Source organism: Micromonospora sp. NPDC003241, assembly GCF_053589795.1.
The window spans coordinates 1-57,671 of record NZ_JBSFSO010000034.1; the positions used below are offsets into that span (position 1 = coordinate 1).

Annotated in this window: 52 protein-coding genes and 1 pseudogene (1 of these 53 running past the window's edge); 5 read left to right on the forward strand and 48 right to left on the reverse strand. The window is 72.3% G+C overall.

Features of this window, described 5'->3' with window-relative positions:
* The 13 genes from ACWDVW_RS23335 to pyrR form a co-directional block, all read right to left on the reverse strand.
* The coding region (locus ACWDVW_RS23335) for an S-adenosylmethionine synthetase N-terminal domain-containing protein (protein ID WP_449952449.1) at window positions 1–746 on the reverse strand (746 nt) is incomplete at its 3' end.
* Window positions 747–833: 87 nt separating this feature from the next.
* A complete protein-coding gene (coaBC, locus tag ACWDVW_RS23340) occupies window positions 834–2,045 on the reverse strand; it encodes a bifunctional phosphopantothenoylcysteine decarboxylase/phosphopantothenate--cysteine ligase CoaBC (protein ID WP_449952452.1) in 1,212 nt (403 codons plus the stop codon).
* Window positions 2,046–2,058: 13 nt separating this feature from the next.
* On the reverse strand, window positions 2,059–2,322 hold the full coding sequence (gene rpoZ, locus ACWDVW_RS23345) for a DNA-directed RNA polymerase subunit omega (protein WP_007075826.1): 264 nt from the start codon (window positions 2,320–2,322) through the stop codon (window positions 2,059–2,061).
* 52 nt (window positions 2,323–2,374) lie between these two features.
* Window positions 2,375–2,908 (reverse strand): guanylate kinase, encoded by a 534-nt coding sequence (locus tag ACWDVW_RS23350; protein ID WP_449952455.1) that lies wholly within the window; start codon window positions 2,906–2,908, stop codon window positions 2,375–2,377.
* 25 nt (window positions 2,909–2,933) lie between these two features.
* Window positions 2,934–3,251, reverse strand: a complete 318-nt coding sequence (gene mihF / locus ACWDVW_RS23355) for an integration host factor, actinobacterial type (protein WP_117229171.1) — start codon at window positions 3,249–3,251, stop codon at window positions 2,934–2,936.
* A 171-nt stretch (window positions 3,252–3,422) separates the two neighbouring features.
* A complete protein-coding gene (gene pyrF / locus ACWDVW_RS23360) occupies window positions 3,423–4,259 on the reverse strand; it encodes an orotidine-5'-phosphate decarboxylase (RefSeq protein ID WP_449952458.1) in 837 nt (278 codons plus the stop codon).
* A gap of 75 nt (window positions 4,260–4,334) precedes the next feature.
* Window positions 4,335–5,609 (reverse strand): adenosylmethionine--8-amino-7-oxononanoate transaminase, encoded by a 1,275-nt coding sequence (locus ACWDVW_RS23365; RefSeq protein WP_449952461.1) that lies wholly within the window; start codon window positions 5,607–5,609, stop codon window positions 4,335–4,337.
* 169 nt (window positions 5,610–5,778) lie between these two features.
* Complete coding sequence (locus ACWDVW_RS23370; protein WP_449952464.1) at window positions 5,779–6,819, reverse strand: quinone-dependent dihydroorotate dehydrogenase; 1,041 nt, start codon at window positions 6,817–6,819, stop codon at window positions 5,779–5,781.
* Complete coding sequence (carB, locus tag ACWDVW_RS23375) at window positions 6,816–10,187, reverse strand: carbamoyl-phosphate synthase large subunit (protein ID WP_449952466.1); 3,372 nt, start codon at window positions 10,185–10,187, stop codon at window positions 6,816–6,818. The genes ACWDVW_RS23370 and carB overlap by 4 nt, the downstream gene beginning before the upstream one ends.
* Window positions 10,180–11,343: a glutamine-hydrolyzing carbamoyl-phosphate synthase small subunit gene (carA, locus tag ACWDVW_RS23380; protein ID WP_449952469.1), complete on the reverse strand. Its 1,164-nt coding sequence runs from the start codon at window positions 11,341–11,343 to the stop codon at window positions 10,180–10,182. Before carA ends, carB begins: the two co-directional genes overlap by 8 nt.
* Window positions 11,340–12,617 carry a dihydroorotase gene (locus tag ACWDVW_RS23385; protein WP_449952470.1) on the reverse strand — a complete coding sequence of 426 codons (1,278 nt, stop codon included), beginning with the start codon at window positions 12,615–12,617 and terminating at the stop codon, window positions 11,340–11,342. The genes carA and ACWDVW_RS23385 overlap by 4 nt, the downstream gene beginning before the upstream one ends.
* Entirely contained in the window at window positions 12,614–13,540 is a 927-nt protein-coding gene (locus ACWDVW_RS23390; RefSeq protein ID WP_350694976.1) for an aspartate carbamoyltransferase catalytic subunit, read from the reverse strand. The genes ACWDVW_RS23385 and ACWDVW_RS23390 overlap by 4 nt, the downstream gene beginning before the upstream one ends.
* A 55-nt stretch (window positions 13,541–13,595) precedes the next feature.
* Window positions 13,596–14,183, reverse strand: coding sequence for a bifunctional pyr operon transcriptional regulator/uracil phosphoribosyltransferase PyrR (gene pyrR, locus ACWDVW_RS23395; RefSeq protein ID WP_396751378.1), 588 nt, complete (start codon window positions 14,181–14,183; stop codon window positions 13,596–13,598).
* Window positions 14,184–14,497: 314 nt separating this feature from the next.
* On the opposite strand from pyrR, the gene bldD reads away from it, so the two are divergent.
* The gene (gene bldD / locus ACWDVW_RS23400; RefSeq protein ID WP_117229180.1) at window positions 14,498–14,986 is read left to right on the forward strand and encodes a transcriptional regulator BldD; all 489 of its coding nucleotides are present in this window, start codon (window positions 14,498–14,500) and stop codon (window positions 14,984–14,986) included.
* Window positions 14,987–15,080: 94 nt separating this feature from the next.
* Here bldD and nusB read toward each other — a convergent pair whose 3' ends face one another.
* From nusB to ACWDVW_RS23495, 19 genes are all read right to left on the reverse strand, one after another.
* Window positions 15,081–15,491 (reverse strand): transcription antitermination factor NusB, encoded by a 411-nt coding sequence (gene nusB, locus ACWDVW_RS23405; protein ID WP_176093304.1) that lies wholly within the window; start codon window positions 15,489–15,491, stop codon window positions 15,081–15,083.
* Window positions 15,492–15,514: 23 nt separating this feature from the next.
* Window positions 15,515–16,075 (reverse strand): elongation factor P, encoded by a 561-nt coding sequence (gene efp, locus ACWDVW_RS23410; protein WP_131053401.1) that lies wholly within the window; start codon window positions 16,073–16,075, stop codon window positions 15,515–15,517.
* A gap of 200 nt (window positions 16,076–16,275) precedes the next feature.
* Window positions 16,276–16,716, reverse strand: coding sequence for a type II 3-dehydroquinate dehydratase (aroQ, locus tag ACWDVW_RS23415; RefSeq protein ID WP_131053402.1), 441 nt, complete (start codon window positions 16,714–16,716; stop codon window positions 16,276–16,278).
* Window positions 16,713–17,789 carry a 3-dehydroquinate synthase gene (aroB, locus tag ACWDVW_RS23420; RefSeq protein WP_396751373.1) on the reverse strand — a complete coding sequence of 359 codons (1,077 nt, stop codon included), beginning with the start codon at window positions 17,787–17,789 and terminating at the stop codon, window positions 16,713–16,715. Before aroB ends, aroQ begins: the two co-directional genes overlap by 4 nt.
* A 9-nt stretch (window positions 17,790–17,798) precedes the next feature.
* A complete protein-coding gene (locus ACWDVW_RS23425) occupies window positions 17,799–18,320 on the reverse strand; it encodes a shikimate kinase (protein WP_396751371.1) in 522 nt (173 codons plus the stop codon).
* Entirely contained in the window at window positions 18,317–19,495 is a 1,179-nt protein-coding gene (gene aroC, locus ACWDVW_RS23430) for a chorismate synthase (RefSeq protein WP_449952477.1), read from the reverse strand. The genes ACWDVW_RS23425 and aroC overlap by 4 nt, the downstream gene beginning before the upstream one ends.
* A 96-nt stretch (window positions 19,496–19,591) precedes the next feature.
* Window positions 19,592–20,512: a glycosyltransferase family 2 protein gene (locus ACWDVW_RS23435; RefSeq protein WP_449952479.1), complete on the reverse strand. Its 921-nt coding sequence runs from the start codon at window positions 20,510–20,512 to the stop codon at window positions 19,592–19,594.
* Window positions 20,509–21,198, reverse strand: coding sequence for a glycosyltransferase (locus ACWDVW_RS23440; RefSeq protein ID WP_396751365.1), 690 nt, complete (start codon window positions 21,196–21,198; stop codon window positions 20,509–20,511). Before ACWDVW_RS23440 ends, ACWDVW_RS23435 begins: the two co-directional genes overlap by 4 nt.
* Window positions 21,195–21,671, reverse strand: a complete 477-nt coding sequence (locus tag ACWDVW_RS23445) for a UDP-N-acetylglucosamine--LPS N-acetylglucosamine transferase (RefSeq protein ID WP_396751405.1) — start codon at window positions 21,669–21,671, stop codon at window positions 21,195–21,197. Before ACWDVW_RS23445 ends, ACWDVW_RS23440 begins: the two co-directional genes overlap by 4 nt.
* A gap of 224 nt (window positions 21,672–21,895) precedes the next feature.
* Window positions 21,896–23,158 carry a hypothetical protein gene (locus ACWDVW_RS23450; protein ID WP_449952481.1) on the reverse strand — a complete coding sequence of 421 codons (1,263 nt, stop codon included), beginning with the start codon at window positions 23,156–23,158 and terminating at the stop codon, window positions 21,896–21,898.
* Window positions 23,155–24,057, reverse strand: coding sequence for a sulfotransferase domain-containing protein (locus ACWDVW_RS23455; RefSeq protein WP_449952484.1), 903 nt, complete (start codon window positions 24,055–24,057; stop codon window positions 23,155–23,157). Before ACWDVW_RS23455 ends, ACWDVW_RS23450 begins: the two co-directional genes overlap by 4 nt.
* 7 nt (window positions 24,058–24,064) lie before the next feature.
* A complete protein-coding gene (locus ACWDVW_RS23460; protein WP_449952486.1) occupies window positions 24,065–25,648 on the reverse strand; it encodes a lipopolysaccharide biosynthesis protein in 1,584 nt (527 codons plus the stop codon).
* The gene (locus ACWDVW_RS23465) at window positions 25,645–26,991 is read right to left on the reverse strand and encodes an O-antigen ligase family protein (RefSeq protein WP_449952489.1); all 1,347 of its coding nucleotides are present in this window, start codon (window positions 26,989–26,991) and stop codon (window positions 25,645–25,647) included. Before ACWDVW_RS23465 ends, ACWDVW_RS23460 begins: the two co-directional genes overlap by 4 nt.
* 4 nt (window positions 26,992–26,995) lie before the next feature.
* Window positions 26,996–28,621 (reverse strand): lipopolysaccharide biosynthesis protein, encoded by a 1,626-nt coding sequence (locus ACWDVW_RS23470; RefSeq protein WP_449952492.1) that lies wholly within the window; start codon window positions 28,619–28,621, stop codon window positions 26,996–26,998.
* A complete protein-coding gene (locus ACWDVW_RS23475) occupies window positions 28,614–29,156 on the reverse strand; it encodes an acyltransferase (RefSeq protein WP_131054028.1) in 543 nt (180 codons plus the stop codon). Before ACWDVW_RS23475 ends, ACWDVW_RS23470 begins: the two co-directional genes overlap by 8 nt.
* A 93-nt stretch (window positions 29,157–29,249) precedes the next feature.
* Window positions 29,250–31,151 (reverse strand): hypothetical protein, encoded by a 1,902-nt coding sequence (locus tag ACWDVW_RS23480; RefSeq protein ID WP_449952494.1) that lies wholly within the window; start codon window positions 31,149–31,151, stop codon window positions 29,250–29,252.
* Between the two features lie 264 nt (window positions 31,152–31,415).
* Complete coding sequence (locus ACWDVW_RS23485; protein ID WP_449952497.1) at window positions 31,416–33,119, reverse strand: glycosyl hydrolase; 1,704 nt, start codon at window positions 33,117–33,119, stop codon at window positions 31,416–31,418.
* 408 nt (window positions 33,120–33,527) lie between these two features.
* The gene (locus tag ACWDVW_RS23490; protein WP_449952569.1) at window positions 33,528–33,719 is read right to left on the reverse strand and encodes a DUF397 domain-containing protein; all 192 of its coding nucleotides are present in this window, start codon (window positions 33,717–33,719) and stop codon (window positions 33,528–33,530) included.
* Entirely contained in the window at window positions 33,716–34,534 is an 819-nt protein-coding gene (locus tag ACWDVW_RS23495) for a helix-turn-helix domain-containing protein (protein WP_449952571.1), read from the reverse strand. The genes ACWDVW_RS23490 and ACWDVW_RS23495 overlap by 4 nt, the downstream gene beginning before the upstream one ends.
* A 545-nt stretch (window positions 34,535–35,079) precedes the next feature.
* On the opposite strand from ACWDVW_RS23495, the pseudogene ACWDVW_RS23500 reads away from it, so the two are divergent.
* Window positions 35,080–35,346, forward strand: a pseudogene (locus ACWDVW_RS23500) (hypothetical protein); the annotation flags it as partial.
* 525 nt (window positions 35,347–35,871) lie between these two features.
* Here the strand turns inward: ACWDVW_RS23500 and ACWDVW_RS23505 are convergent.
* From ACWDVW_RS23505 to ACWDVW_RS23545, 9 genes are all read right to left on the reverse strand, one after another.
* Complete coding sequence (locus ACWDVW_RS23505; protein ID WP_449952573.1) at window positions 35,872–36,834, reverse strand: shikimate dehydrogenase; 963 nt, start codon at window positions 36,832–36,834, stop codon at window positions 35,872–35,874.
* 23 nt (window positions 36,835–36,857) lie between these two features.
* Window positions 36,858–38,054, reverse strand: coding sequence for an endolytic transglycosylase MltG (mltG, locus tag ACWDVW_RS23510; protein WP_449952500.1), 1,197 nt, complete (start codon window positions 38,052–38,054; stop codon window positions 36,858–36,860).
* On the reverse strand, window positions 38,051–38,512 hold the full coding sequence (gene ruvX, locus ACWDVW_RS23515) for a Holliday junction resolvase RuvX (protein ID WP_350695004.1): 462 nt from the start codon (window positions 38,510–38,512) through the stop codon (window positions 38,051–38,053). Before ruvX ends, mltG begins: the two co-directional genes overlap by 4 nt.
* 73 nt (window positions 38,513–38,585) lie before the next feature.
* Window positions 38,586–41,264 carry an alanine--tRNA ligase gene (alaS, locus tag ACWDVW_RS23520; RefSeq protein ID WP_449952503.1) on the reverse strand — a complete coding sequence of 893 codons (2,679 nt, stop codon included), beginning with the start codon at window positions 41,262–41,264 and terminating at the stop codon, window positions 38,586–38,588.
* Window positions 41,261–41,566 (reverse strand): hypothetical protein, encoded by a 306-nt coding sequence (locus tag ACWDVW_RS23525; protein WP_131055267.1) that lies wholly within the window; start codon window positions 41,564–41,566, stop codon window positions 41,261–41,263. Before ACWDVW_RS23525 ends, alaS begins: the two co-directional genes overlap by 4 nt.
* A 20-nt stretch (window positions 41,567–41,586) precedes the next feature.
* Window positions 41,587–42,048, reverse strand: coding sequence for a DUF948 domain-containing protein (locus ACWDVW_RS23530; RefSeq protein WP_131055269.1), 462 nt, complete (start codon window positions 42,046–42,048; stop codon window positions 41,587–41,589).
* A 149-nt stretch (window positions 42,049–42,197) separates the two neighbouring features.
* The gene (locus ACWDVW_RS23535) at window positions 42,198–42,824 is read right to left on the reverse strand and encodes a hypothetical protein (RefSeq protein WP_449952576.1); all 627 of its coding nucleotides are present in this window, start codon (window positions 42,822–42,824) and stop codon (window positions 42,198–42,200) included.
* Window positions 42,825–46,198: 3,374 nt separating this feature from the next.
* Window positions 46,199–47,737 carry a replication-associated recombination protein A gene (locus ACWDVW_RS23540; RefSeq protein ID WP_449952506.1) on the reverse strand — a complete coding sequence of 513 codons (1,539 nt, stop codon included), beginning with the start codon at window positions 47,735–47,737 and terminating at the stop codon, window positions 46,199–46,201.
* Window positions 47,738–47,812: 75 nt separating this feature from the next.
* A complete protein-coding gene (locus ACWDVW_RS23545; protein ID WP_117229288.1) occupies window positions 47,813–48,019 on the reverse strand; it encodes a hypothetical protein in 207 nt (68 codons plus the stop codon).
* A gap of 118 nt (window positions 48,020–48,137) precedes the next feature.
* On the opposite strand from ACWDVW_RS23545, the gene ACWDVW_RS23550 reads away from it, so the two are divergent.
* On the forward strand, window positions 48,138–48,926 hold the full coding sequence (locus ACWDVW_RS23550; protein WP_449952509.1) for a GNAT family N-acetyltransferase: 789 nt from the start codon (window positions 48,138–48,140) through the stop codon (window positions 48,924–48,926).
* Here ACWDVW_RS23550 and ACWDVW_RS23555 read toward each other — a convergent pair.
* From ACWDVW_RS23555 to ACWDVW_RS23575, 5 genes are all read right to left on the reverse strand, one after another.
* A complete protein-coding gene (locus ACWDVW_RS23555; RefSeq protein ID WP_449952512.1) occupies window positions 48,833–50,131 on the reverse strand; it encodes an MFS transporter in 1,299 nt (432 codons plus the stop codon). The two genes, ACWDVW_RS23550 and ACWDVW_RS23555, sit on opposite strands and share 94 nt — an antisense overlap.
* On the reverse strand, window positions 50,128–50,721 hold the full coding sequence (locus ACWDVW_RS23560) for a helix-turn-helix domain-containing protein (protein ID WP_449952515.1): 594 nt from the start codon (window positions 50,719–50,721) through the stop codon (window positions 50,128–50,130). The genes ACWDVW_RS23555 and ACWDVW_RS23560 overlap by 4 nt, the downstream gene beginning before the upstream one ends.
* 91 nt (window positions 50,722–50,812) lie before the next feature.
* Window positions 50,813–51,625 (reverse strand): SDR family oxidoreductase, encoded by an 813-nt coding sequence (locus ACWDVW_RS23565; protein WP_449952518.1) that lies wholly within the window; start codon window positions 51,623–51,625, stop codon window positions 50,813–50,815.
* 80 nt (window positions 51,626–51,705) lie between these two features.
* Window positions 51,706–53,526 (reverse strand): aspartate--tRNA ligase, encoded by a 1,821-nt coding sequence (gene aspS, locus ACWDVW_RS23570; protein WP_449952520.1) that lies wholly within the window; start codon window positions 53,524–53,526, stop codon window positions 51,706–51,708.
* A 266-nt stretch (window positions 53,527–53,792) separates the two neighbouring features.
* Window positions 53,793–54,845 (reverse strand): S1 family peptidase, encoded by a 1,053-nt coding sequence (locus ACWDVW_RS23575; protein ID WP_449952523.1) that lies wholly within the window; start codon window positions 54,843–54,845, stop codon window positions 53,793–53,795.
* A gap of 247 nt (window positions 54,846–55,092) precedes the next feature.
* Here ACWDVW_RS23575 and ACWDVW_RS23580 point away from each other — a divergent pair, with 247 nt between their 5' ends.
* Entirely contained in the window at window positions 55,093–55,923 is an 831-nt protein-coding gene (locus ACWDVW_RS23580) for an SGNH/GDSL hydrolase family protein (protein ID WP_449952526.1), read from the forward strand.
* 231 nt (window positions 55,924–56,154) lie between these two features.
* Here the strand turns inward: ACWDVW_RS23580 and ACWDVW_RS23585 are convergent, their stop codons facing one another.
* Window positions 56,155–56,625, reverse strand: a complete 471-nt coding sequence (locus ACWDVW_RS23585) for a winged helix-turn-helix transcriptional regulator (protein ID WP_449952529.1) — start codon at window positions 56,623–56,625, stop codon at window positions 56,155–56,157.
* Between the two features lie 55 nt (window positions 56,626–56,680).
* Here ACWDVW_RS23585 and ACWDVW_RS23590 point away from each other — a divergent pair, with 55 nt between their 5' ends.
* Window positions 56,681–57,187 carry a PaaI family thioesterase gene (locus ACWDVW_RS23590; protein ID WP_449952532.1) on the forward strand — a complete coding sequence of 169 codons (507 nt, stop codon included), beginning with the start codon at window positions 56,681–56,683 and terminating at the stop codon, window positions 57,185–57,187.
* A gap of 73 nt (window positions 57,188–57,260) precedes the next feature.
* Here the strand turns inward: ACWDVW_RS23590 and hisS are convergent, their stop codons facing one another.
* Window positions 57,261–57,671, reverse strand: the final stretch of a protein-coding gene (gene hisS, locus ACWDVW_RS23595) for a histidine--tRNA ligase (RefSeq protein WP_449952535.1). It continues 918 nt past the right edge of the window; 411 of the gene's 1,329 nt are visible here — the last part of the coding sequence; its start codon lies off the right edge, out of view — the gene reads right to left on this strand; its stop codon occupies window positions 57,261–57,263.

Here is a 57,671-nt window from a genome sequence, read left to right on the forward strand (position 1 = left end):
ATCGGACCACCGATCTCAAACCGGCCCGTCGGATTCACCAACAACCGATACCCCTCGACATCCAACCCCAGACTCTCCAACTCCGGCCCGATCACGTGCTCGCGCACATCCGGAGTGAGCAACGACTCCAGCGAGATGTCGGCGGCGTGCTGACTCGACACCACCACCGTGTTCAACCGCACCGGACGCAGACCCTCGTACTCGATGGTGACCTGCGTCTTACCGTCCGGACGCAGGTACGGCACCGTCCCGTCCTTACGCACCGCCGACAACCTACGCGCCAACCGATGCGCCAACGCGATCGGCAACGGCATCAACTCCGGCGTCTCCGAACACGCAAAACCAAACATCATCCCCTGATCACCGGCGCCCTGCGCATCCAACGCCGACTCCGACGAACCCGTCCGCAACTCGAAGGCGTTATCCACACCCTGCGCGATATCCGGCGACTGCGCCCCGATGGAGATGCTGACGCCACAGGAGGCCCCGTCGAAGCCCTTCTTGGACGAGTCGTAGCCGATGCCGAGGATGGTCTCGCGGACGATCGTCGGGATGTCGGCGTACGCCTTCGTCGTCACCTCGCCCGCCACGTGCACCTGACCAGTCGTGATCAGGGTCTCCACCGCGACGCGGCTGTGCGGGTCCTGGCCGAGCAGGGCATCGAGGATGCCGTCACTGATCTGGTCAGCGATCTTGTCCGGGTGGCCTTCCGTGACCGATTCGGACGTGAAGAGGCGGCGTGTCACGGCACTCCTAAGTTGTGGACGTCGTTCCGCGGCAGTCTAGTCACTCACCGCCGAGCGCCGGGTCGATGGTCAGCAGGTGGATCGTGGTCAGGAGGAGCCGTCGGCGAGCCGGGCGACCACCAGGTCCCACACCCCGTCGGCGAGATCTTCCTTGGACTGTTCGGGCATCCGGGTAACCGAACCGTCCGCGCCGATGACGGTGGCCGCGTTGGTCTCGGCGCCGAAGACCTTGTCCGGCCCGACCTCGTTGATGACGATGAGGTCGGCCCGCTTTCGGGCGAGTTTGGCCCGTCCGTTGGCTTCGGCGTCGCCGGTCTCCGCGGCGAACACCACCAGCAGTTGCTCCGGTCGGCGGCCTCGGCCCAGTTCGGCGGCGATGTCCGGGTTGGTCACGAGCGCGATGCTGGGCGCGGTGCCGTCGTCCGACTTCTTGATTTTGCCAGGCGCGTACGTCGCGGGACGGAAATCGGCCGGAGCCGCCGCCATCACCACCGCATCGGCGTCGACGGCCGCCGCGAGCGTGGCGTCGCGCAGTTCGCCGGTGGTGCCGACGCGGACGATGTCCGCCCCGGCCGGGTCGGGCAGTTCGACGTTCGCCGAGATCAGCGTGACCCGGGCACCCCGGGCGACCGCCGAGCGGGCGAACGCGTAGCCCTGCTTGCCGGAGGATCGGTTGCCGAGGAACCGGACCGGGTCCAACGGCTCGCGGGTGCCGCCGGCGGTGACGAGGACGTGCCGGCCGGCCAGGTCCGCGGGAGCGTCGACGCCCCGGCGGAGCGCACGGCGGGCGACCGCGAAGATCTCGGCCGGGTCGGGCAGCCGACCCTTGCCGGTGTCGGCACCGGTCAATCGTCCCACCGCCGGTTCGATGACGCGTACGCCCCGGGCCCGTAGGGTCGCCACGTTGGCGACGGTGGCCGGGTGCTCCCACATCTCGGTGTGCATGGCCGGCGCCAGCACCACCGGGCAGCGGGCGGTGAGCAGGGTGTTGGTGAGCAGGTCGTCGGCGAGGCCGTGCGCGGCCTTGGCCAGCAGGTCGGCGGTGGCGGGTGCGACCACCACCAGGTCGGCCTGCTGGCCGAGGCGGACGTGCGGCACCTCGTGCACGTCGGACCAGACGTCCTCGGCGACCGGCTGACCGGAGAGCGCCGCCCAGGTCGGCGCGCCGACGAACCGCAGCGCGGCGGCGGTCGGCACGACCCGGACCTGGTGGCCCGACTCGGTGAGCCGGCGCAACACCTCGCACGCCTTGTAGGCGGCGATGCCGCCGCCGACACCGAGGATGATCCGGGCGCTCATCGACGCGCGGAGCCTACGGCTGGTCGGTCGGCTCGGCGGTGAGTAGGCCGGCGTTGATCTCGCGCATCGCGATCGAGAGCGGCTTCTCCTGCGGGGTCGTCTCGACCAGCGGGCCGACGTACTCCAGCAGGCCCTCGCCGAGCTGGCTGTAGTAGGCGTTGACCTGACGCGCGCGCTTGGCCGCGAAGATGACCAGCGCGTACTTCGACGTCGTCTTCTCCAGGAGCTCGTCGATCGGCGGGTTGGTGATGCCTTCGGGGTTGGCGATGGATCCCACGGATTAACCTCTGCGTCTTTCGCACGGACCGCGTGTCACGCGGTGCCGGCGCTCAACCGCGCGGACGCGGCCGGGCCGGAGCCAGGAATGAAGAACCGATCAACCCTACCAGCTCGTCCACTACGCGCTCGGTGCGGTCGTGCGACACGCTCCGGTCGAAAGCCGTCACGGTGGCCGTACCCGGACGACGGCCGGGCGGATGGAGTAGGACGAGTCGCGCATCGGGTACCACCGCGCGGACCAGCAGCGCCCCGTCGAGGTCGAGCGGGAGCAGGACCGGCGATCCGGCGGCGAGCCGGTCCCGGACCGGCGCCAGCTCCGTGCCACGCCGGTACGCCCCGCAACGGCTCCATTCCAGCAGCTCGCCCCGGGCCACCCGGCGGTCGAACTCCCGCGGGGCGAGGAAGTGCCGGTGGACGCCCTCCAGCTCGCCCTCCCGGCGGGGCCGGGTGGTGACCGCGAGCGGCGTCCACACAGACGGAGAACGCGCCCGGACCAGCTCGACGACACTCTCCCTACCGGCGCCGGATGGGCCGGCCAGGACAGTGAGCCGAGCCGCCGGGCGCGTCTCGTCATCCAAGCTCACTGCTTGTTTCTACACGCAGCCGTGCTCAGTTGGCGGCGAACTCCCCAAGCAGGGCCTTGCGCTGCTGTTCGCCGAGGCCACGCAGGCGACGGCTGTCGGCGATCTTGAGCTTCTCCATGATCTGGGTGGCTCGGATCTTGCCGATACCGGGCATCGCCTGCAGCACGGCCGACACCTTCAGCTTGCCGACGACATCGTCGGACTCGGCGCGCGCAAGAACGGCTCCGAGGGTGGTCTTGCCCTGCTTGAGCTGCTCCTTCAGCTCGGCACGGGCTTTGCGGATCTCCGCGGCCTTCTCCAGCGCGGCTGCGCGCTGCTCAGGGGTCAGTGACGGGAGCGGCACCAGTTCTCCTCAGGTCCCTATCGCGACGGGCGGGACGCACCGCCGCATCTGTGAAACGTGGTGTCGCTGTGAACCAAGGGGTTCCCAGCGCGGGGAAAACTAGCGGTCAACGGAGCTTTCGGCAACGTGGGCACGCGATGATCACCGCAAAGTGACCGAGCCGTCAGTCAGTCATGACATCGCCAGGGCCGCCCGGCAGTCCGCCACGGCGCGCTCCGCCGCGGCCCGCAGCGCCTCCGGGCGTGGGCCCGCTCCCAACACCTCCCGGGAGTACGAGGGCAGCACGGAGGTAAGGGCCGAACCGAAGACGACCCGTAGATCGTCGGCCGTGGCGCCCTGCGCGCCGAGCCCGGGTGCGAGCAGCGGACCGTTCACCGCGGAGAGGTCGCAGCCGGTCTCGCCGACCGTCGCACCGACCACCAAGCCGATGCTCCCGAGCGGCTCCGCACCCGCGTTGAGCTGGGAAATCTCGTCGATCACCGTCTGCGCGACGGTACGCCCGTCGGCACCGCGCGCACGCTGGACCGAGGCGCCCTCGGGGTTGGAGGTGAGCGCCAGGACGAAGACTCCGCCGCCGTGCTCGGCGGCCAGCTCGAACATCGGGGCGAGCGAGCCGACGCCCAGGAAGGGGCTCGCGGTCACCGCGTCGACATACATGGAACTGGATGGGTCCAGGTACGCCGAGGCGTACGCGCGGACGGTCGAGCCGATGTCGCCGCGCTTGACGTCCAGCAGAACGAGCGATCCGGAATCTCGTAACTGTCGGATAGTTGACTCAAGTACTGCCACCCCTTGAGACCCGAATCGCTCGAAGAAGGCCGACTGGGGCTTGACCACCGCAACCCGGTCACCGAGGGCGTCCACCACGGTCCGGGCGAAGCGCCGCAGCCCGTCGACGTCGTCGTCCAGCCCCCATCTGGCCAGCAGTTCCGGATGGGGGTCGATCCCGACGCAGAGCGGACCCCGCTCGTCGACCGCCCGGTGCAACCGCGCGCCGAAGCTCTCCATCAGCCAGCTTTCCTCTCGTCCTCAACCTGTCGCGCTCGTCTACTCAACCTGTGTCCCTGATCCGCGCCGATCTACTCAGCCCGCCCTGATAGCTGCCGCGACACCGGTCGCGACCAGTGCCAGATCGGCGTCCGAGGTGACGTACGGCGGCATCGTGTAGACCAGGTCCCGGAACGGCCGCAGCCACACCCCCTCGGCCACCGCGGCGGCCGTGGCGGCACCGATGTCCACCTCGTGGTCGAGCTGCACCACGCCGATCCCGCCGAGCACCCGCACGTCCACCACGCCCGGCGCGCCACGCAGCGGCCCCAGGCCGGCACGCAGGCCCCGCTGGAGCCGCGCCACCTCACCGGCCCAGTCCCCGGCCCGCAGCAGACCCAGCGAGGCGTTGGCGACCGCGCAGGCGAGCGGATTGCCCATGAACGTCGGGCCGTGCGCCAGAACCCCGCCGCTCCGGATGCCCCGCGCCACCTCCGGCGTACAGAGCGCGGCGGCCAGCGTCAGGTAGCCGCCGGTGAGCGCCTTGCCGACACACATCACGTCCGGACTGACCCCGGCGTGCTCGGCGGCGAACATCGTCCCGGTCCGGCCGAAGCCGGTGGCGATCTCGTCGAAGATCAGCAGCACCCCGTGCGCCCGGGTCACCTCGCGCAACACTCGCAGATAGTGCGGGTGGTGGAAGCGCATCCCGCCGGCCCCCTGGACCACCGGCTCCACGATCACCGCCGCCAGTTCGTGGGCGTGCCGCTCGACCGCCTCCACCAACGCCGCCTCGTACGCCGGGTCGGGCCCGGACGCGAAGCCACCGGGCGGCACCGGCGCGAACACCTGCCGGGGCAGCACGTCGCCCCAGAGGTGGTGCATGCCGCCCTCGGGGTCACAGACGCTCATCGGGTGGAACGTGTCGCCGTGGTACCCGCCACGCCAGGTGCCCAGCCGGTGGCGCTCCGGCCGACCGACGGCCCGTTGGTACTGCAGGCACATCTTCACCGCGACCTCGACGCTGACCGAGCCGGAGTCGGCCAGGAACACGTGTTCCAGCCCCTCCGGGGCCAGCTCGACCAGCGTCCGGGCCAACCGCACGGCGGGCTCGTGGGTCAGCCCGCCGAACATCACGTGGCTCATCCGGCCGAGCTGGTCGGTCACCGCCGCGTCCAGCACCGGGTGCCGGTAACCGTGGATCGCCGACCACCAGGACGACATGCCGTCGACGAGCGAGCGCCCGTCGGCCAGTCGCAGCCGTACGCCCTCGGCCTCCGCCACCACGTACGGCGGCACCGCCGGCGGCAGTGTCGCGTACGGGTGCCAGACGTGCGCCGCGTCGGCGGCGAGAATCTCCTCCGGCGTCATCCGCCCTCCCTGTCCACGCTGCCCGTGCTTGGTCCACCGCTTGGACGGGGCGTGCAGCACCACTGGACGGCTCCGCTCCATCACCGGTCGGGGGCGGCGGCGCCCGGTGTTCGTGGCCGTCCGCTCCGGCGGGAGCGGGAGCGGGGGTGGCGCCGCCGCCTCATCCGGTTCACGACCCGGTCGTGACCGGAGCCGGGGCGGCCGCCGCCGCGCGGGCGACCGCGCGGGGCAGGGCCGGCCCCCGGTAGATGAAACCGGTGTAGAGCTGGACCAGGCTGGCGCCCGCGTCGAACATTCGGGCGGCGTCGTCGGGGTCGACGATGCCACCCACGCCGATGATCGGCAGCCGGCCACCGGTCTCGGCGTGCACGAAGGAGACCACCTGCCGGGCCCGGTCGGCCAGCGGGCGGCCGGAGAGCCCCCCGGCCTCGGCGGACCGGGCCTGGTCGGCCGGGGCGAGCCCGGCGCGGCCGAGGGTGGTGTTCGTGGCGATCACCCCGGCCGCGCCCCGGGCCAGGCAGACCTCCAGCAGCTCGGCGATGGCCGCGTCGGTCAGGTCCGGGGCGATCTTCACCAGCACCGGCTTCTCCCCCACCAGCGCGGCCAGCAGCGCGTCCAGGTGAGTGCGGTCCTGCAACTCGCGCAGTCCGGGGGTGTTGGGCGAGGAGACGTTGACCGCGAAGTAGTCGCCGTGCCCGCGCAGCGCGCGGTACGACGCCCGGTAGTCCTCCACCGCCTCGTCGAGCGGCGTCACCTTCGACTTGCCCAGCGAGATCCCCAGCGGTACGCCGAGCGGACGGGCCAGCGCCGCGAGCCGGGCGGCCAGCGCCTCGGCCCCGGCGTTGTTGAAGCCCATCCGGTTGATCACGGCTTCGCTGTCCGGCAGCCGGAACAGCCTCGGTCGGGGGTTACCCGGCTGCGGGTGCGCGGTGACCGTGCCGACCTCGACGAAGCCGAAGCCGAGCGCCGGCCACGCCGGCAGCGCGGCGCCGTCCTTGTCCATCCCGGCGGCCAGGCCGACCGGATTGGGGAACCGCACCCCGAAGACCGTGCGGGGCGCGGCCACGGCGTACCGGGCCCGCAGGGCCGCCAGCGCGACCGGCCGCCCGGACAGGGCGGCCAGTCGGCGCAGCGTCCACTCGTGTGCCGCCTCGGCGTCACCGCCGCCGATGCGGAACAGCCCGCGTCGAAGCGTCCGCTCGAAGATCACCGGCTGGCCCGCAGGGTGGCGTGCAGATCCTGCAACGGGCGCACCTGCATGTCACCCCGGATCAGGGCCTCGATGCCCATCACCGCCGCGGCGGCACCCGGCACGGTGGTGATGCACGGGATGTCCGCGGTGACCGCCGCGCTGCGGATCTCGTACCCGTCGGAGCGGGCGCTGGCTCCGGAGCCCTGCGGGGTGTTGATCACCAGGGCCACCCGGCCGCTGCGGATCAGCGAGACCGCGTCGTCGTCGGCACCGGCCTCGTAGTGCTTGGCGGCCAGCTCGCAGTCGATGCCGTGACGGCGCAGCACCTCGGCGGTGCCGCTGGTCGCGACGATCTCGAAGCCCAGGTCGGCCAGGCGCTTCACCGGGAAGATCATGCCGCGCTTGTCGCGGTTCGCCACCGACACGAAGATCTTGCCCTGGGTGGGCAGCGAGCCGTACGCGGCCGACTGGGACTTGGCGAAGGCGTGCCCGAAGGCGGTGTCGATGCCCATCACCTCGCCGGTCGACTTCATCTCCGGGCCGAGCAGCGAGTCCACTCCCTTGCCGGCCGGGGTGCGGAACCGCTTGAACGGCAGCACCGCCTCCTTCACCGCGATCGGGGCGTCCGGCGGCAGCGTGCCACCGTCCCCGGTCGCCGGCAGCATCCCCTCGGCGCGCAGCTCCGCGACGGTGGCGCCGAGCGCGATCCGGGCCGCCGCCTTGGCCAGCGGCACCGCCGTGGCCTTGGAGACGAACGGCACCGTCCGCGAGGCACGCGGGTTGGCCTCCAGGACGTACAGTGCGTCGTCCTTGAGCGCGTACTGCACGTTGAGCAGGCCGCGTACGCCGATGTCCCGGGCGATCGCCTCGGTGTACCGGCGGACCTGGGCCACGTGCGAGCTGGCCAGGGTGATCGGCGGCAGCGCGCACGACGAGTCGCCGGAGTGGATGCCGGCCTCCTCGATGTGCTCCATGATCCCGCCGAGGTAGACCTCGCCGTCGGCGTCGCAGAGCGCGTCCACGTCGATCTCGATGGCGTCGTCGAGGAACCGGTCCACCAGCACCGGATGGTCCGGCGAGATGTCGGTGGCCCGCCCGATGTAGTCACGCAACGTCACGTCGTCGTAGACGATCTCCATGCCCCGGCCGCCCAGCACGTACGAGGGGCGGACCAGTACCGGGTAGCCGATCTCGTCGGCGATTCCCTTCGCCTCCTCGTACGAGGTGGCGGTGCCGTGCTCGGGCGCCCGCAGACCGGCCCGGGCCAGCAACGACCCGAACGCGCCACGCTCCTCGGCCAGGTGGATCGACTCCGGGGAGGTGCCCACCACCGGCACCCCGGCGTCCTTGAGCCGCTGCGCCAGCCCGAGCGGGGTCTGCCCGCCGAGCTGCACGATCACGCCGATCACGCCCGGTCCGCCGGCCTCCCGACCGGAGGTGTCCTCGGCGTGCCAGACCTCCAGCACGTCCTCGAAGGTGAGCGGCTCGAAGTAGAGCCGGTCGGCGGTGTCGTAGTCGGTGGAGACCGTCTCCGGGTTGCAGTTGACCATGACGGTCTCGAACCCGCCGCCACCGGCCGGGCCGGCCGGCGCCTCCCGCAACGCCTGGACCGCGTGCACGCAGGAGTAGTCGAACTCGATGCCCTGCCCGATCCGGTTCGGTCCGGAGCCGAGGATCAGCACCTTCGGCCGCACCGAGCCGACCACCTCGGTCTCGGAGTCGTACGAGGAGTAGTGGTACGGGGTGCTCGCCTCGAACTCGGCGGCGCAGGTGTCCACCGTCTTGTAGACCGGCCGCACGTCCAGCCGGTGCCGCAGCCGGCGTACCCCGTCCTCTGCGGCCAGCTCCGGACGCAGCGCGGCCAACTGCCGGTCGGACAGCCCGGCCCGCTTGGCCCGGCGCAGCAGCCCGACGTCGAGCACCGGCGCGGCCACGATCTCGGCACGCAGCTCGACCAGCCCGGCGATCTGGTCCAGGAACCACGGGTCGATTCCGCCGGAGGCGGCGCTGACCTCGGCGATCGAGGCGCCCAGCCGCAGCGCGCGCTCCACCGTGTAGAGGCGGCCGTCGTGCGGCACTCCCAGCGCCGCGAGCGTGTTCTCCCTGGTCGCGTCCGCCGGGTCGGGCAGGGTCCAGAAACCCGCCGCCTTGGTCTCCAGCGAACGCATCGCCTTGTTCAGCGCCTCGCTGAAGTTGCGCCCGAGGCTCATCGCCTCGCCGACCGACTTCATCGTGGTGGTCAGCTCCGGATCCGCGCCGGGGAACTTTTCGAACGCGAACCGGGGGATCTTCACCACCACGTAGTCGAGCGTCGGCTCGAACGCGGCCGGCGTCTTGAGGGTGATGTCGTTGGGGATCTCGTCCAGCGTGTAGCCGATGGCCAGCTTCGCGGCGATCTTCGCGATCGGGAACCCGGTCGCCTTCGAGGCCAGCGCCGAGGAACGCGACACCCGGGGGTTCATCTCGATGACCACGATCCGGCCGTCGGCCGGGTTGATCGCGAACTGGATGTTGCAGCCGCCGGTGTCCACGCCGACCTCACGCAGCACCGCGATGCCCAGGTCACGCAGGTCCTGGTACTCCCGGTCGGTCAGCGTCATGGCCGGTGCCACGGTCACGCTGTCGCCGGTGTGCACGCCCATCGGGTCGAGGTTCTCGATCGAGCAGACCACCACCACGTTGTCGTGGCGGTCCCGCATCAGTTCGAGCTCGTACTCCTTCCAGCCGAGCACGCTCTCCTCGATCAGCACCTCGTGCACCGGGCTGGCGTCCAGCCCGGCACCGGCGATGCGCTCCAGGTCCGCGTCGGTGTGCGCCATGCCCGAGCCGAGGCCGCCCATGGTGAACGACGGCCGGATCACCACCGGCAGACCCAACTCACCGACCGTCTCGCGGACCTCGTCCATCGAGTGGCAGACCCGCGAGCGCGGCACCAGGCCCGCCGGGTCCTCGATCCCGATGCGGACGCCGGCCTTGGCCACGATGTCCTTGAAGAGCTGCCGGTCCTCGCCGCGCCGGATCGCGTCGACGTCCGCGCCGATCAGCTCGACGCCGTACTTGTCGAGCACACCGGCCTCGTGCAGCGCCACGGCGGTGTTCAGCGCGGTCTGCCCGCCCAGCGTGGGCAGCACGGCGTCCGGCCGCTCCTTGGCGATGACCAGCTCCACGAACTCCGGAGTGATCGGCTCGACGTAGGTGGCGTCGGCGAACTCCGGGTCGGTCATGATCGTGGCCGGGTTCGAGTTGACCAGGCTGACCCGGATCCCCTCGCTGCGCAGCACCCGGCAGGCCTGGGTGCCGGAGTAGTCGAACTCGCAGGCCTGCCCGATGATGATCGGCCCGGAGCCGATCACCAGGATGTGCTTGAGATCGGTCCGCTTAGGCATTCGTACGCCCCTCGCTGTGGGTACGGCCCTCGATCAACTCGGCGAAGCGGTCGAAGAGGTAGTCCGCGTCGTGCGGACCGGCTGCCGCCTCCGGGTGGTACTGGACGGTGAAGGCGGGCACGTCCTTGGCCCGCAGCCCCTCGACCACGTTGTCGTTGAGGCAGAGGTGGCTGACCTGCACGCCGCCGAACTCGGTCTCGATCACCTGGTCCGGCACCACCGCACCCGGCGTCACGCCGGGCACCTCCACCGCGAAGCCGTGGTTGTGGCTGGTCACCTCCACCTTGCCGGTGACCCGGTCGAGGACCGGCTGGTTGATGCCCCGGTGGCCGTAGCCGAGCTTGTAGGTGCCGAAACCGAGCGCCCGGCCGAGGATCTGGCTGCCGAAGCAGATGCCGAACAGCGGAATCCGCCGCCCCAGCACCTCGCGGGCCAGCCCGACCGGCCCGTCGGCGGTGGCCGGGTCACCCGGACCCGGCGAGAAGAAGACCGCGTCCGCCCCGGTGGCCAGCAGGTCCTCGATGGTCGAGTGCGCCGGCATGACGTGCGTGGTCACCCCGCGCGCGGCGAGCCGACGCGGCACGTTGCGTTTGATGCCCAGGTCGAGCGCGGCCACCGTGAACCGGTGCTCGCCCTCGGCCTCGACCACGTACGGCTCCGCCGTGGTCACCTCGGCGGAGAGGTCCGCGCCGAGCATCTGCGGCGCCTCGCGTACCCGGGCCAGCAGCGCACGCGGGTCGTCGTCGACGCTGGAGATACCGACCCGCATCGCGCCGCGCTCGCGCAGGTGCCGGGTCAGCGCCCGGGTGTCCACCCCGCTGATGCCGACGATGCCCTCGGTCGCCAGCCGGTCCTCCAGGCCACCGGTGGCCCGCCAGTTCGAGCTGGCCCGGGCCGGGTCACGCACCACGTACCCGGCCACCCAGATGCGTCGCGACTCGTCGTCCTCCCCGTTGACGCCGGTGTTGCCGATGTGCGGGGCGGTCTGCACGACGACCTGACGGTGGTACGACGGGTCGGTCAGCGTCTCCTGGTAACCGGTCATCCCGGTGTTGAAGACCGCCTCGCCGAAGGTCTCCCCGACGCTGCCGTACGCCTCGCCGTGGAACGTGCGACCGTCCTCCAGGACGAGAATCGCGGGACGCCTACGACTCACTTGATTGCCTTTCCGTCCAGGACCGTCGCCTCGCCACGCAGGAAGGTCGCCACGATGCGACCCGGCAGCGTCATCCGGGCGTACGGGGTGTTGCGGCTACGACTGGCCATCTCGGCCGGCTCGATCACCCGGCGGACCGCCGGGTCGACCAGGGTCAGGTTGGCCGGCACGCCCGGCGCCGGGTCGTGCCCGTGCTCGGTCAGACCGGCGATCCGCGCCGGAGTGCGGGACATCCGCTCGGCGATCAGGTCCCACTCGGGGCCGAGCACGTCGAGCGCGATCGACAGCGCCGTCTCCAGCCCGAGCATCCCGGGCCGGGCGTACGCCCACTCGCACTCCTTGTCCTCCACCGCGTGCGGGGCGTGGTCGGTGGCCACGATGTCGATCACCCCGTCGACCAGGGCGGCCCGCAGGGCGGCGATGTCGGTGGCAGTCCGCAGCGGCGGGTTCACCTTGAAGACCGGGTCGTACGTCTCGGCCCGAACATCGGTGAGCAGCAGGTGGTGCGGGGTCACCTCGGCGGTGACCCGTACCCCCCGGGCCTTGGCCTGGCGCAGCACCTCGACGCTGCCGGCGGTGGAGACGTGGCAGACGTGCAGCCGGCTGCCGACGTGCTCGGCCAGCAGCACGTCCCGGGCGATGATGGCCTCCTCGGCCACCGCCGGCCAGCCGGTCAGGCCCAGTCGGGTGGAGACCTCGCCCTCGTGCATCTGCGCGCCCTCGGTGAGCCGGGGCTCCTCGGCGTGCTGGGCGATAATCCCGTCGAACGCCTTGACGTACTCCAGGGCGCGGCGCATCAGCCGGGGGTCGGCGACGCAGTGCCCGTCGTCGGAGAAGATCCGCACCCGGGCGGCGGAGTCGGCCATCGCGCCCAGCTCGGCCAGGCGCTCACCGGCCAGCCCGACGGTGACCGCGCCGATCGGCTGCACGTCGACCAGCCCGGCCTCCCGACCGAGCCGCCACACCTGCTCGACCACCCCGGCGGTGTCCGCCACCGGCGAGGTGTTCGCCATCGCGCAGACCGCCGTGTACCCGCCCAGCGCCGCCGACCGCGACCCGGTCTCGACGGTCTCGGCGTCCTCCCGGCCGGGCTCGCGCAGGTGGGTGTGCAGGTCGACCAGGCCGGGCAGGGCGACCAGCCCGGCGGCTTCGACCACGGTCGCGTCCGGCGCGGAGAGCCCCGCGCCGGTCTCGGCGACCACGCCGTCGCGGATCAGCAGGTCGGTCGGTGCGGCACCGAGCACGCTGACGTTCCTGATCAGGTACGAGTTCACCGGTTGTTCCCCCCGAGCAGCAGATAGAGGACGGCCATCCGGACGGAGACCCCGTTGGCGACCTGTTCGACGATGGTGGAGCGGGGCGAGTCGGCGACCTCGGGCGTGATCTCCATGCCCCGGTTCATCGGACCGGGGTGCATGACGATCGCGTGCTCCGGAAGCCGGCGCATCCGTGGGCCGTCCAGGCCGTATCGGCGCGCGTACTCGCGGGCGGACGGGAAGTAGGAGTCGCCCATCCGCTCCCGCTGCACCCGCAGCATCATCACCACGTCCGACGACGGCAGCACCGCGTCCAGGTCGTAGCAGACGCCGGTGCCGGGGGCGAGGGCGGCGGCGATGTCGCGCGGGATGAGCGTCGGCGGCCCGACCAGGGTCACCTTCGCGCCGAGCGTGGAGAGCAGCAGCACGTTCGAGCGGGCCACCCGGGAGTGCAGCACGTCGCCCACCACCGCGACCGACAGGCCGGCCAGCCGGCCCAGCCGGGAGCGCATCGTGTACGCGTCGAGCAGCGCCTGGGTGGGGTGCTCGTGGGTGCCGTCACCGGCGTTGACCACCGAACCGTCGACCCAGTCGGCGAGCCGGTGCGGGGCGCCGGAGGCGGGGTGGCGGACCACCACCGCGTCGGCCCCCATCGCCTGGAGGGTCAGCGCGGTGTCCTTCAGGCTCTCGCCCTTGGCGACGCTGGAACCCTTCGCGGAAAAGTTGATCACATCGGCGCTGAGCCGCTTCGCCGCCGCCTCGAAGGAGATCCGGGTCCGGGTGGAGTCCTCGTAGAAGAGGTTCACCACCGTCCGGCCGCGCAGCGCGGGCAGCTTCTTCACCTCACGCCCGGCCACCGCGGCCATCTCCTCGGCGGTGTCCAGGATCTGGGTCGCGGTCTCGGCGTCCAGGTCGGCGCCGGAGAGCAGGTGCCTGATCACTTTGCCCGCCTTCCGTTCGCGACTGCGGGGCTCCGCTTCGCTGCACTCCTCGCGCTCACGAGAGGGTCACCTCCCCGTAGAGGCGGACCTCGTCGGTGCCGTCGGTCTCGGCGAGGGTGACCTTGACGCTCTCGGCGAGGGCCGTCGGGATGTTCTTGCCCACGTAGTCGGCGCGGATCGGCAACTGCCGGTGACCCCGGTCGACCAGCACGGCGAGCTGCACCGACGACGGCCGACCGAGATCGCCGAGCGCGTCCAGCGCGGCGCGGACCGTCCGGCCGGAGAAGAGCACGTCGTCGACGAGGACCACCCGCATGCCGTCGATGCCACCGGCGGGGAGCTGGGTCGGGCCGACCGCCCGGGTCGCGTTGCGGCGCAGGTCGTCGCGGTAGAGCGTGATGTCCAGTACGCCGACCGGGACGGAGACGTCCTCGAAGGCGCTGATCCGTGCGGCGAGGCGCCGGGCGAGCGGTGCGCCACGGGTCGGGATGCCCAACAACACGGTGTCGGCGGCGCCCTGGGTCTTCTCGAGGATCTGGTGTGCGATCCGGTCGACGACGCGTTGCACGTCGGCGCTGGTCAGGATCACCTTCACCGAGGGTTGTCGCGGCGGCGACGATTGGGCGGCCGATGGGTAGGCCACGGCGGACCTCCTTCCCCGCCTCACGGGACGGGTCGTTAAAGGACGTCGGGTACTCCGGACCGGTCAAGATCGGCCGGCGGAGGGGCTTCGGCCACGTTACCAGTGGTCGCCGCCGCGACCACCCTCGGGAGCGAGTGGTCCCGGCCACGCACGGCGTGACGGCACGAGTATCGGTTCAGCGGGCAGAACGGGACAACTCGCCCCGAGCGTCCAACCGGTAGGACTCGACCACTTGACCGGGTGTACGAATCCCCGTACCGTCACGCTCCGTAGCGATCGCTGGGAGAACCCCGAGCAGCACTGGGAGTGTCCGAATGCCCTCTGAATACGCCAAGTCTCTGGGCGCCCGCCTGCGCTCCATCCGCCAGCAGCAGGGCCTGTCCCTGCAGGGCGTGGAGGAGAAGTCGAACGGGCGCTGGAAGGCGGTGGTGGTCGGCTCGTACGAGCGCGGCGACCGTGCCGTCACCGTGTCCCGCCTGGCCGAGCTGGCCGAGTTCTACCGCGTTCCCGTCTCGGAGTTGCTGCCCGACGGCAGCGGAGTGCGGCACGAGCCCACCAGCAAGATCGTGCTGGACCTGGAGCGGCTCTACGACGAGGCCAGCGAGGAGCTCGCCTACGTAGCCCGGTACGCCCGCGCCATCCAGCAGCAGCGGGGCGACTACAACGGTCGGGTGCTGTCGATCCGCGCCGACGACCTGCGCGCCCTCGCCATCGTCTACGACGCCTCCCCGTCGGGCCTGATCGAGCGCCTGACCGAGCACGGCGTGCTGGTCGCCGACCCGCGGGCGTTCTTCGCCTCCTGACCCCTGACGACAAAGGGGCCCTGCCATCCGGCATGGGCCCCTTTGTCGTAGTCCGGCAGGCCGACTCGGCTTCGCCGCCGCCCGGCCGGGACGCTCAGCGCGTCGCGTACTCGGCGATCCGGCCGAGCAGGCCGTTGAGGAAGCGCGGCGAGTCGTCCGTCGACATCTGCCGGGCCAACTCCACCGCCTCGCTGATCGCCACCGCGTCGTCGATCTCGTCGATGTAGAGCAACTCGTAGACCGCGATCCGGGCCAGGTTCCGGTCGACCGTCGGCATCCGGTCCAGCGTCCAGCCCTCGGCGTAGCTGGCGATCAACTCGTCGATCCGGTCCAGGTTCCCGGCCACGCCCTCGACCAGACCGACCGCGTACCCGAGATGCTCGGGATGCGGCTTGTCGAGCCGCTCGATGTAACCGGCGAGCACCTCCACCGGCGGACGATCACGCAGGTCGGCCTCGAAGAGCACGTCCAGCGCCCGCTTGCGCGCCTTGCGGCGCGCCGGCATCTGCTGTTTGGGACCCTCGGCCATCAGGAGGCGCGGCCGAGGTAACGACCGTCGCGGGTGTCGACCTTGATCTTCTCACCGGTGGTGATGAAGAGCGGCACGTTCACGGTCGCGCCGGTCTCCACGGTCGCCGGCTTGTTGCCACCGGTCGAACGGTCGCCCTGCAGGCCGGGCTCGGTGTAGGTGACCTCGAGCACGACCGAGGTCGACAGCTCGATGTACAGCGGGACGCCCTCGTGCGTGGCCACGATCGCCTCGGCCTCGGGGAGCAGGTAGTTGGCGGCCTCGCCGACCGTCCCGCCGGGCACCGTGATCTGGTCGAACGTCTCCATGTCCATGAAGACGAAGTCCTCGCCGTCGGCATAGAGATACTGCATGGTGCGCTTGTCCACGGTCGCGGTCTCGACCTTGGTGCCCGCGTTGAAGGTCTTGTCGACGACCTTGCCGGAGAGCACGTTCTTCAGCGTGGTACGCACGAACGCACCACCCTTACCGGGCTTGACGTGCTGGAACTCGACGACGGCCCAGAGCTCCCCGTCGAGGTTGAGTACCAGGCCGTTCTTCAGGTCGTTGGTGGTGGCCATTTCCTGCCTTGATCATCAGCTGGCGGACAGACCTGGCAAGTCTACTAGCCGCCCGCCGATCCGCTGTCCGCCGCCGTCCCGCCCACCCCGCGACCCCGATCCGGCGGCCTTCAGGACCCGCCGATCGGGCGAGGTCAGGGACCACTCCACCCCTCGACGGTTACGGAAAGTGTCGTCACCGCTGCCCACACCCTGGTGGGTCAGCCGTCCTGGTCGAGGTGGGTGGCCAGGTGGTGCAGAGCCAGGCGGTAGCCGTCCACGCCCAGCCCACAGATGACTCCGGTGGCCACCGCGGAGACCACTGAGTGGTGCCGGAACTCCTCCCGGGCGTGGATGTTGGAGATGTGCACCTCGACCAGCGGGGCGCGCAGCAGCGCGCAGGCGTCCCGGACCGCGATCGAGTAGTGCGACCACGCAGCCGGGTTGAGCACCACGGCGGCGCCCTCGTCCGCCGCGTCGTGCAGCCAGCCGAGCAGTTCGTGCTCGGCGTCGGTCTGCCGGACGGTGACGCTGAGTCCGAGTTCCCGTCCGGTCGACTCGCAGAGTTCGACCAGGTCGGCGTAGCTGGTCACGCCGTAGACGTCGACCTGGCGGGTGCCCAGCCGGCCCAGGTTCGGCCCGTTGAGCACGTAGACCTTCATGAGGACACCGCGCGGTAGGCCTCGAAGAGCAACTCGTCGTCGGGGCCTTCGAGGATGGCCGGGCGGGCCAACCCGTCCAGGACCACGAAACGCAGTCGGCTGCCCCGCGCCTTCTTGTCCACCCGCATGGTGGCCAACAGCCGGGGCCAGGCGTCGGCCGGGTAGTCGGTGGGCAGGCCGAGTGCGGTCACCACGTCACGGTGCCGGCGGGCGGTGGACTCGTCCAGGCGGCCGGCGAGCCGGGCCAGTTCGGCGGCGTACACCAGGCCGACCGCGACCGCGTGACCGTGCCGCCAGCGGTACTCCTCGACCTTCTCGATCGCGTGGGCGAGGGTGTGCCCGTAGTTGAGCACCTCGCGTACGCCCGACTCGCGCAGGTCTCCGGCGACCACGTCGGCCTTCACGCGGATCGCGCGTTCGATGAGTTCCCGGACGACCGGGCCGGTCGGGTCGGTGGCCGCCGCCGGTGCCCGCTCGACCAGGTCGAGGATGGCGGGGTCGGCGATGAAGCCGCACTTGACCACCTCGGCCATGCCGGCGGCCAGCTCGACCTGGGGCAGGCTGTCCAGCGTGGTCAGGTCCGCGAGCACCCCGACCGGCGGGTGGAAGGCGCCCACCAGGTTCTTGCCGGCGGCGGTGTTGATGCCCGTCTTGCCGCCGACCGCCGCGTCGACCATGCCGAGCAGCGAGGTGGCCACCGGCACCCAGCGAACCCCGCGCAGCCAGCAGGCGGCCACGAAACCGGCCAGGTCGGTGACGGCGCCGCCGCCCAGCCCGACCACCGCGTCGGTACGCGTGAAGCCGGCCTCGCCGAGCCGGTCCCAGCAGTGTGCCGCCACGTCGACGTGCTTGCCGGCCTCGGCGTCCGGCACCTCGATCGCGAGCGGCGTGACGCCGGACGCGGCCAGCCGGGCGCCGATCGCGTCGGCCGACTCCTTGAGCGGCGCGGTGTGCAGCACCGCCACCCGGGTGGCGTCGGGCAGCAGGCCCGGCAGCGTGTCGAGCAGGTCCCGCCCGACGAGCACGTCGTACGGCCGTTCGCCGCCGACCGGGATCCGGGTCACCTCGTCCATCGCGGGAACCTAACCATCCGTGCGCAGTAGCTGCGCGATCTCGGCGACGATCTCCTCCGGCGTGCGGCCGTCGGTCACCACCGTGTGGGTGGCCACCTCGGTGTAGAGCGGCCGGCGCTGGTCCATCAGGTGTTTCAGGGTGGCGCGGGGGTTGATCGCCAGCAGCGGCCGCCCGGCGCCCAGACCGACCCGCTTGACCGCGTCGGGCAGCTCGACGGAGAGGTGCACCACGTGGTGCCCGACCAGTGCGGCCCGGTTCTCCTCGGCCAGCACCGCGCCACCGCCCAGGGCCAGCACGCCGGGGCAGGAGGTAAGCGCCGCCGCCACCGCCGCGCGTTCCAGGGCGCGGAAGTGCGGCTCGCCCTCGTCGACGAAGATCTCCGGGATCGGCTTGCCGGCCAGGCGTTCGATGTCGGCGTCGGTGTCGCGGAACTCGACCCCGAGCACCTCCGCCAGCCCCTGCCCGATGGTGGTCTTGCCCGAGCCGGGCGCGCCGACCAGGACGCAGACCGGGCGGGTCGGAGCGGTCACCGGATCACCAGTGCGTCGAGGTAACCGGCCAGGTTGCGCCGCATCTCGGCGACCGAGTCGCCACCGAACTTCTCCACGGCCGCCTCGGCCAGCACCAGCGCCACCATCGCCTCGGCGACGACGGCGGCGGCGGGCACCGCGCAGACGTCGGAGCGCTGGTTGATCGCGGTGGCCGGCTCGCCGGTGGTCACGTCCACCGTGGCCAGGGCACGGTTCAGCGAGGAGATCGGCTTCATCGCGGCCTTCACCCGCAGCGGCTCGCCGGTGGTGATGCCGCCTTCCAGACCACCGGCCCGGTCGGTGACCCGGCGGACGCCGGTGGCGGTGGGCATGATCTCGTCGTGCGCCTCGGAGCCCCGGGACCGGGCCTGCTGCCAGCCGTCGCCGATCTCCACACCCTTGATCGCCTGGATCGACATCAGCGCGGTGGCCAGTCGGGCGTCGAGCTTGCGGTCCCACTGCACGTGACTGCCCAAGCCCGGCGGTACGCCGTACGCCAGCACCTCGACCACGCCGCCGAGGGTGTCGGCGGCCTTCTTCGCGGCGTCGACCTCGGCGACCATCCGGGCGCTGGCCTCGGGGTCGAGGCAGCGCAGCGGGTCGGCGTCGATGCGCTCGGCGTCCTCGGGGCGGGGGCGCAGCCCCGGCTTGACGGCGACCGGACCCAGCTCGACCACGTGCGAGACGATCTCGACGTCGATCGCCTGGCGGAGCAGCGCCTTGGCCACCGTGCCGACGGCCACCCGGGCGGCGGTCTCCCGCGCGCTGGCCCGCTCCAGGATCGGCCGGGCGTCGGTGTGGCCGTACTTCTGCATGCCGGCCAGGTCGGCGTGACCGGGCCGGGGCCGGGTCAGCGGCGCGTTGCGGGCCTGCCGGGCCAGCTCCTCCGGGTCGACCGGGTCGGCGGCCATCACGGTGCGCCACTTGGGCCACTCGGAGTTGCCGACCCGCATCGCGACCGGGCTGCCCAGCGTCACGCCGTGCCGTAGACCGCCGATGATCTCGATCTCGTCCTGCTCGAAGGCCATCCGCGCACCTCGGCCGTAGCCGAGCCGGCGGCGCGCCAACTCTCCGGCGATCTCGGTGGAGGTCACCTCGATCCCGGCCGGCACCCCCTCCAGCAACGCGACGAGAGCGGGCCCGTGTGATTCCCCTGCGGTCAACCAGCGCAACACAGCGGCCAGTCTGTCACGCCGGGTGCCCGCCGACGCGCACCGCCCGCCGCGTCCCGCCCTGCGGACGCGGCGAACGGTGCGGTGGGTGCCGGTCGGTCAGATGCCCCGGCCGCGCTTGTGCAGCGTGCGCAGCACGGCGTCGGCGCGGACCACCCGCCCGGCCACGGCCAGGGCCAGGTACGCCCGGGGTTCGCGCGGGTTGCGGCGGATGGTGCGCCGGGCCCAGCGCATGGCACCGCGACGGTCTCCCGAGGCGGCCTGGGCGAAGGCGATCTGCCCGGCGACCCGGGCCTCCCCCGCCGGCTGGGTGGCGAACTCGGGATAGCGCTCCAGCAGCCACTGCAACGCCTCGGAGATGGTGTCCCAGCGCTGGGCGAAGTACGACCGTTTGTGCCAGCGCACCGTCACGTACGGGGTGCGCAGGTTGACCAGCGGCGCGCTGCGGGCGGCCCGGAGCAGGAACTCGTAGTCCTCCGCGTAGCTGCCCGGGATCTCCTCGTCGACCAGACCGAATCCGTCGCGCAACGCCGCCGCGCGGATCACGAAGGTCGACGGGTGCAGCTCGGTCATCCGGTCCCGCAGCAGGTCGGCCAGGCTGATCGAGTCGCGGTCCAGCACCCGCTCGACGGTGCGCCCGTCGTAGGTGACCCGGATTCCGCAGCTCACGAACTCGGCGCCGGGCACCGCGTGCAGTGCGTCGACCTGTGCCAGCAGTTTCCCGGGCAGCCACTCGTCGTCGTCGTCGCAGAAGGCGATCAGCTCGCCGACGGCCGCCAGCGTGCCCGAGTTGCGGGCTCCGGCCAGTCCCGGCGTACGGGTGTTGGTCACCACGCGGACGGTCCGGTCCGGGCCGGACAGGTTGACCAGCGACGGGTCCGGCTCGGACTGGTCGTACACCACGACCACCTCGACCTGGCCGGGATAGTCCTGCGCCACGATCGCGCGGACCGCGGCCCGCAGCAGCTCGGGGCGGTCCCGGGTGGGCACCACGGCGCTCACGCTCGGGTAGGAGGTCATCGGTTCCGCCTTCCGTTCGGACCGGGCCCACGCCACGGCCGCCACCACGGCCGGTGACGCCGCTGCGCGGCCTCGGCCACCAACTCCTCGACGATGGTTCCCACCCGGCGGACCGCGGCCCGCTGCCCCTCGACGGCCTCGGCGTCGACCGTCACGGCGAACCGGGACCGGTCGGCCCGGCCGGCGGCGAGCGCGTCGAGCAACTCCTGCCGGGACTCGCAGAGCGCCACCAGCCCGGCCGTGCCGAGCCGACGGGCGAACAGCAACTGGTGGTCGTCGACGTGCTCGCCCCGGGTCGGGTCGCGGGGCACCACGATCGGCAGGTGCCCGTGCCGGCGCGCCTCCAGGATGGTGGCCGGCCCGCCGTGGCAGACCACCAGGTCGGCCTCGGCCATCGCGGTCTGCAACTCGGCGTGGCCGAGGAACGGCACCGCGTCGGGCAGCCCGTCGGCGCGGGTGTGCCCGTGCTGCACGGTCAGCACCACCTCGCCGGCGACCTCGCCGTGCCAGTCCCGCAGCCAGTCGACCAGCCGGTCGAAGGGGTGCTTGTCGGTGCCGACCGCGACCAGGATGCGGGTGCGGCCGTCCGGGTGCGGCCCGCGCGGCGCGGGTATCCGGCCCGGCTCGACCCGGGTGGGGCGTGGGCGTACCGGCGCGACCCGGTGCGCGTCGCCGGCCGCGTTCACAGCAGCGTCCCGACGACGGTGGCCTCCGGGTACTGGCGGCGCTGCTCCTCCCACTGCACGAGCATCGCCGACAGGAACGGGCGGCACAGCCGGGCGGTCAGCGTCGGCGTGTCGATCCGGTCGTAGACCTCGATGTAGACGGTCGGGATACGGCGCAGCCGGGCGAGCACCACGAACGGGACGGCCACGCCCGCGCCGGTGGTGACCACCGCCGCCACGTTGCGTCGCCGCAGCACCCGGGCCGCCAGCACCGCGTTGCGCAGCAGGTTGCGCACGTTGCGGGTGGTCGGGTGGTGAGCGGGCACCACGTCCTCACCGGCGAGCAGCGACACCGCCTCCGGGGTGTCGAAGGTGACCCAGCACCGTCGCCATGTCTCGTACCAGGGCCGCAGGGCCAGCAACTGGGCGAGGTGCCCGCCGCTCGAACCGACCAGCAGTATCACCGGCTGCTGGTCGGACCCGGGTTCGTCGATCTTCGCGTCCACGCGACTCCCCACAAGTTCGCTTGGAATTCCTGTCGGCGCCACGCAGCAGCAGACCACACGTCACCCGGCGGTGAAAGATGTGACCGGGTGTTACGTGATCTCCGTACGTGGCGGTTGCGGTAGGCCGAGTGGCCGACCGGCCATCAACCACCGTCACTAACTGAAGTTATCTCATCACTGTCCGACGTCGACAGTGTGGCACTGCGGATGGATCAGCCGCTATGTCGTTTCTCGATGGTGTCCAGCAGCGCGGGATGCAGCGCCGGATTCCACCCGGCCCCGGCGTCCGCCAGCCGCCAGGTACGCAGCCACATCTCCACCAGGTAGGCGTCGGCGACCAACCGCTGCCGGGCCTGGTCCAGCCCGAGGGCGGCACCGTGCCGGGCCAACCCTGCGTCGACCTGCCCGGCACCCTGGGCGGCCGGCTCGCCGCGCAGCACCACCGAGCGCTGGAACGCGTCGTGGGCCAGGTCGAACCCGACGGGCACCTCCGGCCCGCTGTGCTCCCAGTCCCAGGCGATCAGCTCACCGTCGTGCCGACCGAGGTTCCACGGCACCCAGTCGCCGTGCCAGTGGCCGAACTCCACGTCCACGTCGCCGTGCCGACGGGCCAGCGCGGCGACGGCGGTCACCGCCCGCTCGCCGACTCCCTCGGTCGCGGCGGACCGCTGTGCCTGCTCGGTCAGCCGGGCCAGGAACGCCGAACCGGCCAGCGGCCGCGACGCGGTCGCCGGCCCGCCTCGGCGGGCCACCGCGAGCAGCGCGCCGACCTCCGGCGGCCCGTCGACCGGTACGCCCCGGATCCGTGCCGGCAGCGGCTCGACCACCGCCACCACCTGCCCGGCGAAGCTCAGCTCGGTGAGCAGCCGAGGAGTACCCGGGTGCCCGCCGACCCCGCCCGACTCGGCCACCTCCCGCAGCGCCGCCGCCTCGGTGGTGACCAGGGCCCGGGTGGCGTCGTTCCAGCCGATCTTCGCGTAGCCGCGCGGGGCGCCGGTGCGGTCGAACAGTTGCAGGGTCGGCTTGTGGTTCGGATCCGGTGGGCGTACCCCGCACGCCGCGTACAACGGCTCGTCGCCGAGCGCGGCGGCGACCCGGGCGGCCAGCAGCGCCTCGGCCGGGTCCAGCCCGGTGGGCACCGCAACGGTGAGCACCGGGAACGACGCCCGGTCGACGATGCCGACCCGGGCCGCTGCACCCAGCGCGGCCCGCACCGCCCGCACCTTCGCCGGCCGCAACGCGTTGTACGCCAGCAGCGCCGCCGCGGTGACCCGGGGCGCGCCCAGCGGCAGCAGGAACCGGGCCCGGGCGATCGACGGGACGACCGCGTACCGGGCCACCACGGTGTGCCCGGCGGGCGGCTCGGCGTCCACCGAGAGGGCGATCCGCTCGTCACCGAAGACCGCCCGGGTGACCCAGCCCAGCCCGTCGCCGCGCGAACGGGGGTCGGCGGTCGCGGTGGCGGCCGTGGTCACGCGACCCGGTCCGGCCAGTCGAGCGACAGCCCCAGCCGTTGCCGCAGCGCCTCGTTGTGCGGGCGGTAGTACTCGGTCAGCTCGGCGCGCAGGTCCGCCTCCAGCGGTGCCGACCGCCGGTCGTTGTAGACCTTGAAGTCGGGCAGGTCGAACGCGGGCAGGCCGAGGAAGTCCAGGGTCCGGCGGTAGGTGGCCCGCGCGTCGCCGTAAAGGTCCTCGCTGGGCAGGAAGAGCAGCTGCGAGCGGTCGAACCGCTCCAGCCACGGCTCCAGGTGCTCCAGGTAGCGGCCCCGGGCCCGATAGGTGTGCCAGTCGTACGCCTCGCTGAAGTACTCCGGTTCGGCGATCAGCCGCTCCCGCTCCCCCGCCGTACGCTCCGGCTCGGCGGCCAGCGCGGCGGCGAAGTCCAGCGGCTCCACGCCGTTGGTCCGCCGCTCCTTCCAGTGCGAGTACGCCCGCTCGACCGGGTCCCGCAGCAGCACGATCAGCTTCACCGCGGGCATCAGCGCGGCGACCCGCTCGGCGGCCAGCGGGTGGAACATGTACAGCGGTGCCGCCTCACCGACACGGACCGGGCCGCCGTGCCGACTCTCCAGCGCCTCCCGCTGGCGCAGCGTCGGGAAGTGCGAGCGGTACCACGCCTCACCGCGACCCCAGTGCTCCTCGAAGTAGTGCGAGGACTTCGTGTTCCAGGCCGGGAAGAGCCGGGGCACCAGCGGATGCTGGATGAGGTAGTTCCACAGCGAGGTGGTCCCGCCCCGCTTGGTGCCGATGATGAGGAAGTCCGGCAACGGACGCCGGTCGCTGGTGCGGACCCCGTAGTCGACGAGGCTCTCCCGTACCCGGTTCGTCACCTGGGTCGGCACCAGTTGCTTCACCCGGTCCCGGATGGACGACACGACGACCTCACCTGCCCTTCGACGGCGGGGGCGGGGTGCCCTGCGGCGACCCGCCCCGAATCTGCACCATGGTCGCCCGGATGCCACGTCGCACCCGGGGTAACGTCAACAAGCCGACGCAGCCGGCTGCCAGCACGGCCACCGCCACCAGCAGGCCGGGGATGCCCCGCCCGCCCACCACCAGGCCGGCGACCGAGGCCAGCCCGACGCCGCCGACGGTGGCCGCCGCCGCGCGCAGCATCCCCGCGTCGACCAACGGCTGGCCCACCACCAGCCGGGCGCAGGTGACCGCCGTGAGGTTCTCGGTGGCGATACCGGCCGCCCAGGCCAGAGCCGCGCCGGTGGCGCCGTACGCCGGGATCAGCACCAGGCCGAGACCGACGGTGACCACCAGTCCGGCCAGCGCGCCGGCCAGGTGCAGACCGCTGCGCCCGCCCATCAGCAGCAGGCTCTGCACGTTGCCGACGCCGGTGTTGATCAGCATCGCCAGGCCGAGCACGGTCAACGCGGCGGCACCGGCGGTGAACTCGGGACCGAACAGCGCCAGGAAGGCCGGCCCGAACACGGCCAGCAGCAGATAGACCGGCCAGGACAGCACCAGCCCCCAGGTGGTCAACTGCCGGTGCACGGCCGCCGCGGCGACCCGGTCGCCCCGCCCGAGCAACCGCGACAGTTGTGGCGAGACCGCCACCCGTAGGCCCTGCATCGCCAACTGCCCGGCGAGCACGTACCGGCCGACCGCGCCGAAGACCCCGGCGTCTGCCTGGGTGGCCAGGGCCGAGGTGAGCAGGACGCCGACCCACATGCTGCCGGCGTCGATCGCGGCGGAGGCGGCCCGGGGTAACGCGAACCGCCAGAACGTCGTCCAGTCGGTCCGTTCCGGGCGCAGCCGGACGCCGCGACCCACGCCCAACGGCCGGGCGACCATCATCAGGCAGACCAGCAACCCGACGGCGGCCGGCACCAACCACCCGGTCATGCCGGCGACCAACCCGCCGCCGACCAGCAGCGCCGCGCCGACCAGCGCCGGACGGGCCACCGGCAGCAGCAGGAACTGCACCGCCACGTACGAGCGGATCGGGCGGACGCACCGCACCACGGCCAGCAGCAGGTTCATCGCGACCACCACCGGCACCGCGACGAACGTGACCACCAGCAGGGGCTCCCCCGCCGGGCCGAGCAACCGCCCGGCCAGCGGGCCGGCGAGTACCGCACCACCGATCGCGACCAGCACCGCGAACAGCAGCGGCGGCACCAGGGCCACCGGCAGCACCCGGGCGGCGTCGCCGCTCGCTCCGGCCCGCCGCCGGGGCAGCGCCCACATCAGCCCGGTCTCCGCACCCAGGGTGCAGACCGCGGCGGCCACGGTCACCACGCCGATCGCGGCGAAGAACGCGCCCGACCCGGTCGTGCCGTACCCCCGGGTGATGACGACCGCCAGCACGAAGCCGAACAGCCCGCTGGTGGCGGCGCCGACCAGCCCGGCGACGCCACTGCGGACGCTGCGCCGGGTCTCGGTCGCGCCGTCGTCCCGGCCCGGGTCCGCCCCGGCGGGCCGGTCCCCGGCCGGGGAACTGGTGGTGACGGTCATGTCGGCTGCACCGCCGGTCGTGGTCGGGACCGCCCACCCGCGCGGTGCACTTCCCGCTCGGTGAGCGCCATCGCGAAGCCGACCGCGAAGAAGGCGACGGCGAGGTTCTGGTTGGCCATCCCGTAGAACGGCACCTGCACCAGGCAGATCACCGGCACGATGGAGAGCCACTGCCCGGCCGCCGAGGTCGCCCGGGCACAGACCACCGCGGCGACGACGAACCAGGCGAGGAAGCAGAGCAACGCGGGTATGCCGTGACTGAACAGCACCATCCAGAGCTGGCCCTGGGTGCCGATCGGCGCGTCGGCGGAGACGGTGTCGACGTTCACCGGGGCGCCGTAGCCCAGCCACGGTGAGTCGCCCACCCGGCGCAGCACCTCCGAGTAGAGCGAGAACCGGTCGGTGTTGGTGTCGCTGGACTCGACCCGGTTCCCGATCAACTCGGTGACCGGGATGAAGAGCGTGACCAGACCACCGACCAGCACCACACCGACGATCGAGGCCGCCACCCGGACGTTGCCGCGCAACGCGGCACGCAGGCCGAGCACGGCCAGGCCGGCGCCGAGGCTGAGGAACATCGCGCGGTTGAGCGTGAGGAAGGCCGGCACCAGCGACAGCGGCAGCGACGCGAGCAGCGCCCAGCGCAGCAGCCCCCGTCGGCGCAGCATGGTGAAGGCGAGCACGCAGGGCAGCGTGATCGCGTACGCGCTGCCGTAGTTGTTGGTGTACGCGAAGGGTGCCGCCGGCCGGAAGATCGGGTTGAGCGACCGGATGCTGTACTCGGCGGTGGACAGGTGCACCATGTCGTTGATGAACGGGGTGCCGGAGACCCCGCCCGGCAGCAGCACCTCGACCGGCGTGGTCATCTCGAACCGCGGGATCACCACGCCCAGCCAGCCCAGCACGACCAGCGCGAACCAGAACGCGCAGAGCGGCACCAGCACGGCGGTCTGGTCGGGGCGTTCCCGGGCGACCGCGTAGACGTAGACGCCGACCACCACCGCGGTGAGGTAGAAGCCCAGTCGTAGGGCGAAGGTCAGCAGCGACACCGGCGACTGCAACTGGGTGACGCTGACCAGCACGATGGCCAGGAACAGCAGCCAGATCCCGGTCGCGGGCGGCAGTGGCACCCGACCCCGGGTGACCAGCAGCACGAACAGCAACGCGCCCAGCAGCGGCCAGCCGAGATAGAAGAAGCCGGCCAGCCACCAGATCGGCACCAGTCCGAACATGGCGATCAGCGGCCACAGCGGCAGCCGTGGTGGCGGGGCGATCACCGACGGGGCGCCGCCGGCTGCCGGCGGCGCCGGCTCGGTGGCCGGCGGAGCCTGGATCACCGGCACCGCCTCAGCCTCGGCCGCTGCGCGAGAGCACGAAGCCGAGCGGATTCACCCCGGCCGCCCGCAGTCGCTCGGCGAGCCGACGCAGGTCGGTCTGCCGGGTCCGGTCACGCTCGACCACCACCACCGCGGTGCCCTGCCGGGCCACCGCGACACCCCGCTCGTCGGCCTCGGCCGGCGGGGCGTTGTAGAGCACCAGGCGCTGGTCGGCACCCTGCCGCCAGGTGCCGAACCGGACGCTGCCGGCGCCCACGGTCACCTTGTCGCCACCGTTCACCTGGCCGTTCGCGGTCGGGCTGACGCTCGCCTTGGCCGAGGTGACCCGGGGAATCGTGATCGTCGCCTCCGGGTCGGTGGAGGGGCGCGCGCCCGGCGGGTGCGGCGAGGGACGGCGGATGACCTCGGTGGGCGAGTCGTCCGGCCCCTCCATGCTGACCGGCCGGGCCGGCGCGGTCCGCGGCTTGGGCACGGTGGGCCGGCTCGGGTCGATGCTGGGCGGCAGCCGGTCCCGGTCGGCCTGCACGGCGGCGCGCAGCCGGTCGATGCGGCCGCTGTCGTCGGCGACGAACACCTCGCGACCGGCTACCGCCAGCGCCACGGCCAGGCCGGCGGTGATCGCGCTGGCGTCCTCCCGGGCGGTGACCACGGCGACCCGGGCGGGATGGCGTACCCGCTCGGCGATGGCCATCGCGACGTAGCGCACGTCCGCGTCGACGGCCCGACCGCGCAGACCGGTGTACCGGATGGTGCCGAGCAACGGCAGGCCGGTGTTGTCCTTGGCGTCGACGACGGTACGCACCCGCCGGTCGAAGGACTCCCAGGCGAAGGCGAGCACCAGACCGATCAGGGCGCCACCGAGCAGCCCGGCGGCCATCAGCATGGGTGCGTTGCCGGCCGCCGAGGTCAGCGCCCGCTCGGCGGACTGGGTGACCCACCCCGGGTTCACGTCGACGGCGGCGATCTCGGTGCGGGCGGAGTTGAGCTGGGTGAGCTGGTTGTTGATCGCGCTCAGCTCGGCGACCGCCACGTTGCTGGCGGCGGTGTCCCGGGAGTTGTTCACCCGTCGCTGCGCCGCCGCCTGCTGGGTGGCGACCTTCTCGATGCTCTCGTCGTACGAGCGGAGCATCTCCTCGCGCTGCCGCTCGTACATGGCACGCCGGACGTTGAGGTAGCTCTCCGCGGCGAGGTTGGCGCCGAGCACCGCCTCGTCGGCGTCGCGGGCCTGGTAGACGAAGCGCAGGATCTGCCCACCGGTGGGCACCTCGACCTCGAGCGCGTCGCGGACCGAACGCTGGTCCGAGCTGAACTCGTCGGCCAGCTTGCCGACCACCTCGGTGCCGGTGGCGATGCGGCTCTCCACGTTCATGTTCACCGCGCGGTCGGCGTTGGCGCCGCTGGGCGTGAACGCGTCGGTGACCACCGGACGGACCGCCACGACCGCGTTGGCGGTCACCGCCGACGGTGCCAGGAACGCGTAGCCCGCGGCGGCCACCAGCCCGAACACCGCTACTGCGGCGACCTGCCGGATCCGGTGCAGCGGCACGCGCAGCACGTCGGTGATGGTGACGGACCGAGGCGACGTCTCGGCGTTCGCACCGTCATTGGCCCAGGGGCTGGGAGCGGCATCAGTCATTGAACTTCTTCACCGTTTGTTGTGGGTTGCCGATGACCACGACCCCGGGCGGCACGTCCGTCCGCACCACTGTCGCAGCCCCCACCACGCTGTCCCGGCCGATCCGTACGCCCTTCATGACCAGCGCGTGTGCGCCGATCCAGACGTTGTCCTCGACCGTGATCGGCGCACGCGTGGCCGGAGTGGGCGGATCGTGCCGCTGAGCCGGTGGCAGGTTGTGGAAGTCATTGTCCAGCAACTCGCAGTCGGACAACAGGCACCGATTCCCGATCGTCACCGACGTCCACGTGCCCACCCATGTCGCGTTGAGCAGACAGTCGGCCCCGACGCGCACCTCACCGGGCCCGGCGAAGCGGACCAACTTGTTCACCCTGGTCCGGTCACCGATGGTCACCCGCACCCCGCGCCGCAGGCGGATCCGGCCACGGATCTCGACATCCCGCCCGAGCGTCAGGCGCGGATAGCGCAGGGCGTACCAGCGACGCTTGATCGCGAAGACCATGCGCACCACGAAGCCACGCCGGATGCCGGTCAACGGTCCTCCCCACGTTCCGTGGGCCGGCGACGGTGGATCCGCCGCCGGCCCAACGTGAACAATTTACCGAGATTACATTACGAACAGTGAACGCTACTGTACGGAGAAGAACATCGACGGAGTTGACCAGGTCAGCTCCGCGGTAGCAGTGGCGATCACCGTAGCCTCGGCACCGGTGACCGCCGCAGCGGGGGCCAGGGTCGGATCGAACGGCACGCTGCGCAGCGATCCGTTCGTCGCGCCGAAGACGATCTTCCCGTTCACCCACGCCATGCCGCGCACGGTCGACCAGCTGACGCCCGTGGTCGGCACGGTGAACTCGGTGGCACCCAGGTAGTTGCCGTCGATCTCGAAGAACCGGTAGTACAGGTTGTTCTGCCCGGTCCGGGTGTAGTAGAGCCGCCCGTCGAGGAAGAAGGCCCCGGTCAACTGCGCCGGGTTGAACCAGTCGTTGTAGCCGGATGCCTCCCACGGCGCACCGATGGTGGTGCCGTTGAACATCGAGATGTCGATCCGGCTACCCGTACGCGATCCGGAGACCAACCGCGACCAGTAGATCCGGTCGTCCACCCGCCAGGTCGCCCCGGCACCGGTGTAGTTGGCCTGGCTCACCGTGGCGGCGGCGCCGAGGGTGCTGCCGTCGAACGGCACCTTCGCCAGCTCACCGCTACCGACGTTCAGGTACAGGTGGCCGCTGGCGGCCGTCGGAGGGTTGCGGGGAGTGATGGTACGGCCACCGCTGACCGGGAACATGCCCAGCCGGCCGTGGTACTCGTTGCCCATGCCGTCGGAGTTGTGTCCGAAGTACAGGCCGTCCGGGCCCCGCCAGAGCACCGGCACGGTCGAGCCCCACGAGCTGGCGCCCGAGGGCAGGGCCGAACCGCCGCTGCGACGCGGGTTCCAGTTCACCGGCATGCCGGTGGCCGAGTTGACCGCACCGATACCGAGCCGGTCGATCGCCCCGTTGCCGGCGCTGTCACTGGCGTTCGGGTTGTTCAACCAGCGGAAGTGCCCGCCGAGGTAGATGACGTTGTCGGCCACCTCGACCGAGGTGATGGTGTCGTTGCCGGTGAAGTTGGCCCAGGTGGCGTTCTGGCCGCTGCCCCGGGCGGCGGTCTCGAAGCGCACCAGCACGTCGCAGTACGCCGCCGGCCAGCCCGAGCCGCCGTTGGTGCCGACGACGAACCAGCTTCCGTCCGCACCGAACCGCACGTCCTGCACGTAGTGCACGAAGGTGGTGGGTGCCGCACACGGCGCCACGAACCGCTCGCTGCTCCAGTCGATCACGCTCGGCGTACCGGTCAGGTCGATCAGCGCGATCTGGTTGCGCGGCAGGTCGTTGACGAACATGAAGTTGCCACCGACCACGAGCGTGCTGCCGTCCGGCGACACGTCGATGGTCCACGCGTACATGCTGGTGTCGTGCCGACCGACCGAGGTGTTGATGTTGAAGGTCGGGTCGATCGCACCGGTGGTCGCGTTCAGCCGCCCGAGCCCGGCGTGCGCCGTGCCGTTGAGCCAGTTGAACGCCCCGGCCACGTACAGCCAGTTGCCGTGCAGCACCATGTCGCGCACGGTGCCGCCGTCGGACCGGCCCACCCAGCTGTCGATGATCATGCCGGTGGAGGGGTCGAGCGCCACCAGGTTGCGGCGGGCCACCCCGTTGACGTTCTTGAAGACGCCGCCGACGATCAGCGTCCCGCCGGGACCGGCGATGAGCGAGTTGACCGCCCCGTCGAGCACCGGCAGGAAGGTGGTGGAGATCGTGCCGGTGGTGCGGTTGTAGGCGAAGAGGTAGCGCTGGGTGATCCACGGCGTACTGACGGTCTGCCGGATCTGGGTGAAACTGCCTCCCACGAACACCGTGTTGCCGACCTGTGCGAAGGCACGGGCCTCACCGTCCCGCGCGTGCGGGGTCTCGTCGGCGGGGTTCGCGGACACCAGAGTCGCCGGTTCGGGAACCGGCACCACGGCGGCGGATGTCGCGCTGGGCACGGCCAGGACGGCCGCGACGGTTGCTAATGCGACAGCCCCTGCCCGTACGCGCTTTCGGCGGGTGTTCCGCCACGGGAAGGAGATTATGGGCACGCTGCGCCTCCAGGGTGGACGGGAATGTGCGTTGCGTAGCTTCTCCCGTTCGCCCCAGAGGCGATATCCGCCGATTGGGCGGTCAGTTCATCCAGTTGCGGACATCACCGCGGGCGGTCGTATGTCGGACAGCACCTGTGCGGCATCCGACCGCCCGCGGGTTACCTGAGGTCAGCGGCTCCCTCCGGTGGGTTGCCGAAGGTAGCTGTCCCGACCGGCGGCGGCGAAGCCGGCCACCGCCGAGGCGTCCTGGTTCATTGTCATGTTGCAGACGTTCGTCGTCTTCGTCATGCCCGGCGAGTTGAAGTAGATCGCGGCCTTGATTTTCGGATGGGCCTTCAACGCCGCCGGGAACTCCTCGAACCACCGCCGTTTCGCGTTCGGGTCGGCGGTGTCGAAGTTCGTGCCGAACTCGGCCAGCATCCGGGGCTTGCCCTTGCCGATGCCGGTGTCGTCCAGCCAGCGGTAGAACGAACCGATGGTGGTGCTCGGGCTCTTCCAGGTCGTGCTGCCGTTGCAGACATGGAAGTTGTACGGGTCCCAGGCCACCCAGTCGACGTAGTCGTCACCCGGGTACAGGCCCGCGTACCGGTCGTAGTGGCCGGACCAGCCCATCATCGTCCAGACCCACACCGCGTTGCGGACGTCCGCCGCGGCGAACCGGTCGTACACGTACCGCCAGGCGCGGACGAACTCCGCGTCGCTGCCCTTCTCCGGCTCGTCCTCCGGCTCGTGGTCGAAGCCCATGAACACCGGCACCCCGGTCGCCTTGATCCGGCCGGCCACCTCGTCGATCGTCTGGTCGTACCGGCCGCTGTAGACGTCCCGCCAGGTGAGCACCGTCCCGGACGAGAAGACCCGACTCTCCCAGGCGAAGAACATCAGCCGGCCCTCGCGCATCTGCTGCTGCTGGTAAGCGTCAGGGAAGGCGCCGTTACTGCCGGTGTTGGAGAAGTCGTGGTAGCGGTGCACGATGTCGAAGGTCCGCCCGACCTGCTTCTCGACGTCGGTGATCGCCTTGCCGTGATCCCATCCGCTGCCCGCGCCCGAGGGTGAGTACATCCCCCACCAGGCACCGCAGGAGGGCACCAGCTTCGCCGACACCTGACCACACGCACCCGGGTCCGTCGGTGGCTTCGTCGGCGTCGGGCTGGGCCGGGTCGGGGTCGGGCTGGGTGACGCGCTCGGCGAGACGGGTGGACGGGTTGGCAACGCGGCCGACGGGGTCGGCGAGGCGCTGGACGGCGCGGGCGTCGGACGCGTACCCGTGTCGTAGCTCAACACCAGCCGGGGACGGACGTCCGGGTTGCGGTTCTCCCCCGACGCCCAGTAGATCCGGCTGCCGAGGCCGGTCTGCGCCAGCGACACCGTCCAGGTGCCGTTGCCGGTGACCAGCTTGGAGACGTCCCACTCGTTGAAGCCCTTACCGACCCCGGCCACCACGTCCAGGGCGCTGCCGACCTGGCCGAGAGCCGGCCGGGCGGCCCGGGCGTCGAGCCCGGACTCGTGCGCGGTCACCGTCGCCTCGAACGCCTGCCAGGCGTGTACCCGCAGCGTCGCGCGGACGTTCACCGCGTTGGCGGGCAGCGAGGACACCGAGAAGGCGAGGACCGCGTCCCGGGCCCCACGGGGGTTGCCGTCGCACGGGGCGGCGCAGGTGGCCAGCGTCGTCTTGACGCTGTTGTCGCCGTCCTGGGGGACGGACGTGGCGGTGGTGTCGAACACCACCGGAATGGAGAGGTCGTCGTCGGCGATCAGGGGCACCATGGTCGCGCCGAGACCCAGCACGACCGTGGAACCGAGGACACCGAGGACCACGGCCTTACGCCGGGGGCCACGGTGCCGGATGAGGCGGTGCAGTCCGCGCCTGGTCACTCAGACTCCTTGTGAATTCGGCGATAACGCTGTGGAGCGTAGCGGCGTACACAACAGAGCGTGCGAATGACCGGGGGACCTAAGCGGGTCTTAAAGTTCACCTAAGCGGATGCTGCGACACGGCACCCGGCCGGAGCGGCCACCGGCTGTCGGCGGTGCTGCGGCTCAGCGCCGACCGAGCCGCAGGTCAGCGCCGCATCGGGTGCCCCATCTGCGCGCCGGACCGGTGCCGCACCGCAGCGGATATCGATGATCTACCCCAGTGACGACCAATGCGCAAGTCCGCGCCGATCAACGCCGCGATCCAGCGGCACGAGCACGATCCAGCGGCACGAGCACCGACCCAGCGGCACGAGCACGACGAAGGCCCCCGACGTGGTCGGGGGCCTTCGGTGCCGCACGTGCGGCTCAGTTCGAGGCGGCCTGCTTCGCCAGCGCGACGAACGACTGCCAGGCGGCCGGCGCGAAGCGCAGGGTGCCGCCGTCCCGGTCCTTGGTGTCGCGGACCAGCACGACGCCGGAGAGGTTGTCGGCGACCTCCACGCACGACCCGCCGTTGGTTCCCGAATAGCTCGACGTGCGCCACCTGGCACCGGTCATGTCCATGTCTGCGCCACTTCCTTGATCAGTTCGAGTGACTGCCTGCGCGGGAGCGCCTCATCCCGGACCGCCTCCCACGTCCGTTGGAGCGTAACAAGGTCCTCGGTCTGGCTGACCACCTGCGCACGCACCTGATGATCGAGATGTCCCACCACCGAGCCGTCGCTGATGGTCGCCAGGATGAACCCACCCTGTAGGCCAGGGTAAATTGCCGCGTCCTCGGGCACCACGAGGATTTGCACGTGCGGCAGCTCGGACATCTTGACCAGGTGGTCGAGCTGTTCCCGCATGATCTCGGGCCGTCCGTCGACCTGCCGCCGGAGCACCATCACGTCGATCACCGCCACCAACGGCACCGGCGCGTCGCGGGTGAGGACCGACTGCCGGTCGAGGCGGGAGGCCACCCGGTGGTCGATCTCGTCGGGCAGGAGCAGGCCGTTGTTCATCATGCCTCGCGCGTATGCCTCCGTCTGGAGAAGGCCGGGCAGGAACGCGGGCTCGTACCAGCGTAATAACGTCGCGTCGCGCTCCAGCTCGATCCACTCCCGCAGCCAGGACGGCGTCTGCTCCAGCTTCGACAACTCCCGCAGCATGCGGGTGAACCTGCCCTCCCCCGCCTGCGGGTCGAAGGCCGGATCGTGCGCCCGGTCGACCGCGAACATGTACTCCTTCGTCGGCGGTCGACCACCGGTTTCCACCGAGCTGACATGCGAGCCGGAATAGCCGATGCCCCGCCCGAAGTCATCCTGACTCAGCTTGACCTGGACACGCAGCAGTCGCAGTTCCTCACGGACGTAGTCGATAGCGGTCCCCATCAATTCCCCATCTCTGCCCGATCTCGCTCGCGGATTCGCCATACCCACCCGCTTGCACCGATGACGTGCGCGGATGCCCCGCGCACGTATCGACGCTAGTGCGCTCCTATCCAGACTGTCACCTGGCGGAGCCGCTCCCATCCAGGAAGGGACGGGGTGGTTTCGCATACCGGGGCCGCCCGTGGATCCCCCACACCCGGGCGGCCCCGTCCACCGCAGGAAATGGAGGACGACATGCGTACGCCGGTCACTTGGTACCAATGCCCGACGACAGTTCTGCCGACGCTGTCGCTGCCACGACGCCGACGCGGCACGCACCTGCCCGAGTGGATGCATCAGCCCACCCGGCCACTGCCCCGGCAACGCCCGGGCCGCCCCGGCTGGCTGACGCCAGGGCAACAGTGGCGGGCGAACGGGGGCCGCCCGTGATCGCCACGCGCCCCTTCGCCACGCGCCCCTCTGCCACGCGCCCCTCTGCCGCGCGCCCCTCTGCCGCGCGCCCCTTCGCCACGCGACTCTTCGCGCCCGGGGGTGGCCCACCTCCGGTGCGACCGCACGCCCGCGCCGCCGACGTCCCGCACACCCCGCTACGGCCGATGTGGTGCTGCCGCGCCGACGGGCAACCCTGGCCCTGCGGCGAGGCCCGACTCCTGCTCCGCGTCGAGTACGACGGCAACGCCACCGGCCTGTCGATCTACCTCGCCGGCCTGATGTACGAGGCGATGCGCGACCTCTACCACCTCAACCCGCACGACGGCCCCGACCCGGCCGCCCTCTTCACTCGGTTCCTCGGCTGGGCAGCCCCACGCCGCCACCCCGATCCCCCCACCCCCGACGCCCCGCCCCCAGACGCCCCGACCCCAGACGCCCCGACCTCAGGCGGCGAAGGCACTCGATCCAGGATTTAGTGGCTTCGCGCGGGAAGGAAGGCCACTCGATCCTGGATCGAGCGGTCAGTCGACCCGAGCAGCGACCCGAGCAGCGGTCAGCGCGGCGGTCAGGCGACCCGAGATGCGGTAAGCGCGCGACGGCCAAGCCCACCGCGCGACGGCCAGGCGGACCGGGCGACCGTCAAGCGGACCGCACGGCGGTCAGTCGACCCGAGCAGCGACCCGGGCGGCGGCCAGCGCGGCGGTCATGCGGACCGAACAGCGACCCGAGCAGCGGCCAGCGCGGCGGCCAGGCGACCCGAGATGCGGTAAGCGCGCGACGGCCAAGCCGACCGCGCGACGGCCAGGCGGACCGGGCGACCGTCAAGCGGACCGCACGGCGGTCAGCCGACCCGAGCAGCGGTCAGCGCGGCGGTCAGGCGACCCGAGCAGCGGTCAGCGCGGCGGTCAGGCGACCCGAGATGCGGCCAGGGCGGCGGCCATCGCGGCTCGGGGTGCGGGAACGCCGGTGAACTGCTCGAACTGGCCGACGGCCTGGGCCAACAACAGGTCCAGGCCGGAGACGACCGGGCAGCCGGCGGCAGCGGCCGAGGCGGCCACCGGAGTCGGCCACGGATCGTAGATGGCGTCGAAGAGCACGGTGCTGGGACGCCAGCGCACCACACCGGCAAGCTCGTCGGCAGCGCCCTTCGGCACCGTGGAGATCAGCAGGTCGACGTCGGCCAGCGCGACCGCGTCCGCCCAGGGCGCGGCGGTGAGGGCCAGCCCCAGCGCGCTCGCCACCGGCGCCAGTTCGTCGACCGCTGCCGTGCGACGGGCCACCACGGTCACCCCGGTCGCGCCCAGCCGGGCCGCCGCCGCCAGCGCCGCCCGCGCCGTGCCACCCGCACCCAGCACCGTGACGGTCGCCCCCGCGCCCAGCACCGGGACGGCCGCACCCGCGCCCACGCCCACGCCAGAATCACCCAGGCCCGACAACCCGCCAAGGCCACCCGCACCCGACGGCGCAGCGGCGCCGGCCTCACCCGACGCCGTGCCAGGACCATCCGAGCCCGACACCTCGCGAGGGGCAGTCGCGCGCACGCCTGCGGACGTCAGCACGTCGACCATGCCGGTGACGTCGGTGTTGTCCGCGTACCAGGTGCCGTCGGGACGGCGTACCAGCGTGTTGGCCGCGCCGACGGCGGCGGCGACCGGCGAGACCTCGGCGGCGACGGTCAGCGCCGCCTCCTTGCCGGGCATGGTCACCGACAGCCCGGCCCACTCCGGGCCCAGCCCGGCGACCAGGTCCGGCAACTCCGCCGCCGCGCACTCGATCCGGGTGTACGACCACCCGGTGAGCCCGGCGGCGGCGTACCCGGCGTTGTGGATCACCGGGGAGAGCGAGTGGGCGATCGGCTTGCCCAGCACTGCCGCCCGCCGTGGCGCCACCGTCACAGGACGCCGTTCTCCTTGGCCTTCTCGATGTTGCGCTCGTGCTGGCTGTAGTCCTTGGTGAAGGCGGAGTTGCCCTGCTTGTCGATCGCCACGAAGAAGAGCCAGTCGCCGGCCGGCGGGTCCATCGCGCCTTCCAGCGCTTCCTTGCCCGGGTTGTTGATCGGCGTCGGGATCATGCCCGGCAACTTGCGGTTGTACGGGTTGTCCGGGTTGTCGAGGTCGCTGCGCGTCATCTGGCCGGAGGTCTTGCCCTCCTGCCCGATCGACTCGAAGTAGTAGTTGACCGTGACGTCCATCTCCAGGCAACTGCAGTCGAACGTGCCCGAGTAGACCCGGTTGTAGGCGACCCGGGCGACCCGACCCAGGTCCTTCTTGGTGCCGGCCTCGGCCTGAGCCAGCGACGCCACGATCAACGCCTCGTACGGGCTGATCCCGCCGCGTTCCTTCTGCACCCGGTCGGCGAAGTCCATCTGCCCGGTGACGGAGAGGAAGTGGTCGACCATCTGCCCCAGGATCACCTCGGCGGTGGCGTTCGGCGGGATCTCGTAGGTGTCCGGGAAGAGGAAGCCCTCGATGGACTTGGTGACCTTCTTGCCGTCCTCCCGCTTGAACCACCAGTCCGGTACGCCGAGCTTCTCCGGGTCCTTGGCGGCGGCCTCGAACTCCTTGACCGGGATGTCGGTCTGGTCGCTGAGCAGCTTGAAGATGCTCTTGGCGGTGCGCCCCTCGGGGATGGTGAGCCCGTTGACGATCCGGTTCTGCGGGTCGAGCATCGCGGCCAGGGCGTTCGCGCCGCTCATCTCCTTGCGCAGCTTGTACGTGCCGGGCTGGATGTTGCGGCTGCGGGAGTTGTCCTGCGCCGCCTCGACGAACGCCTTGGTGCTCTTGATCACGCCGGCGTCGCGGAGCACCACGGCCATGTCGGCCAGGAACGCGCCCTGCGGGATCTGGACCGTCACGTCCTCGGTGCCGTCGCCGTCGAAGTCCGGTGTGACGAAGTAGCTCTGGATCCGGTCGAAGCCGTAGAAGGCACCACCGCCGATGCCGCCGAGCAGCACCAGCGCCAGCATCAGGGCGAGGACTGTCTTGCCCTTACCGCCACCGGAACGGCCACCGCGCCGCCGTCCCCGACGGTGCTTGCCCTTCTCCCCCCGGTCCTGCTCGTCGAACCCGAGGTCCAGATCGTCCATCATTCGGTCCGCCTCCGCTGCGCGTCCAGCCAGCTCTGCAGAATCTCCACCGCGGCGGCCTGGTCGACCACCGCCCGTTGTCTCTTCCCCCGGACACCGCGCTCGGCAAGCCTACGACTCGCCACGACCGTGGACATCCTCTCGTCAGTCAGCGTCACCGGAACAGGCGCTATCACATCGGCCAGTTGTCGAGAGTACGCCTTCACGTGTTCCGCTGCGGGGCCGTGTTTACCCGCCAGGTTCACCGGTAGGCCCACGACCACCTCGACCGCCTCGTGCTCGGCGACCAGTGCGGCCACCTCCGCGAGGTCCGTCGGCACCGCGTCTGGCCTGGGATTCTGCTCCCGCGAGAGGGTGACCAGAGGGGTGGCGAGAACACCGTGCGGATCCGACCGGGAGACCCCGATCCGCACCTGTCCGACGTCCACGCCCAACCGCACACCCCGGGACAACCCGGTCACGCTTCGTCACCTCGCCCGATATACACGGCAGGGCGGACCTGCGCGGCCCGCCCTGCCCTGAGGTTCTGAGGACTCACGCCTCGGCGACCGCCTTCTCCACCGTGAGCAACAGTGTGGGGACCTCCGAGGCCGGCTGCCCACCGCCCTGGGCCAGGTCCGGACTGCCACCACCGCGCCCGGAGAACGCCGCCTTGACCAGGTCGTTCGCGGCGAGGCCCCGGTTACGGGCGGCCGAGTTGACCGCCACCACCAGGGACGCCTTCCCGTTCGCGCGGGCCGCCACCGCGACCACGCCCGGCCGGGCCGCGTCGATCCGGCCCCGGATCTCCTGGGCCAGCGTGCGGACGTCGTTGCCGGCCGCCCCCTCGGGCGCCTCGATGCCGACGTAGGCCACCCCGCGCACGTCCCGGGCCTGCGCGGCGAACGCCGCCGCACCGCCGAGTACGAGCTGGGCGCGCAGCTTCTCCAACTCCTTCTCCGCGTCGCGGAGCTGGGTCACCGTCTGCTCGACCCGGTCCGCCACCTGCTCGGAGGGGACTCGGTACAGCTCGGCGAGCCGGGACACCAGCAGGTGCTCACGGGCCAGGAAGTTGAACGCGTCCATGCCGACCAGCGCCTCGACCCGGCGTACGCCGGAACCGATGGACGACTCCGAGAGGATCTTGACCAGGCCGAGCTGGCCGGAGCGGGCCACGTGGGTGCCGCCGCACAGCTCCCGGGCGTAGTCGCCGACCTCGACCACCCGGACCTGGTCGCCGTACTTCTCGCCGAACAACGCCATGGCGCCGATCCGGCGCGCCTCCTCCAGCGAGGTGACGAAGGCGTGCACCTCCAGGTCCGCCAGGAGCACCTCGTTGACCTGCTGCTCCACGTCGCGCAGCACGCTCGGCGCCACCCCGGTGGCGGTGTTGAAGTCGAACCGCAGCCGACCCGGGGCGTTCAGCGAACCGGCCTGGGTGGCGGACTCGCCGAGGAAGTTCCGCATGGTCTGGTGCACCAGGTGGGTGGCGGTGTGCGACCGGGAGATGGCCCGCCGACGACTGGTGTCGATCTCGGCGTACCCGGTCTCCCCGGCCCGCACCTCGCCCCGGACCACCCGGGCCCGGTGCACGATCAACCCCGGCACCGGCTGCTGCACGTCGAGGACCTCGACCTGCCCGCCACCGACGGTGATCATGCCGACGTCGGGCTGCTGCCCGCCGCCCTCGGCGTAGAACGGCGTGGTGTCCAGGACCAGTTCGACCAGGTCGCCCTCGACCGCCGCCGCGCGCGGCCCGTCGGTGCCGAGCACCGCCCGCACCGTCGACTCGCGGGAGACCTCGGTGTACCCGGTGAAGGTCACCGGTCCACCGGCGTCGAGCACCGACCGGTACGCCGACAGGTCGGTGTGCCCGGTCTTGCGCGCCAGCGCGTCGGCCTTGGCCCGGGACCGCTGGTCGGCCATCAGCCGCCGGAAGCCCTCCTGGTCGACGCTGAGGCCCTGCTCGGCCGCGATCTCCAGGGTCAGGTCGATCGGGAAGCCGTACGTGTCGTGCAGTTGGAACGCCTTGTCACCGGTGAGCGCCGGCTTGCCCGCCGACTTCGTCTCGGTGATCGCGGTGTCCAGGATCGTGGTGCCCGCCCGCAGGGTCGCCAGGAAGGCGTCCTCCTCGGCGTACGCGTACGCGGAGATCCGGTCGAAGTCGGCGGCCAGCTCCGGGTAGGACGGGGCCATGCAGTCCCGGGCCACCGGCAGCAGCTCGGGCAGCGCCCGCTCCTGCCAGCCGAGCAGCCGCACCGCGCGGATCGCCCGACGCATGATCCGCCGCAGCACGTAGCCACGGCCCTCGTTGGACGGGGTCACCCCGTCACCGATCAGCATCAACGCGGTCCGCACGTGGTCGGCGACCACCCGCAGCCGGACGTCGTCGGGGTGCGACTGGTTCGCCGCGTGCCCGGAGTGCGCGCCGTACCGCTTGCCGGTCAGCTCGGCGGCGCGGTCCAGGATCGGCCGGACCTCGTCGATCTCGTACAGGTTGTCGACGCCCTGCAGGATGGAGGCCATCCGCTCCAGGCCCATGCCGGTGTCGATGTTCTTCTTCGGCAGCTCACCGACGATCCGGAACTGCTCCTTGCTGAGCACGTCCGCGATCTCGTACTGCATGAAGACGAGGTTCCAGAACTCCAGGTACCGGTCCTCGTCGACCTCCGGGCCGCCCTCGGCGCCATACTCCGGCCCCCGGTCGTAGTACAGCTCGGAGCAGGGGCCGGCCGGGCCGGGAATGCCCATCGACCAGAAGTTGTCCTTCTTGCCCCGGCGCACGATCCGCTCCGCCGGCACCCCGGTGCGCAGCCAGATGTCCCGCGCCTCGTCGTCGTCGAGGTAGACCGTCGCCCAGATCCGCTCCGGATCCAGCCCGAAGCCACCGGCCTCGACCGACGTGGTCGCCAGCTCCCAGGCGAACGGGATCGCCCCGTCCTTGAAGTAGTCGCCGAAGGAGAAGTTGCCGTTCATCTGGAAGAACGTGCCGTGCCGGCTGGTCTTGCCGACCTCGTCGATGTCCGGCGTACGGATGCACTTCTGCACGCTCACCGCACGGGAGAACGGCGGCGTCTGCTGGCCCAGGAAGTACGGGACGAACTGCACCATGCCGGCGTTGACGAACAGCAGGTTCGGGTCGTTGATGGCGGGCAGCGGAGCGGACGGCACCACGGCATGGCCGTTCGCCTCGAAGTGGGCGAGATACCGCCGCTTGATCTCCGCCGTCTTCATCGCTGGGGTTCCTCCGGAAAGATGTCTCTGTCACCGATACGCGGCTCGTCGCGCACGTCGGCGAACTGGTCGTCGAACGCCTCGCCCTGGGCGAACGCCTCGTGGATCTCGTGTTCCCGCTCGGCCATCCCGGCGCGTACGTCCGCCACGAAGCTACGCAGTTCCTCGACCAGACCGCCAGCGGATTGTGACAGGTTGTCGGCGATGCCCGCCGGAGTGTAGGCGTGCGCGGCACGGGTCGCCTGGCGCACCACCACCACGCCGACGGCCAGACCGATGCCCAGCCAGAACAGCCGCTTCATGCTCGTACCTCCGCCGTCGGTCAGCGGTTGCCGCGCCGGGCGGCGCGCCGCTGGGACTTGATGGTGTCGCGGACCTCGCGCTCGGTCTCGGCGCTGCGCCGGGCCGAGGCGGCCTTGCGCACGCCGTAGCCGAAGGCGGCCACCTTGACCAGCGGGTTGGCCGCGGCGGCCGAGACGACGGTGACCAGGTTGGCGACGTTGGCGCTGATGTTCTGCGCGTGACTGGTCATGGTGTCGACCTTGGCGAGCTGGAGGTTCACGCCGTCGAGCGACGTCTGCACCTGTTCGAGGGTGACGTTGACGTTCCGCACGGTGGTGTTGACGTCACCGAGCAACGGGCCGGTCCGGTCGTTGAGGTCGTTGATCATCTGGGTGGTCGCGTCCACGGTGTGCCGCAGCCGCAGGATGGGCAGCGTCAGGATCAGCACCAGCATCGCGAACGCGATAGCCGCGATCAATGCCGCGACCTCCAAAAAGCCCACGCCTGTCCTCCTCAACACGGTCCCGGGACATCACGGCCCACGAGACGTACGACCTTCTCGCCCAACGCCGTCACCGGTGGCCCGCCCCGCGCCTTCGGCAGCGGGCGGGCCGCCAGATGCAGACCCTACCGTCCGTGATGACAATCGGCTCAGGACGGTGGTGACGGCGTCAACTCGCCCAGCGGATCCTCGGTCAGCGTCGGGTAGGGATCCTCACCGGTCAGTGACGGATCGGTTTCCGGCTGTGGCCTGGTCCGCTCGTCGTCGATCGCATTGCGGACCTTCACCGACACCAACGAACCGGAGCACTCTTCGGCTGCGGTCGACGGGTCGAGCGAGGGTACGACCGCCGGCTCACCGTCCACCGGCGGCGGTACGCAGGTCGGCTCCCGGACCCACAGGTCCAGCGTCAACTCGTCCCGCCGCCAACAGGTGTAGCTGCCCTTCTCCTCCTGCTCCGGGCAGTACGCGGGCCGCCAGGGCTGCCAGCCGTCGCGGCTCAGCGCGGCCTCGTACACCTGGGCGGTCTCATCCGGCGACCGCTCGGAGGTGACGGTCCGCTCGCGCAGCCGGCAGTCGAGCAGGCACCAGCGGCTGCCGCTGGCGTAGTCCTCCGGCTGTACTGCGGCCCACTCCGGCACCTCCAGTTCGTCGAGCGAGACGAAGACCGGATCCTTGTTGATCGCCTGCACGCCGAAGAAGGCCGGTACGCCAGCCAGCAGGAGCACGCTGACCAGGGCCAGCAGCAGCGTACGGCGACGCTGACCGGCACCGATCTGCCGACGCGTCTCCGGGTCGGCGTCCGCTGCCTCGTCGTCGGGACGGTCACCGTCGGAGTCGTCCGGGTCGGTGGGTCGCCGTACCGCCGCCTCGGGTCCGGGCCGGGGCCCGGTCGGGTCGGCGGACGGCACCACGGCGGCGGCTCGGGCCACCGCCGGCGCCTCCCCGGCGCGGGGTGGCGGGGGCACCGGTGCGGCACCGGACGGTTCCGGGCGGGCCGGGTCCCGTTGGGGCGGGGCGGCCCGACCGGCCGGCCGGTCGTCGGGGCGTGGGGCCGACGCGGCGGCACGGGCCACCGCAGCCGGCGGTTCGCCGGGACCTGCGGCCGGCGGCGACGGGTGGCCGGAAACAGCACCGCCCGCCGGGCCGGCGTCCGGCCGCCCGTGTCCACCGTCAGGTCGTCCCGGACCGCCCTCGGGCCGTCCCGGACCAGCGTCAGGCCGCCCCGGACCACCATCGGGCCGTGCCGGACCACCGTCGGGGCGACGAGGGCCCGCGTCGGGGCGTGCCGGGCCGCCGTCGGGACGGCGCGGTCCCCCCTCCGGGTGGGTCGGGCCAGCGGGTCGGGCGGCACCGCGAGCGGGTCCCGCCGGCATGCCGCCGGGACGGACCGGTCCCGCGCCGGGACCTGTCGCCATCGTGTCAGGGCCCGCCGCACCACGTGGTGGCGCGCCGTCCGGAGGCACCGGTCCGCGCGGCCGAGGACCGACGTCGGGGGGTACGGCACCACGCGGTGGCGCGCCGTCCGGAGGGACCGGACCACGCGGTGCACCGGCGTCCGGGGGCAGCGGTCCACGCGACGGAGGACCGACCTCGGGACGGGCGGTCCCACGCGGCGGACCGGACGGCATGCCGTCCGTCGGCGCGGTGCCGCGCGGCGGCCCGGCCGGACCACCGTCCGGGTGACCGATCGGCCGGGAACGGCCGGTGGGCGCCTCGGGTCCGGGTCGGCCGGTTGCCGCGCCTGGGCCAGCAGGGCCGGGCCCGCCGGGCGGTTCGGCCCGGCCCCGTCCGGCCGGCGGTCCATCGGGCCGACCGCGATCGGCAGGTGGCCCGTCGGGGCGACCGCGATCGGTCGGTGGCCCGTCGGGTCGACCACGTTCGGCCTGCGGTCCGTCGGGGCGACCACGTTCGGCAGGTGGCCCGTCGGGGCGACCGCGATCGGTGGGCACACCGTCAGGTCGACCACGGTCGGTCGGCGGTGCGTCGGGACGGCCGGCACCGGGGCGTACCGGCGCGGCGTTGCCGGCTCCGGGGATGGCCGCGGCGGGCCAGCCGGGGATCCCGCCCGGTTCGGTCTGGTCGTCCGGCATCGCGCGGGCGGAGCCGTCCGCGTCACGACGACCACCGAGCATCGCCGTACCGCCGGACGGGGTGCCGCCCGTGTGCCCGGCCGGACCACCGGGCGGGGTGCCGGGCCGCCGCTTGACCGTCGGTAGTGCCGGATCGGTGTGGTGTCCGCGCCCGGCCTGCCGCAGCCAGTCGGCCGGCCGTTCCGGACGTCCGGCCCGACCGTCACCGGGCCGGGCCGCGAACGGCCGCTCACCCGTGTCGCCGGGCCGCGACGCCAAGGGCCGCTCACCGGTGTCACCCGACCGTGCGGCGAACGGCCGCTCACCGGTGTCACCGGACCGGGCCGCGAACGGTCGTTCACCGGTGTCGCCGGGCCGGGCCGCGAACGGTCGCTCGCCGGTGTCGCCGGTCGCGGGAGCGCGTCCGGATTCGTCGGCGGCCCGCCGGCCCTGGGGCGGCGCCTCTTCGGTGTCGGCCGCGCGGCGGCTGCGTACCGGCGTCTCGGTCGGATCGGCGGACCGGCGGCCGGCCGGTGGCGTCGCCGGTTCCTCCGGCGCGGCGCGGCGCGCCCGGAACGAGCCGTCGGCACGCTCGGGCGTCGCGGTGCGAGCCTCCGGCGGGGTGACCGGCATCGCCGACGGGTCGCCCGAGGGCACTCCGGGGATGGCCGGCGCGTTGCCGGACAGCGGGACGATCGCTTGGTCTTGCTCGGGCTCGGCGGCGCGGCGCCGTCCGCCCCGGCGGCCGCCCGCAGGCTCGGTGGAGGGCCCACCGGGGACGGCGGGACCACCGGTCGGCCCCGCCACGCCGGACGGCGGGCGAGTACCGGCGTCGGTGTCCGGCCCGTTCTCGTCCGCCGCTCGGCGGCCCCGACGGGGCACCGGGCCGGTGGTGTCGGGCGCAGGCGCGCCGACCTGATGCGGCACGGCCGGGTGGGTGGGACCGTCGGTCGCGTGCGGCGCGGTCGGGCGGGGCCCGGCGGGGCCACCGAAGCGTCCCGCCCGGCCCCCGGCGGTCAGATCGGGGTCGGTGCGGTCAGCGGTACGCGGACCGGCGCCCGACTCCGGCGGCGTCGTGCCCCGTTGGGGACCGCGCGGAACGGTCCGGCGCGCGCTGGCCGGAATCCCGCCGGGCCGACCGGAGGGGTTCCGCCGTGGCGTGGGCTGGTTCGGCGCGGGGCCGACCGGTCCACCGGTCCCGCCGGGCCCACCCGCGACCTGGCCGGTCGGCACACCCGGGACCTGGCCGGTCGGCACACCCGGGACCTGGCCGGTCGGCACACCCGGGACCTGGCCGGTCGGCACACCCGGGACCTGGCCGGTCGGCGCACCGGAGACCGGGCCGGACGGCGCTCCCGAGACCGGCTCGGCGGGCCCGGGACGTCCTCGCCAGCCGGGCGGACCGCCCGCGAAGGGCGGCCCACCCGGCGCACGGTCGCCCGGTCCAGCGGGCGGCCGGGGGCCGGGGGCCGGGGGTGCGGCGGCGGGCGGCCGGTGCCCGGCAGCGGGCGGACCGGCGGGCGGGCCAGCGTGAGGCGGCGGACCGGCGGGCGGAGCAGCGTGGGGCGGCGGACCGGCGGGCGGCCGGGGGGCCGGTGCGCCCGGCCACGGCCCGTCGGCCGGGCGGGAGCGTGGTGATTCGGTCGGCAGCCGGCGGGGCGGCGCGGCCGGGGGTCCGACCGCCGGATCCGGCCCACCGGGGCCGGACGGCATCGGGGCCCGGCCACCGGGAGCCGGCGGCGGGACGGACCCGGACGGCGGCGGCGGGACCGACCCGGACGGTGGCACCGGGCGCCCGGCGGGCGGCTGGCCCGGACGGACCGGAGGCACCTGGCCGGGCCGGTCGGTGACCGGCGGCGCGGACGGGCCGGGGCGGGCGCCGGGGCCGTCCGGAACCGGGGCGACCCCGTCCGGGCCCAGTTCGCCGCGCTGCTGCTTGGCCGAGCGTAGGTCGTCGATCCAGCCGAAGTCCTCACCGGCGCCCGGTTCCTCCGGAGCGGCCTCGGGTTTGCTCCGGCCCCAGCGGCGGGCCTTGGGACGCCGTTCGTCCGGGCCGTCCTCCGGTCGCTCCGACGATTTCACTGTTGACCCTTCCCGTCGGCGCTGCGGCCGACCTCATCCGCCGCGTGGGCGTCCGTGACCGTGGACGGGCCGCCGTCGACTCCGGACGGCGGGGTCTCGGCCCGGCCCGTCGTCGCCGCCCGGTCGCCCGTGGTCTCCGCCGGTACGCGGGCGGGCGCGGGCAGCCCGCGGACGATCCGGCGCAGCAGTGGCAGCCGGGTGGCCACCGATCGTTCCGCACCGTGTTGGCTCGGCTGGTAGTAGTCGGCACCGACCAGGTCGTCCGGCGCGTACTGCTGGGTGAGCACGCCCCGCTGGTCGTCGTGCGGGTAGCGGTATCCGATGCCGTGGCCGAGCCCTCGGGCACCGGCGTAGTGGCCGTCGCGCAGACCGCGCGGGACCGGGCCGCCCCGACCGGCCCGCACGTCGGCGATCGCCGCGCCGATCGCGGTGGTGGCCGAGTTCGACTTGGGGGCGGTGGCCAGGTGGATCACCGCCTGGGCGAGGTTGAGCTGGACCTCGGGCAGCCCGACGTACTCGACGGCGTGCGCGGCGGCGGTGGCGACGCCGAGGGCACTCGGATCGGCCATGCCGACGTCCTCGCTGGCGAAGATGACCAGGCGACGGGCGATGAACCGGGCGTCCTCACCGGCGACCAGCATCCGGGCCAGCCAGTGCAGCGCGGCGTCCACGTCCGACCCCCGCATGCTCTTGATGAACGCGCTGGTCACGTCGTAGTGGGCGTCACCGGCCCGGTCGTAGCGCACGGCCGCGGTGTCCACCGCCCGCTCGGCGGTGGCCAGGTCGATCCGGCCGGTGCCCAGTGCGGTCGCCGACCCGGCCGCCGCCTCCAGCGCGGTGAGCGCCTTGCGGACGTCCCCACCGGCCAGCCGGACCAGGTGGTCCTCCGCCTCCGGTTCGCAGTCGAGCGCGCCGCCGAGGCCACGCTCGTCGGTCAGGGCGCGACGCAGCAGTGCGCGGACCGCCGCGTCGTCGAGGGGCTGGAGGGTGAGCAGCACGCACCGGGACAGCAGCGGGGAGATCACCGAGAAGTACGGGTTCTCCGTGGTGGCGGCGAGCAGCGTGACCGTACGGTCCTCGACGGCGGCGAGCAGGGAGTCCTGCTGGGTCTTGCTGAACCGGTGCACCTCGTCGATGAAGAGGACGGTCGGCGGGCCGCCGGTACGTCGCTGACGCCGGGCGGTGTCGATCACGGCCCGGACGTCCTTGACCCCGGCCGAGAGCGCCGACATGGCCACGAACCGCCGGTCGGTGGCGGCGGCCACGAGGTGGGCGATGGTCGTCTTGCCGCTGCCCGGCGGCCCCCACAGGATGACCGACATCGGCGCGCTGCCGGCGACGAGTTGCCGCAGGGGCGCTCCCGGGGCGAGCAGGTGGTCCTGCCCGACGAGTTCGTCCAGGGTGGCCGGGCGCATCCGGACCGGAAGCGGCGCGTCCGGACCGACCGGGGTGAAGCCGCCGACGCCGTCGGGACCCGTCGGCGCACCGGGTGCTGCCGTGGGTTCACTGAGGGTGAACAGGGCGTCGGACTCCATCACCCGAACAGTACCGGGCTCGGCCGACAACGCCGGAATCGCGCTGCCGGCCGAGCCCGGGATGATCGTTCTCGGTCAGCCGCGCCCGGGCCGGCGACCCCGGTACCAGCGGCCACCGCCGCCGCCCCGGCTGCCGAAGCCGGCCAGGTGGAGCGCGAGCAGCAGCAGGCCGATCAGCACGAGGGTGTTCCAGTTGAACAGATCCGGTGCTCCCAGTTTGCTGTCCAGCAGGTCGAGCAACAGGGCGAAGCCGAAGACCGCGGCGGCGGCGATGGCGAGCATGTCGTTCCTCCGGTGGGGGTTCCAGTAGGTTCGGCGCGGGATGTACCCGATCGGTCGGCTCGCCAATCTCCACCGTGGATGCGGGCCGCCCCGCAGCGTCCCCACCTAGGCTGTTCCCGTGCTCATCGCTGCCGAGGCGCTGGTCGGCCGGGAGGCGATCCTGGCCGCCGTGGACCACCACCCCTTCTTTCGGCACACGGTGCCGCGCCGCGCCCCGGTGCGCGGTTGGCGACACGACGGGGCGGTGTGCTGGCTGCTGTCGTCGGCTCAGGTGACGATCTGCGCCGCCGTCGGGACGCCGGGCGCGGCCGTCGAGTTGGTCGGCGCGCTCGCCGCGGAGCGGACGCTCGACCCGGGCCAGTGGGTGCACCTGCCCCGGCTGGATCCGGCCACCGACCGCGCCGGTGCGGCCGTAGCGTACCGGGACTGGGATTTCCTCTGGACGGCCGGCGCGCCGCCGCCGCAGCCCGGCGAGGAGCGGGTGGTCCGCCTGCGCGCGGCGGACCACCCGGCAGTGGCCGAGCTGATCGACGAGGCGTTCCCCACCAGTACGGCGCGGCCCGGCGGCACCGGGATCGTCGACTGGTACGGCGTCCGCGACGGCGACCGGCTGGTCGCCGTCGGGGCCGACCGGACCCGCGAGGAGGTCGGTTTCCTGGCCGGGCTGGTGGTCTCCCCGAGGCACCGCAACCGGGGGCTGGGTGCGGCGTTGACCGCCGGCATGACGCGGGCGTTGTCGTCCCGGTACGACACGGTGGCGCTGGGCGTCTATCCGGACAACGTCGGCGCGATCCGGCTGTACCGGCGGCTCGGCTACACCGGCGCCTTCCCGCTCACCTCGGTCCGCCTCGCGGGCGGGGCGGACTCCCCGCCGGACGCCTGGGTGGCCCGCCAGGCCGGCAGGTAGAGCGGCGCGGCCACGGCCAGCACCACCGCGCCGACCAGCATCGCCGTGTCCACCCCGGCCCGGTCGCCGACGAAGCCGAGCACGACCCCGCCCAGCGCCCCCGCCGGCATGGCCACCATCGAGTTCACCGAGATCACGCTGTTGCGGTAGGGACCGTCCACCTGCCGGTGCAGCAGTCCCATGTGCAGCGGATTGGACGCGCCGTGCACGGCGTAGCAGGCGAAGAAGGCGATCAGCACGCCGACCGGACCGGCGAACAGAGCCATGCCGACGACCGTGCCGCCCTGCACGATCCGCAGCAGGGCGGCACCGGGTGCGGCCCCCAGCCAGCGGATCAGCAGCGGGGTGAGCGCCGCACCACCGGCCGAGGCCAGCCAGGCCACGGTGTTGGCCGGGCCGAGCAGGGCGGCGGCCCGGTCGGGGTCACCCACCACCTCGGCCAGCCGCACCGGCAGCAGCCCCTCGAAGGTCATCATGCCGAAGCCCCAGAACAGCTCGACCGCGACCAACGCGAGCAGCACCCGGGACCGGCGCAGCAGGCCGAACGCCTCGCCCACCATGCGCGGCGCCGCGCGGACCGAGGACCGCAGCGCGCCCGCGCCGGCCGCCGGCCGCTGTTCCACCAGCAGCGCCAGCAACACCACCAGGACGACCGCCTGCAACAGGACCGCGACCACGATCGGCGTGGTGAGCGCGCTGACCGGACCCACCGGGCCCAGGGCCACCAGCCCACCGCTGAGCAGGGCGCCGGCCGCCATGGACAGACCGAGGACCGTGCCACCCTGACCGAGCCCCTTCTCGTACGCGGCGTCCGGGTCGACGGCGAGCGTGCTGTTGACGTACCAGGACTCCAGCGGGCCGCTGTCCAGGGCACGGAACACGCCCTGCAACGCCCAGACGGCGGCCAGCAGGACGAAGGAGTCGGCGACCACCAGCAGGACCAGCGACACCAGCCCGACCACGTTCGCCACCACCAGCACCGGCCTGCTGCCCAGCGCGTCGGCGAACCCTCCGGTCGGCAGTTCCAGGGCGAGCACCACCACCCCCTGGGCGGCGACGGCCAGGCCGATCTGGGTCAGGGTCAGGCCCCGCTCCTGCATCAGCAGGATGGTCACCGGGATCATCAGACCGACCGGTAACCACCGGAGCCCGTGCAGGACCAGGAACCGACGGCGGATCTGGAGTGCGGACAGGTCGCTCGTCACCGCTTCTCCCCCATCAGCAGCGGGTGGCTGGCCAGGACGACCTGCACCTGCTCGGCGCCGGGCACGTCGGGGTCCGCCTCGGCGTGGTAGCGCTGGAGGATCTGCAACAGCTCCGCCTGGAGTTCCTTGAGCCGGGCCGCCGGGATGGTCAGGAAGACGTCGCTCATGCCGAAGGCTTCGCGCCACTGCGGCGACCACTGGTCGCGTACGGCGAACCATCGCTCCGCGTGCTCGACGAAGAGGCGTACCTGGTCGGCCTGGATCCACTCGATCGCGGCCCGCGCGTCCGGGTCGTCGTCGAAGTCGGTGCTCTCGAAGCTCGTGACGTCGTGCGCGGCCCGCCACCAGCGTTGCCGCCCGGCGCTGCGGTCGGTCTCCTCGACGACCAGCCCGACCTCGGCCAACTGGCGCAGGTGGTAGCTGGTCGCACCGGTGTTGGTGTCCAGCAGCTCGGCGAGGGTGGTGGCGGTCGCCGCCCCCGTCACCCGCAGCGCACCGAGCAGCCGGTTACGTAGCGGGTGCGCCAACGCCCGGACCTGCCGATGGTCGATCCGTACCCGTCGCGGTGCCGGCTTCTGCACGTCTCCCATGACCGCACGATAGCCGTGCACAGTTTCTATGCACAAGTTCTGTGCATAGAAACTGTGCATGTTGCCAAAGCACTGTCGATCGAGTTCGGGCTCAGGCGGCGAGAAGCTCGGTGACACCACGCAGCCGCGTCCGCAGGAGCGCGGCGGCGCGGGCGGAGTCCAGGCGCACCTCGGTGGGGCGACGCACTCCGACCGCAGCCCCGGTGGTGGTCCGCAGGGCGCTCGGGTCCAGCCCGTCCCGCCGGGCCACCAGCAGACCCAGCTCGGCCCGGCTGACCGCGTCGGCACCCGCCACGTTCAACGGACCGGCGTAGTCGGACTCGACCAGTTCGAGCACGGCCGCCGCCAGGTCGCCGACGTCCACCGGGCAGCGGAGTTCGTCACTGAACAGGGCGGCCCGCCCGGCCAGCGCGTCCCGGCAGAGCCGGATCTGCGGACTCCCCTCCCCCAGGATCAGCGAGGTACGCACCAGCACCGCGTCCGGGTCGACGGCCCGCACCGCCGTCTCGGCGGCCGCCTTCGCCGCACCGTACGGGTAGACCGGGCTCGGCGGGTCGTCATCGGCGTACGCCTCGGGGCGGCCGGCGTGCAGCGCGTCGCTGGACAGGTGCACCAGTCGCGCACCCACCTCGACGGCCGCGCAGGCGACATGGGCCGCCCCGTCGGCGGTGACCGCCCAGTCGGCGTACCGGTAGGGGGTGCCGACCACCGCGTCCGGGCGTACCCGGGTGACCAGCTCGCGCACCGCAGCCCGGTCGGTCACGTCGACCCGGTGTGACGCCACACCGGGGACCTCGACCTGCCCCGAGTGGTACGTGCCGACCACGTCCCACCCGGCAGCGACCGCCCGGCGGCACACCTCACGGCCGAGGAACCCGCTACCACCCACCACCAGTAACCGCACCGACCTGCACCCCCTGGACCGCTCCGCGACGCGTCGTGAGGTCGGCGGGGTGCCGCCCCACCGACCTCACGCGACGTCGGTCAGGTGGGGTCGGCGACCGGGGCGGCCGGGCCGGCGGTGCCGGTGTGCGGGACCTGGGCGGGCTTGGGCTTGGCGTCGATGCCGGCCTCGGCACGCTGCTGCCCGGTGATCGGGGTGGGCGCGCCGGTCAGCGGGTCGAAACCGCCCCGCGTCTTCGGGAAGGCGATGACCTCGCGGATCGAGTCGACACCGGCGAGCAGCATGCAGACCCGGTCCCAGCCGAACGCGATGCCGCCGTGCGGGGGCGGGCCGTAGCTGAACGCCTCCAGCAGGAAGCCGAACTTGTCCTGCGCCTCCTCGGGCGTGATGCCGAGCAGCTCGAAGACCCGCTGCTGCACGTCGCGGCGGTGGATACGGATCGAGCCGCCGCCGATCTCGTTGCCGTTGCAGACGATGTCGTACGCGTAGGCCAGCGCCCGGTCCGGCGCCTCCTCGAAGCGGTCCATCCACTCGGCGTTCGGCGAGGTGAACGGGTGGTGCACGGCCGTCCAGCCACCGGCCTTGCCGCTCTCGTCCGACGTCCGTTCGAACATCGGCGCGTCCACCACCCAGCAGAACGCCCAGGCGCTCTCGTCGACCAGGCCGGCCCGCTTGGCGATCTCGATCCGGGCCGCGCCGAGCAGTTCCTGGGCCTCGCGGGCCTCCGGGCCGGCCGCGAAGAAGACGGCGTCGCCCGGCTTGGCGCCGACCGCGTCGGCCAGCCCGGCCAGGTGCTCGGCGGAGAGGTTCTTCGCCACCGGCCCGCGCGGCTCGCCGGTCTCGGCGTCCAGCACCACGTACGCGAGTCCCTTGGCGCCGCGCGCCTTGGCCCAGTCCTGCCAGCCGTCCAGCTCCTTGCGGGTCTGGCCGGCGCCGCCGGGCATCACCACCGCGCCGACGTAGCCGCCCGCGTCGATCGCTCCGGCGAAGACCCGGAACTGGGTGCCGCGCAGGTAGTCGGTCAGCTCGGTCAGCTCCACGCCGTAGCGCAGGTCCGGCTTGTCCGAGCCGTACCGGGCCATGGCGTCGTGCCAGGTGATCCGCGGGATCGGCCGGGGGATCTCGTACCCGGCCAGGTCGGACCAGAGGGCGGCGGCGATCTCCTCACCGAGGTCGATCACGTCGTCCTCGGTGACGAAGGACATCTCGATGTCGAGCTGGGTGAACTCCGGCTGCCGGTCGGCCCGGAAGTCCTCGTCGCGGTAGCAGCGGGCGATCTGGTAATACCGCTCCATGCCGCCGACCATGAGCAGTTGCTTGAACAGCTGCGGGGACTGCGGCAGCGCGTACCAGCTGCCGGGTTGCAGGCGGACCGGGACAAGGAAGTCGCGGGCGCCCTCCGGGGTGGACCGGGTCAGCGTCGGCGTCTCGATCTCCAGGAAGTCCCGCTCGTGCAGCACGCCACGGGCGAGCTGGTTGGCCCGGGACCGCAGGCGCATCGCGTGGGCCGGGCCGCCCCGGCGCAGGTCGAGGTAGCGGTACTTCAGGCGGACGTCGTCGCCGGCCACCACCTGGTCGTCGATCGGCAGCGGCAACGGGGCGGCCTCGGAGAGCACGTCCAGCTCGGCGGCGGTCACCTCGATCTCGCCGGTGGGCAGCTCCGGGTTCTCGTTGCCCTCCGGGCGGCGGGTGACCTCACCGACGACCTTGACGCAGTACTCGTTGCGCAACGCGTGCGCGTCCTCCTCGCGGAAGACCACCTGGACCACGCCGGAGGCGTCGCGCAGGTCGACGAAGATGACACCGCCGTGGTCGCGCCGGCGGGCCACCCACCCGGCGAGCGTCACCGTGGTGCCGGCGTCCGTCGCGCGCAGGCTGCCGGCGTCATGGGTACGGATCACGACGTGCGTCTCCCTCGTCTGGCTCTACGTCCGTTGCTCCCGGCATTCTGTCAGCCCGCACCCGCCCTCGTTCCCCGGGTGTAAGGAAGGGCCCCCTACTAACGCCTCGTGCATAGCAGGGGTCCCCTGCTAACAGCAGCGCACCCGGTACCAACAGCAGCGCACCCGGTGCTGACAGCAGCGCACCCGGCGGTACAAGCCGGGCGGGCCGCCGGAGGAGGAATCCGGCGGCCCGCTGGCGGAGGAGAAGGTTTGCGGAAGGAGGATCAGTAGACGCTGACGCCGTACCGGCTCAGCACCGGCCCGATGGGCTGGAAGAAGGTGGTGCCGCCGATGCTGCAGTTGCCGCTGCCGCCGGAGGTGAGGCCGAGCGCGATGGTGCCGCTGAACAGCGAGCCGCCGCTGTCACCCGGCTGGGCGCAGATGTTGGTCCGGATCAGGCCGCGCACCTGGCCCTCGGCGTAGTTGACGGTGGCGTTGAGGGCGGTCACCGAGCCGCTGCGAACACCCGTGGTGCTGCCGGAACGCTGCGCCGACTGGCCGACGTACGCGTTGCCGGAGGCGGTGATGTCCCGGTAGGTGCCGTTGTAGAGGTAGACGTTGCCCGGCTGCACGACGCTCTGGTTGGCGTAGCGGACGATGCCGTAGTCGCTGCCCGGGAAGACGCTGCCGGTACGCGAACCGAGCAGCGCGGTCTGCGCCGAGTTGCTGTACCAGTTCGCGGCGATGTTGGTGCAGTGGCCGGCGGTCACGAAGTAGTAGGTGCTGCCGGCGCGCACGTTGAAGCCGAGCGAGCAGCGTCCGCCGCCCTGTGCGTAGATCGCCTCGCCACCGGAGATGCGGGTGCTCAGCACACCGGCCTGGGCCTCGATGCGGACGGCGCCGTTGGTGCGCGCGGCAGCGGCCTTGACCCGCTCCAGCTTGGCGCCGGTGACGGTGCTGTCGACGGAGACGACGACCTGGTTGGTGGCCGGGTCGGTCCACCAGGCGGTGCCCGGGATAGCGGCGGAGCGCTCCAGCACGGCGGTGGCCCGGTTCAGCTCGGTGGCACCGCGCGTGACCAGCTTCGGGGTGGCGCCGGCGGCGGCCACCTGGCGGGCCGCGACGGCGTCGGTCACCGCGACGACCATGGCGCCGCTGGCGTCGGCGTAGGCGCCGGCCGCGCGGTCGCCGAGACGGTCGGCGAGGGCGGCCGCGGCGTCGGGTGTGGCGGACGCGGGCGCCGCCTGGGCCGGGGCGCCGGCCAGTACGCCGACAGCCAGGGTTCCGGCGGCGGCGGCGGAGACGACGCGGCGAAGCATTGACCTTGTGGGTCGCATGTAACAGCCTCCCGGTAGGGGATTTCGCGCCCTGTCACGTCGACAGGGGCGGGGGCAACTCAGCCACCTGGGGAAATGGCCAAGCGAGGGAAAGTATTCACACATTTAAGATCGTCAACAACCCCCGAGTCCGGCCGAATCGACCAACCATCCCCAAGTAATCTCCGCGCAACATTGTGGACACAGACGGTCGTCTATACGCTCTGGTCACCGCCGCCACCCGGCAACCGTGAACCGGAGGCCACCCATGACCCTCGTCCGACGCGCGCTGGCCACCCTCGCCGGCGTCACCGCCCTCGTCCTGCTCACCACCGCCCCCGCCCTGGCCGCACCCGGCCCGCCACCGACCTCGATGGCCAGCCTCGGCGACTCGATCACCCGGGGCTTCAACGCCTGCGGGTGGTACGTCGACTGCACTAGCCGGTCGTTCAGCACCGGCGACGACGCCACCGTCAACAGCCACTACCTGCGGATCCGCCGGGTCGAGCCGACGATCAACGGCCGCAACCACAACGCCGCCCGCACCGGCGCGAAGTCCGCCGACCTGACCGGCCAGGCCGGCACCGCGGTCAGCCAGGGAGCCGGGTACGTGACCATCCTGATCGGCGCGAACGACGCCTGCACCGGCTCGGAGTCGGGCATGACCTCGGTGGCCACCTTCCGGGCCAACATCGACTCCGCGCTGAACCGACTCAGGACCGGCCTGCCGAACGCACGTGTCTTCGTGATCAGCATTCCGGACGTGCACCGGCTCTGGACGGTCGGCAAGGACAGCGGCAGCGCGCGTACCGCCTGGTCGGTGTTCGGGATCTGCCAGTCGTTGCTAGCCAACCCGACCTCCACGGCGCAGGCCGACGTGGACCGACGCAACCGGGTCCGGCAGCGGGTGGTCGACTTCAACGGCCAGCTCGCCGCGGCCTGCGCCGCGTACGGGTCGAACTGCCGGTACGACGGCAACGCCGTCTTCGGCTACCCGTTCGCCCTCTCCCAGCTCTCCGGCTGGGACTACTTCCACCCGAACGCCGCCGGCCAGCAGGTTCTGGCGAACGTCTCCTACCCCGCCGGCTTCGCCTGGTAGCCACCGAAGACCGGTCCGGCGGCAGCGCCGGACCGGGCACCGGAACCCGGCCGAGCCTCACCGCCGGAACCCGGCCGGGCGTCACCGTCAGAAGCCTGCCGAGCCTCACCGTCAGGACCCGGGCGGACCTCATCGCCGGGACTTAGCCGAACCACACCGCGGGTATCCGGGCGGGCGTCACCGTCAGAAGAGCGCCATCCCCTGCCGAGCCAAACCGCGACCGGTCGGGCGTCATCGTCGACGGGCGCCCGGCCCCGGACGCGGCATCACGTCACGCGGCTCGGTGACGTGGTGCCCGTCCGCGCAGCGCAGTTCCGCCCGGATGTCGGCGCCGCAGTCGCGGTGTCCGACGCGCAGCGGCGGCCCCTCCGGATCGGCGAGATACCGGTCCCCCCAGGCCAAGACGGCGACCAGTACCGGCCACAGGTCCATCCCCTTGGCGGTGAGCCGGTACTCGTGCCGCAGCCGACTGCCCGGCTCACGGTACGGCTCGCGCCGGAGCACCCCCTGCGCGACCAGTGTGGCCAGCCGGTTGGTCAGCACCTGCCGGGGTACGCCGGTGCGTACCCGCATGTCGTCGAAGCGGCGGACCCCGCTGAACACCTCGCGGAGCACCACCAGGGTCCACTTCTCGCCGAGGATCTCCATGGCGCGGGCGACCGTGCAGTTGTCGATCGACCAGTCCAGGGCCACGGGTCTCATGCCCGACAGGCTAGGTCTGATTGACAGACCCAGCAAGCACTGACAGGCTGCGTCCATGACGCAGACGCAGGGTGCGACGCGCAGCCGCACCTTCTCCTGGTCCGACCCGGGTCTCAACGCCGCCCAGGTCGGCCGGCGCAGCGGACTGGAACTGCTCCGCGCGATGATCGCCGGAGAACTGGCCGCCCCACCGGTGATGCACCTGATCGACATGTCCCGGATGGAGGCCGAGGAGGGCCGGGTCGTCGTCGAGCTGGAGCCGCAGGAGTTCCACTACAACCCGCTCGGCACCGTGCACGGCGGTGTGCTCTCCACGCTGCTGGACACCGCCGCCGCCTGCGCCGTGCACACCACACTGCCGATCGGCGTGGGCTACACCTCGCTGGACCTGAACGTGAAGTTCCTCCGCCCGGTGACCGTCCGCTCCGGGACGCTGCGCTGCGAGGGCACCGTGCTGCAACGCGGTCGTCGGACCGCCCTGGCCGAGGCCCGGCTGACCGACGGGCAGTCCCGTCTCGTCGCGCACGCCACGTCGAGCTGTCTGCTGCTCCCCCTGGAGTGAGGTTAGGAAGGGACCCTTCCTATGCACGAGGCGTTAATAAGGGGCCCTTCCTTACACCACGGCCGCCCGGAGCTCAGCTCACCAGCGGCCGCAGGTCCGCCGCAGGTGGCGTCCACTCCCCGGCCACCGCGACGACCTGCTCACCAGAGCGGATGTCCTTCACCTCGTCGGGGGCACCCTCCGCGCCCGGGAACCAGACGTACGGGATGCCGCGCCGCTGGGCGTACCGGATCTGCTTGCCGAACTTCGCCGCGCTCGGCGACACCTCGGTGGGTACGCCCCGCGACCGCAGCGCCTCGGCGACCCGGTTGCTGGCGGGCCGCAGTTCCTCGGTGGTGACCGCCACCAGCACGCAGGTCGGCACGGACCGGGACACGGTCAGCGCCTCGGCGCCGAAGAGCAGCCCGAGCAGCCGGGTCACCCCGATCGAGATGCCCACCCCGGGGAAGCGGGTGGTCCCGGCGCTGGCCAGGTTGTCGTACCG

What these genes read in the sequence shown, in the direction of transcription:
- aroB (WP_396751373.1), bottom strand. Translation starts at nt 17,789, where the DNA reads ATGGACGAGGTGACCCGGATCCCGGTCGGCGGCGAACGGCCGTACGAC.
- ACWDVW_RS23495 (WP_449952571.1), bottom strand. Translation starts at nt 34,534, where the DNA reads ATGGGGACCGCTATCGACTACGTCCGTGAGGAACTGCGACTGCTGCGT.
- ACWDVW_RS23540 (WP_449952506.1), bottom strand. Translation starts at nt 47,737, where the DNA reads ATGGAGTCCGACGCCCTGTTCACCCTCAGTGAACCCACGGCAGCACCC.
- efp (WP_131053401.1), bottom strand. Translation starts at nt 16,075, where the DNA reads ATGGCCACCACCAACGACCTGAAGAACGGCCTGGTACTCAACCTCGAC.
- pyrF (WP_449952458.1), bottom strand. Translation starts at nt 4,259, where the DNA reads ATGGAGAGCTTCGGCGCGCGGTTGCACCGGGCGGTCGACGAGCGGGGT.
- bldD (WP_117229180.1), top strand. Translation starts at nt 14,498, where the DNA reads ATGCCCTCTGAATACGCCAAGTCTCTGGGCGCCCGCCTGCGCTCCATC.
- ACWDVW_RS23585 (WP_449952529.1), bottom strand. Translation starts at nt 56,625, where the DNA reads ATGAGACCCGTGGCCCTGGACTGGTCGATCGACAACTGCACGGTCGCC.
- ACWDVW_RS23365 (WP_449952461.1), bottom strand. Translation starts at nt 5,609, where the DNA reads ATGACGCCGGAGGAGATTCTCGCCGCCGACGCGGCGCACGTCTGGCAC.
- ACWDVW_RS23580 (WP_449952526.1), top strand. Translation starts at nt 55,093, where the DNA reads ATGACCCTCGTCCGACGCGCGCTGGCCACCCTCGCCGGCGTCACCGCC.
- ACWDVW_RS23490 (WP_449952569.1), bottom strand. Translation starts at nt 33,719, where the DNA reads ATGACCGGTGCCAGGTGGCGCACGTCGAGCTATTCGGGAACCAACGGC.
- alaS (WP_449952503.1), bottom strand. Translation starts at nt 41,264, where the DNA reads ATGAAGACGGCGGAGATCAAGCGGCGGTATCTCGCCCACTTCGAGGCG.
- ACWDVW_RS23525 (WP_131055267.1), bottom strand. Translation starts at nt 41,566, where the DNA reads ATGAAGCGGCTGTTCTGGCTGGGCATCGGTCTGGCCGTCGGCGTGGTG.
- ACWDVW_RS23590 (WP_449952532.1), top strand. Translation starts at nt 56,681, where the DNA reads ATGACGCAGACGCAGGGTGCGACGCGCAGCCGCACCTTCTCCTGGTCC.
- nusB (WP_176093304.1), bottom strand. Translation starts at nt 15,491, where the DNA reads ATGCCGGCGCGCCGCAAGGCGCGCAAGCGGGCGCTGGACGTGCTCTTC.
- coaBC (WP_449952452.1), bottom strand. Translation starts at nt 2,045, where the DNA reads ATGAGCGCCCGGATCATCCTCGGTGTCGGCGGCGGCATCGCCGCCTAC.
- ACWDVW_RS23435 (WP_449952479.1), bottom strand. Translation starts at nt 20,512, where the DNA reads ATGACCTCCTACCCGAGCGTGAGCGCCGTGGTGCCCACCCGGGACCGC.
- mltG (WP_449952500.1), bottom strand. Translation starts at nt 38,054, where the DNA reads ATGATGGACGATCTGGACCTCGGGTTCGACGAGCAGGACCGGGGGGAG.
- ACWDVW_RS23545 (WP_117229288.1), bottom strand. Translation starts at nt 48,019, where the DNA reads ATGCTCGCCATCGCCGCCGCCGCGGTCTTCGGCTTCGCCCTGTTGCTC.
- ACWDVW_RS23575 (WP_449952523.1), bottom strand. Translation starts at nt 54,845, where the DNA reads ATGCGACCCACAAGGTCAATGCTTCGCCGCGTCGTCTCCGCCGCCGCC.
- ACWDVW_RS23560 (WP_449952515.1), bottom strand. Translation starts at nt 50,721, where the DNA reads ATGGGAGACGTGCAGAAGCCGGCACCGCGACGGGTACGGATCGACCAT.
- carB (WP_449952466.1), bottom strand. Translation starts at nt 10,187, where the DNA reads ATGCCTAAGCGGACCGATCTCAAGCACATCCTGGTGATCGGCTCCGGG.
- aroQ (WP_131053402.1), bottom strand. Translation starts at nt 16,716, where the DNA reads ATGAAGGTCTACGTGCTCAACGGGCCGAACCTGGGCCGGCTGGGCACC.
- ACWDVW_RS23470 (WP_449952492.1), bottom strand. Translation starts at nt 28,621, where the DNA reads ATGACTGATGCCGCTCCCAGCCCCTGGGCCAATGACGGTGCGAACGCC.
- ACWDVW_RS23460 (WP_449952486.1), bottom strand. Translation starts at nt 25,648, where the DNA reads ATGACCGTCACCACCAGTTCCCCGGCCGGGGACCGGCCCGCCGGGGCG.